This is a genomic window from Thermococcus sp. MAR1 (assembly GCF_012027305.1).
In the GTDB taxonomy this organism is placed as follows: Archaea; Methanobacteriota_B; Thermococci; order Thermococcales; family Thermococcaceae; genus Thermococcus.
The window spans coordinates 334,392-388,814 of record NZ_SNUF01000002.1 but is presented as its reverse complement, the minus strand read 5'-3'; the positions used below and the strand labels follow the sequence as shown (position 1 = coordinate 388,814).

At 52.9% G+C, this 54,423-nt stretch carries 67 protein-coding genes and 2 tRNA genes (2 of these 69 running past the window's edge); 40 read left to right on the top strand and 29 right to left on the bottom strand.

Annotated features, from left to right (window positions below):
- The 4 genes from E3E25_RS10050 to dph2 all read right to left on the bottom strand — a co-directional run.
- A protein-coding gene (locus E3E25_RS10050; RefSeq protein WP_167893104.1) for a hypothetical protein crosses the window boundary here: on the bottom strand, nt 1-151 show its beginning. Its footprint begins 1,562 nt before the window's first position; only the first 151 of its 1,713 coding nucleotides appear in the window; it begins with the start codon at nt 149-151; the stop codon falls past the left edge of the window.
- A 57-nt stretch (nt 152-208) separates the two neighbouring features.
- On the bottom strand, nt 209-1,162 hold the full coding sequence (locus E3E25_RS10045; protein ID WP_167893103.1) for a hypothetical protein: 954 nt from the start codon (nt 1,160-1,162) through the stop codon (nt 209-211).
- Nucleotides 1,163-1,223: 61 nt separating this feature from the next.
- Nucleotides 1,224-1,835 carry an METTL5 family protein gene (locus E3E25_RS10040; protein WP_167893102.1) on the bottom strand — a complete coding sequence of 204 codons (612 nt, stop codon included), beginning with the start codon at nt 1,833-1,835 and terminating at the stop codon, nt 1,224-1,226.
- A complete protein-coding gene (dph2, locus tag E3E25_RS10035; protein ID WP_167893101.1) occupies nt 1,832-2,866 on the bottom strand; it encodes a diphthamide biosynthesis enzyme Dph2 in 1,035 nt (344 codons plus the stop codon). Before dph2 ends, E3E25_RS10040 begins: the two co-directional genes overlap by 4 nt.
- 170 nt (nt 2,867-3,036) lie before the next feature.
- Between dph2 and E3E25_RS10030 the strand changes: the two genes are divergently transcribed.
- The 6 genes from E3E25_RS10030 to E3E25_RS10005 all read left to right on the top strand — a co-directional run bounded on the left by E3E25_RS10030 (nt 3,037) and on the right by E3E25_RS10005 (nt 6,658).
- The gene (locus tag E3E25_RS10030) at nt 3,037-3,618 is read left to right on the top strand and encodes a YiiX/YebB-like N1pC/P60 family cysteine hydrolase (RefSeq protein ID WP_167893100.1); all 582 of its coding nucleotides are present in this window, start codon (nt 3,037-3,039) and stop codon (nt 3,616-3,618) included.
- 166 nt (nt 3,619-3,784) lie between these two features.
- Nucleotides 3,785-4,399: a YiiX/YebB-like N1pC/P60 family cysteine hydrolase gene (locus E3E25_RS10025; protein ID WP_167893099.1), complete on the top strand. Its 615-nt coding sequence runs from the start codon at nt 3,785-3,787 to the stop codon at nt 4,397-4,399.
- Between the two features lie 98 nt (nt 4,400-4,497).
- Nucleotides 4,498-4,833, top strand: coding sequence for a heavy metal-binding domain-containing protein (locus E3E25_RS10020; RefSeq protein ID WP_167893098.1), 336 nt, complete (start codon nt 4,498-4,500; stop codon nt 4,831-4,833).
- Nucleotides 4,834-4,835: 2 nt separating this feature from the next.
- A complete protein-coding gene (locus E3E25_RS10015) occupies nt 4,836-5,540 on the top strand; it encodes a YhfC family intramembrane metalloprotease (protein ID WP_167893097.1) in 705 nt (234 codons plus the stop codon).
- A 5-nt stretch (nt 5,541-5,545) separates the two neighbouring features.
- Nucleotides 5,546-5,902, top strand: a complete 357-nt coding sequence (locus E3E25_RS10010) for a PadR family transcriptional regulator (protein WP_167893203.1) — start codon at nt 5,546-5,548, stop codon at nt 5,900-5,902.
- 15 nt (nt 5,903-5,917) lie between these two features.
- Nucleotides 5,918-6,658 (top strand): SdpI family protein, encoded by a 741-nt coding sequence (locus tag E3E25_RS10005; protein ID WP_167893096.1) that lies wholly within the window; start codon nt 5,918-5,920, stop codon nt 6,656-6,658.
- Here the strand turns inward: E3E25_RS10005 and E3E25_RS10000 are convergent.
- From E3E25_RS10000 to E3E25_RS09985, 4 genes are read right to left on the bottom strand one after another with little or no spacing between them, the layout of a single operon-like run.
- Nucleotides 6,655-7,047, bottom strand: coding sequence for a sigma factor-like helix-turn-helix DNA-binding protein (locus tag E3E25_RS10000; protein WP_167893095.1), 393 nt, complete (start codon nt 7,045-7,047; stop codon nt 6,655-6,657). The genes E3E25_RS10005 and E3E25_RS10000 overlap by 4 nt on opposite strands.
- Nucleotides 7,031-7,336: a hypothetical protein gene (locus E3E25_RS09995; protein WP_167893094.1), complete on the bottom strand. Its 306-nt coding sequence runs from the start codon at nt 7,334-7,336 to the stop codon at nt 7,031-7,033. Before E3E25_RS09995 ends, E3E25_RS10000 begins: the two co-directional genes overlap by 17 nt.
- On the bottom strand, nt 7,287-8,006 hold the full coding sequence (locus E3E25_RS09990; protein ID WP_167893093.1) for a hypothetical protein: 720 nt from the start codon (nt 8,004-8,006) through the stop codon (nt 7,287-7,289). Before E3E25_RS09990 ends, E3E25_RS09995 begins: the two co-directional genes overlap by 50 nt.
- Complete coding sequence (locus E3E25_RS09985) at nt 7,996-8,697, bottom strand: hypothetical protein (protein ID WP_167893092.1); 702 nt, start codon at nt 8,695-8,697, stop codon at nt 7,996-7,998. Before E3E25_RS09985 ends, E3E25_RS09990 begins: the two co-directional genes overlap by 11 nt.
- Before the next feature lie 200 nt (nt 8,698-8,897).
- Here E3E25_RS09985 and E3E25_RS09980 point away from each other — a divergent pair, with 200 nt between their 5' ends.
- The gene (locus tag E3E25_RS09980) at nt 8,898-9,692 is read left to right on the top strand and encodes a class I SAM-dependent methyltransferase (RefSeq protein WP_167893091.1); all 795 of its coding nucleotides are present in this window, start codon (nt 8,898-8,900) and stop codon (nt 9,690-9,692) included.
- On the opposite strand, the gene E3E25_RS09975 is transcribed toward E3E25_RS09980, so the two are convergent.
- Nucleotides 9,676-10,062 carry a multidrug transporter gene (locus tag E3E25_RS09975; RefSeq protein WP_240910816.1) on the bottom strand — a complete coding sequence of 129 codons (387 nt, stop codon included), beginning with the start codon at nt 10,060-10,062 and terminating at the stop codon, nt 9,676-9,678. The two genes, E3E25_RS09980 and E3E25_RS09975, sit on opposite strands and share 17 nt — an antisense overlap.
- Before the next feature lie 239 nt (nt 10,063-10,301).
- Nucleotides 10,302-11,096 (bottom strand): nitrilase, encoded by a 795-nt coding sequence (locus E3E25_RS09970; protein WP_167893090.1) that lies wholly within the window; start codon nt 11,094-11,096, stop codon nt 10,302-10,304.
- 504 nt (nt 11,097-11,600) lie between these two features.
- Here E3E25_RS09970 and E3E25_RS09965 point away from each other — a divergent pair.
- On the top strand, nt 11,601-12,248 hold the full coding sequence (locus E3E25_RS09965) for a metallophosphoesterase (RefSeq protein ID WP_167893089.1): 648 nt from the start codon (nt 11,601-11,603) through the stop codon (nt 12,246-12,248).
- A 101-nt stretch (nt 12,249-12,349) separates the two neighbouring features.
- The gene (locus E3E25_RS09960; protein ID WP_167893088.1) at nt 12,350-12,691 is read left to right on the top strand and encodes a transcriptional regulator; all 342 of its coding nucleotides are present in this window, start codon (nt 12,350-12,352) and stop codon (nt 12,689-12,691) included.
- On the opposite strand, the gene E3E25_RS09955 is transcribed toward E3E25_RS09960, so the two are convergent.
- From E3E25_RS09955 to E3E25_RS09945, 3 genes are all read right to left on the bottom strand, one after another.
- Entirely contained in the window at nt 12,688-14,376 is a 1,689-nt protein-coding gene (locus E3E25_RS09955) for a DUF4910 domain-containing protein (RefSeq protein WP_167893201.1), read from the bottom strand. The genes E3E25_RS09960 and E3E25_RS09955 overlap by 4 nt on opposite strands.
- A gap of 61 nt (nt 14,377-14,437) precedes the next feature.
- Entirely contained in the window at nt 14,438-14,845 is a 408-nt protein-coding gene (locus E3E25_RS09950) for a hypothetical protein (RefSeq protein WP_167893087.1), read from the bottom strand.
- Between the two features lie 9 nt (nt 14,846-14,854).
- Nucleotides 14,855-15,568 (bottom strand): ATPase domain-containing protein, encoded by a 714-nt coding sequence (locus E3E25_RS09945; RefSeq protein ID WP_167893086.1) that lies wholly within the window; start codon nt 15,566-15,568, stop codon nt 14,855-14,857.
- 289 nt (nt 15,569-15,857) lie between these two features.
- On the opposite strand from E3E25_RS09945, the gene E3E25_RS09940 reads away from it, so the two are divergent.
- Complete coding sequence (locus E3E25_RS09940) at nt 15,858-16,322, top strand: hypothetical protein (protein WP_167893085.1); 465 nt, start codon at nt 15,858-15,860, stop codon at nt 16,320-16,322.
- Here E3E25_RS09940 and E3E25_RS09935 read toward each other — a convergent pair.
- Nucleotides 16,275-17,333 carry a glycosyltransferase family 2 protein gene (locus E3E25_RS09935; protein ID WP_167893200.1) on the bottom strand — a complete coding sequence of 353 codons (1,059 nt, stop codon included), beginning with the start codon at nt 17,331-17,333 and terminating at the stop codon, nt 16,275-16,277. The genes E3E25_RS09940 and E3E25_RS09935 overlap by 48 nt on opposite strands.
- 73 nt (nt 17,334-17,406) lie before the next feature.
- Between E3E25_RS09935 and E3E25_RS09930 the strand changes: the two genes are divergently transcribed.
- Nucleotides 17,407-17,484: transfer RNA gene (locus tag E3E25_RS09930), tRNA-Pro, on the top strand.
- A 433-nt stretch (nt 17,485-17,917) separates the two neighbouring features.
- Here E3E25_RS09930 and E3E25_RS09925 read toward each other — a convergent pair.
- The gene (locus tag E3E25_RS09925; protein WP_167893199.1) at nt 17,918-18,181 is read right to left on the bottom strand and encodes a hypothetical protein; all 264 of its coding nucleotides are present in this window, start codon (nt 18,179-18,181) and stop codon (nt 17,918-17,920) included.
- A 117-nt stretch (nt 18,182-18,298) separates the two neighbouring features.
- On the opposite strand from E3E25_RS09925, the gene E3E25_RS09920 reads away from it, so the two are divergent.
- The 15 genes from E3E25_RS09920 to E3E25_RS09850 all read left to right on the top strand — a co-directional run bounded on the left by E3E25_RS09920 (nt 18,299) and on the right by E3E25_RS09850 (nt 27,354).
- Nucleotides 18,299-18,374: transfer RNA gene (locus E3E25_RS09920), tRNA-Gln, on the top strand.
- A 406-nt stretch (nt 18,375-18,780) separates the two neighbouring features.
- Nucleotides 18,781-18,996, top strand: coding sequence for a hypothetical protein (locus E3E25_RS09915; protein WP_167893084.1), 216 nt, complete (start codon nt 18,781-18,783; stop codon nt 18,994-18,996).
- Nucleotides 18,997-19,000: 4 nt separating this feature from the next.
- Complete coding sequence (locus tag E3E25_RS09910) at nt 19,001-19,435, top strand: hypothetical protein (protein WP_167893083.1); 435 nt, start codon at nt 19,001-19,003, stop codon at nt 19,433-19,435.
- Between the two features lie 226 nt (nt 19,436-19,661).
- Complete coding sequence (locus E3E25_RS09905) at nt 19,662-20,258, top strand: DUF1102 domain-containing protein (RefSeq protein WP_167893082.1); 597 nt, start codon at nt 19,662-19,664, stop codon at nt 20,256-20,258.
- Between the two features lie 14 nt (nt 20,259-20,272).
- Nucleotides 20,273-20,806, top strand: coding sequence for a DUF1102 domain-containing protein (locus tag E3E25_RS09900; RefSeq protein WP_167893081.1), 534 nt, complete (start codon nt 20,273-20,275; stop codon nt 20,804-20,806).
- Nucleotides 20,807-20,851: 45 nt separating this feature from the next.
- Nucleotides 20,852-21,931, top strand: a complete 1,080-nt coding sequence (locus E3E25_RS09895; RefSeq protein ID WP_167893080.1) for a signal peptidase I — start codon at nt 20,852-20,854, stop codon at nt 21,929-21,931.
- 35 nt (nt 21,932-21,966) lie between these two features.
- Complete coding sequence (locus E3E25_RS09890; protein ID WP_167893079.1) at nt 21,967-23,271, top strand: hypothetical protein; 1,305 nt, start codon at nt 21,967-21,969, stop codon at nt 23,269-23,271.
- Nucleotides 23,272-23,289: 18 nt separating this feature from the next.
- Nucleotides 23,290-24,291 carry a DUF5305 family protein gene (locus tag E3E25_RS09885; protein ID WP_240910815.1) on the top strand — a complete coding sequence of 334 codons (1,002 nt, stop codon included), beginning with the start codon at nt 23,290-23,292 and terminating at the stop codon, nt 24,289-24,291.
- Nucleotides 24,292-24,401: 110 nt separating this feature from the next.
- Nucleotides 24,402-24,938: an inorganic diphosphatase gene (locus E3E25_RS09880; protein ID WP_167893078.1), complete on the top strand. Its 537-nt coding sequence runs from the start codon at nt 24,402-24,404 to the stop codon at nt 24,936-24,938.
- A gap of 39 nt (nt 24,939-24,977) precedes the next feature.
- Nucleotides 24,978-25,538, top strand: a complete 561-nt coding sequence (locus E3E25_RS09875; protein ID WP_167893077.1) for a DNA-directed RNA polymerase — start codon at nt 24,978-24,980, stop codon at nt 25,536-25,538.
- Nucleotides 25,535-25,723, top strand: a complete 189-nt coding sequence (gene spt4 / locus E3E25_RS09870) for a transcription elongation factor subunit Spt4 (RefSeq protein ID WP_167893076.1) — start codon at nt 25,535-25,537, stop codon at nt 25,721-25,723. Before E3E25_RS09875 ends, spt4 begins: the two co-directional genes overlap by 4 nt.
- Nucleotides 25,723-26,253 (top strand): GTP-dependent dephospho-CoA kinase, encoded by a 531-nt coding sequence (locus E3E25_RS09865; RefSeq protein WP_167893075.1) that lies wholly within the window; start codon nt 25,723-25,725, stop codon nt 26,251-26,253. The genes spt4 and E3E25_RS09865 overlap by 1 nt, the downstream gene beginning before the upstream one ends.
- Nucleotides 26,243-26,539, top strand: coding sequence for a 30S ribosomal protein S24e (locus E3E25_RS09860; protein WP_167893074.1), 297 nt, complete (start codon nt 26,243-26,245; stop codon nt 26,537-26,539). Before E3E25_RS09865 ends, E3E25_RS09860 begins: the two co-directional genes overlap by 11 nt.
- Nucleotide 26,540: 1 nt before the next feature.
- Nucleotides 26,541-26,696, top strand: a complete 156-nt coding sequence (locus E3E25_RS09855) for a 30S ribosomal protein S27ae (RefSeq protein ID WP_012572872.1) — start codon at nt 26,541-26,543, stop codon at nt 26,694-26,696.
- 70 nt (nt 26,697-26,766) lie between these two features.
- On the top strand, nt 26,767-27,354 hold the full coding sequence (locus E3E25_RS09850) for a HemK2/MTQ2 family protein methyltransferase (RefSeq protein ID WP_167893073.1): 588 nt from the start codon (nt 26,767-26,769) through the stop codon (nt 27,352-27,354).
- Here E3E25_RS09850 and E3E25_RS09845 read toward each other — a convergent pair.
- Nucleotides 27,332-27,469, bottom strand: coding sequence for a hypothetical protein (locus tag E3E25_RS09845; protein WP_167893072.1), 138 nt, complete (start codon nt 27,467-27,469; stop codon nt 27,332-27,334). The two genes, E3E25_RS09850 and E3E25_RS09845, sit on opposite strands and share 23 nt — an antisense overlap.
- A gap of 152 nt (nt 27,470-27,621) precedes the next feature.
- On the opposite strand from E3E25_RS09845, the gene twy1 reads away from it, so the two are divergent.
- From twy1 to E3E25_RS09790, 11 genes are all read left to right on the top strand, one after another.
- Nucleotides 27,622-28,623, top strand: coding sequence for a 4-demethylwyosine synthase TYW1 (twy1, locus tag E3E25_RS09840; protein ID WP_167893197.1), 1,002 nt, complete (start codon nt 27,622-27,624; stop codon nt 28,621-28,623).
- Between the two features lie 74 nt (nt 28,624-28,697).
- Nucleotides 28,698-30,920: a prenyltransferase/squalene oxidase repeat-containing protein gene (locus E3E25_RS09835; RefSeq protein WP_167893071.1), complete on the top strand. Its 2,223-nt coding sequence runs from the start codon at nt 28,698-28,700 to the stop codon at nt 30,918-30,920.
- A 7-nt stretch (nt 30,921-30,927) separates the two neighbouring features.
- Nucleotides 30,928-32,097 (top strand): cell division protein FtsZ, encoded by a 1,170-nt coding sequence (locus E3E25_RS09830; protein ID WP_167893070.1) that lies wholly within the window; start codon nt 30,928-30,930, stop codon nt 32,095-32,097.
- Nucleotides 32,090-32,719: a hypothetical protein gene (locus tag E3E25_RS09825; protein WP_167893069.1), complete on the top strand. Its 630-nt coding sequence runs from the start codon at nt 32,090-32,092 to the stop codon at nt 32,717-32,719. Before E3E25_RS09830 ends, E3E25_RS09825 begins: the two co-directional genes overlap by 8 nt.
- A 39-nt stretch (nt 32,720-32,758) precedes the next feature.
- Nucleotides 32,759-33,391 (top strand): class III signal peptide-containing protein, encoded by a 633-nt coding sequence (locus E3E25_RS09820; RefSeq protein WP_206204695.1) that lies wholly within the window; start codon nt 32,759-32,761, stop codon nt 33,389-33,391.
- 2 nt (nt 33,392-33,393) lie between these two features.
- A complete protein-coding gene (locus E3E25_RS09815) occupies nt 33,394-33,837 on the top strand; it encodes a hypothetical protein (RefSeq protein ID WP_167893068.1) in 444 nt (147 codons plus the stop codon).
- A complete protein-coding gene (locus E3E25_RS09810) occupies nt 33,812-34,294 on the top strand; it encodes a hypothetical protein (RefSeq protein ID WP_167893067.1) in 483 nt (160 codons plus the stop codon). The genes E3E25_RS09815 and E3E25_RS09810 overlap by 26 nt, the downstream gene beginning before the upstream one ends.
- Nucleotides 34,291-35,685 carry a hypothetical protein gene (locus E3E25_RS09805; protein ID WP_167893066.1) on the top strand — a complete coding sequence of 465 codons (1,395 nt, stop codon included), beginning with the start codon at nt 34,291-34,293 and terminating at the stop codon, nt 35,683-35,685. Before E3E25_RS09810 ends, E3E25_RS09805 begins: the two co-directional genes overlap by 4 nt.
- On the top strand, nt 35,682-37,853 hold the full coding sequence (locus tag E3E25_RS09800; protein ID WP_167893065.1) for a hypothetical protein: 2,172 nt from the start codon (nt 35,682-35,684) through the stop codon (nt 37,851-37,853). Before E3E25_RS09805 ends, E3E25_RS09800 begins: the two co-directional genes overlap by 4 nt.
- Complete coding sequence (locus E3E25_RS09795; protein ID WP_167893064.1) at nt 37,850-41,143, top strand: DUF2341 domain-containing protein; 3,294 nt, start codon at nt 37,850-37,852, stop codon at nt 41,141-41,143. The genes E3E25_RS09800 and E3E25_RS09795 overlap by 4 nt, the downstream gene beginning before the upstream one ends.
- Nucleotides 41,144-41,147: 4 nt before the next feature.
- Nucleotides 41,148-41,894 carry a DUF2101 family protein gene (locus tag E3E25_RS09790; protein ID WP_167893063.1) on the top strand — a complete coding sequence of 249 codons (747 nt, stop codon included), beginning with the start codon at nt 41,148-41,150 and terminating at the stop codon, nt 41,892-41,894.
- Here E3E25_RS09790 and E3E25_RS09785 read toward each other — a convergent pair.
- The 11 genes from E3E25_RS09785 to purD form a co-directional block, all read right to left on the bottom strand.
- A complete protein-coding gene (locus tag E3E25_RS09785; protein ID WP_370456679.1) occupies nt 41,849-42,136 on the bottom strand; it encodes a TonB-dependent receptor in 288 nt (95 codons plus the stop codon). The genes E3E25_RS09790 and E3E25_RS09785 overlap by 46 nt on opposite strands.
- Before the next feature lie 141 nt (nt 42,137-42,277).
- Complete coding sequence (locus tag E3E25_RS09780; protein ID WP_167893062.1) at nt 42,278-42,847, bottom strand: GMP synthase subunit A; 570 nt, start codon at nt 42,845-42,847, stop codon at nt 42,278-42,280.
- Nucleotides 42,844-43,290, bottom strand: coding sequence for a type II toxin-antitoxin system VapC family toxin (locus E3E25_RS09775; RefSeq protein WP_167893061.1), 447 nt, complete (start codon nt 43,288-43,290; stop codon nt 42,844-42,846). Before E3E25_RS09775 ends, E3E25_RS09780 begins: the two co-directional genes overlap by 4 nt.
- Nucleotides 43,287-43,496 (bottom strand): antitoxin family protein, encoded by a 210-nt coding sequence (locus tag E3E25_RS09770; RefSeq protein ID WP_167893194.1) that lies wholly within the window; start codon nt 43,494-43,496, stop codon nt 43,287-43,289. Before E3E25_RS09770 ends, E3E25_RS09775 begins: the two co-directional genes overlap by 4 nt.
- Nucleotides 43,497-43,539: 43 nt before the next feature.
- Nucleotides 43,540-44,463, bottom strand: coding sequence for a glutamine-hydrolyzing GMP synthase (gene guaA / locus E3E25_RS09765; protein WP_167893193.1), 924 nt, complete (start codon nt 44,461-44,463; stop codon nt 43,540-43,542).
- Between the two features lie 68 nt (nt 44,464-44,531).
- Nucleotides 44,532-45,527, bottom strand: coding sequence for a formate--phosphoribosylaminoimidazolecarboxamide ligase (locus E3E25_RS09760; RefSeq protein ID WP_167893060.1), 996 nt, complete (start codon nt 45,525-45,527; stop codon nt 44,532-44,534).
- Nucleotides 45,524-47,662, bottom strand: a complete 2,139-nt coding sequence (purL, locus tag E3E25_RS09755) for a phosphoribosylformylglycinamidine synthase subunit PurL (RefSeq protein ID WP_167893059.1) — start codon at nt 47,660-47,662, stop codon at nt 45,524-45,526. The genes E3E25_RS09760 and purL overlap by 4 nt, the downstream gene beginning before the upstream one ends.
- A gap of 4 nt (nt 47,663-47,666) precedes the next feature.
- Nucleotides 47,667-48,338: a phosphoribosylformylglycinamidine synthase I gene (purQ, locus tag E3E25_RS09750; protein ID WP_167893058.1), complete on the bottom strand. Its 672-nt coding sequence runs from the start codon at nt 48,336-48,338 to the stop codon at nt 47,667-47,669.
- A gap of 1 nt (nt 48,339) precedes the next feature.
- A complete protein-coding gene (purS, locus tag E3E25_RS09745) occupies nt 48,340-48,582 on the bottom strand; it encodes a phosphoribosylformylglycinamidine synthase subunit PurS (protein ID WP_167893057.1) in 243 nt (80 codons plus the stop codon).
- Between the two features lie 10 nt (nt 48,583-48,592).
- Nucleotides 48,593-49,735 (bottom strand): formate--phosphoribosylaminoimidazolecarboxamide ligase family protein, encoded by a 1,143-nt coding sequence (locus E3E25_RS09740; protein ID WP_167893056.1) that lies wholly within the window; start codon nt 49,733-49,735, stop codon nt 48,593-48,595.
- Nucleotides 49,736-49,745: 10 nt separating this feature from the next.
- A complete protein-coding gene (purD, locus tag E3E25_RS09735) occupies nt 49,746-51,062 on the bottom strand; it encodes a phosphoribosylamine--glycine ligase (RefSeq protein WP_167893192.1) in 1,317 nt (438 codons plus the stop codon).
- 105 nt (nt 51,063-51,167) lie between these two features.
- Between purD and purE the strand changes: the two genes are divergently transcribed.
- Nucleotides 51,168-51,599 (top strand): 5-(carboxyamino)imidazole ribonucleotide mutase, encoded by a 432-nt coding sequence (gene purE / locus E3E25_RS09730; protein WP_167893191.1) that lies wholly within the window; start codon nt 51,168-51,170, stop codon nt 51,597-51,599.
- A 130-nt stretch (nt 51,600-51,729) separates the two neighbouring features.
- Here the strand turns inward: purE and purT are convergent, their stop codons facing one another.
- Entirely contained in the window at nt 51,730-53,019 is a 1,290-nt protein-coding gene (gene purT, locus E3E25_RS09725) for a phosphoribosylglycinamide formyltransferase 2 (RefSeq protein WP_167893190.1), read from the bottom strand.
- 117 nt (nt 53,020-53,136) lie between these two features.
- Between purT and purM the strand changes: the two genes are divergently transcribed.
- Nucleotides 53,137-54,141: a phosphoribosylformylglycinamidine cyclo-ligase gene (gene purM, locus E3E25_RS09720; protein ID WP_167893189.1), complete on the top strand. Its 1,005-nt coding sequence runs from the start codon at nt 53,137-53,139 to the stop codon at nt 54,139-54,141.
- 29 nt (nt 54,142-54,170) lie between these two features.
- Nucleotides 54,171-54,344 (top strand): hypothetical protein, encoded by a 174-nt coding sequence (locus E3E25_RS09715; RefSeq protein WP_167893055.1) that lies wholly within the window; start codon nt 54,171-54,173, stop codon nt 54,342-54,344.
- On the opposite strand, the gene purC is transcribed toward E3E25_RS09715, so the two are convergent.
- On the bottom strand, nt 54,311-54,423 hold the 3' portion of the coding sequence (purC, locus tag E3E25_RS09710; RefSeq protein WP_304940870.1) for a phosphoribosylaminoimidazolesuccinocarboxamide synthase. 589 nt of this gene lie beyond the right edge of the window; only the last 113 of its 702 coding nucleotides appear in the window; the start codon falls outside the window, past its right edge; it ends in the stop codon at nt 54,311-54,313. The genes E3E25_RS09715 and purC overlap by 34 nt on opposite strands.

The following is a 54,423-nucleotide window of genomic DNA, read 5'->3' as shown; positions in this document are numbered from 1 at the left end:
TGGTGTTCTTGTCCCCATGCCCGATCAGGTCTAGGAGCATTAGAAGAACATCACTGTCCCGGAGGGCCAGCTCGACTGCCTCGTTTATCTGCCACGAGAGGACCATTTCGCGCAGTTCATCCTTGGAGGGGATAGACCTTTCAAGCGGCACGATGAGTAATATAACTAACTTGGCATATATCACTTTCGCTTCAAATATCCGCGAAGGTCATTGCTCCCTTGAGAAGCCCAGCAGCTCCGCGAGCCTGGGGTCGACCCCCTCGGGATCCTCCTCCCAGAGCTTCATCAGGAGGGCTGTGCCACCAATTATTAAGGCGAGGTTAAGGGCCTCCTCCACGCGACCCTCGATGAGAAATTCCTTCATAACCTCGAGCGCCTCATCCTTCCTGGGGCTGTAGTAGGAAAACAGAACCTTCTCCACCTCTGTTCTAACGTGGGAAGCCCTGGAACGTATGAGGACATTCTCAGCCCCGTTTTCGATGTCCTTGAGAATCGGCAGAAAACCGACCAGCGGACCCATCATATCTGGAGACATGTGGAAAGCCAGCACCTCCTCAAGGAAGTCGAGGCCAGCCTCCACCAGGAGCACGTTATCGCTCGTCATGAGCTTCGAGATGCACTCCAGAACCGCACGACCCTTTCCGTCCAAACTCCCAGAGTTCAGGAAAAGACGCATTCCAAGGGCCTGTAAATACAGGTCATCCGAGGACAGGAGTTCGTTTATCCTCTCTCTGCTCTTCCAGCTCAGGGGAGGCATCTGAAGCTTGCCGAAGAGGTCTAGAACCGAGAGGTACAGGAAGGTGTCGTTCCTCTCCACGACTGGGACAACCGCGTCTATGAGCGCCAGGAGCCGGAGTTCGTCAATCTGGATACCATCGAAAAGACGCAGGAGAACCTCTATCGTCCTTGCGACTATCCTGCCGTCCTCATCTCCGAGAAGAACCGTCAGCCTGTTAAAGCCGTTTCTAAGGACGGTGGACTTTATCCGCCCATTCTGCTCTTTGAGGAGCTCTCCAAGTGCAGTTAGCGCCCTCAAGCGCGTTGCGGCATCCTCGTCTCTCAGGAGGCCAAGGAGGGACGTCACGACGTACTCGTCCCCGTTGGCAATGTCAATTATATCCATCGCCCGCCAGGACATCACCAGCTCCCTAATTTGATCCATGGATTCCACCCCTCATTATACCCACGAGATATTGAACTCCATCCAATATATTGTTTTCGCTTCACATCCTTTGGAACCGGTACACATCGACGGGGATTCTCTCCAGCCTCTTCCGATGGAAGAAGAACTGGGCTGGAATCTCAAAGAGAAGGGTTACTCTATGCGTTATCGAAAAACCGAAGTCTCTCACAAAGGCTTCGATAAAGCGCCTTACCTCTGGCTTGGCCAAGTGGATGGAGTACACAACGTCGCCCACCTCAAAGGCCTTGATCAAAAAGGGCCTGTCGGCATGCTCCCTCTGGCTCCCGAAGGGCGGGTTCATCACAACGGTATCAACCCTCATAGAGAAATCGGAGACGTGTGTGTGGAAAACCTCGACGCACTCAGCCACCCCGAGGCGCTCTATGTTACCCCGGAGAACCTCGACGGCATCACCGTCAACCTCAACGGCATAGACTTTCTCCGCCCCAAGGAGGCAGGCACCAACGCTCAAAACCCCCGTTCCCGCACCCAGGTCGGCAAGGACTCTACCGGCGATATCGCCCTGGGAGTGTGCCATCCAGAGCAGCTCGGCCGCGACATTCCCAGGGGTCCTGTACTGTTCAAGCTCGGGTTTTGGATTCCTGAAGCCCTCCAGCCGGGAGAGCGTCATGGCGAGGTGCTTCTTCTTCAATCTCTCACCCCGTGAAGCGCTATGCCAAGGGGTTCGTCCTCATTACGCTCAACCCCGAGTATCTCATCGAAGGCATAGTCATCGCGGAGTCCTAGGAGTATCTCCACCTCGGTAGGCGTCAGCACCGGTTTTCGCCAGTTCTCGTAGTCGTCTATCGGAACGCGCGGACAGGCAACGACGACGTAGGCGTCGAAGTCGAAGCCTTCCAAAGCGGGATAGTTAATGTGGTTCATCGCCATTAGCCTGGCATATTTCCCATGCTCGCGGAGGAGCTTAACCACGCGCTTCGCCTCCGCCAGACGGAGCTGCCCTTTCTTGGTGCTCGTTATCACACCGAAGCGCTCTGCATCCATGGCCTTCGCTATCTGCGCCCAGCGCTTCCTGATTAGGCGCTCCGCTTCTTTGTCCATCCAGAATGCATCGCCGGAGTATGGATTGACCGCGAGGGTAGGTTTACCGGTCGCCAGGGCGAGGCCAATGGGATGGAAGTAGCCGGCACCGATGAAGAGAACCCCTTCGGCATCAACCTTGGCCGGGCTAAAATTGCAGCCGAGAACCTGACCCGACCAGCTGACGCGGGAGTCCCCTTTCCCGATGATAACTTCAAAGCCCTGCTTTTCCAGAAACTCCCTCGCCTCCTCAAGTCTGTGAACGTGCTGGGCTGTTGTCACGAGGGCTATCCTTCTCCCGAGCTTTCTTATCTCATCGATGTTTTTCTCAAGCACGGGAACAACTTCAACCTTGGCGAACGCTGGGACGAATATAGTGGGCACCTCAAGGTGGAGGCGCATGTAGGAGTGGCCGAGGTGTATCAGCGCATCGCAGCCGAGTAGCTTCGCCTCCCTGTCGGCGGGATCGCAGGCACCGTAGTTTACATCGCCGTTTATTATTGCCTCAATCCCGTTATCCTCAAGGAAATCCGCCAGAGTTTGGGCCTCGCGCTTCAGACCCTCCGGCGTCTGAATGAGGACCCTCTCAGCACCAAGCTCTCGCAGGGTTTTCAATATCTCGCGGTTTGAAACTTCATGCATTGGACTCACCGACAAAGATTGGAGGACCCCTTTAAATCACCATCGATTCACAGAAGTGTACAGCGTTTTAGTGAACATTAAAATACATTATATACCATAAACGTTCAATCGAAACCTTTATTAAACATTGCTGCACTAGATTTTGTGCAATATCTTGGGGGTGGTGTAAAATGAAGAAGGTGGCTACAATCCTGGGACTTCTCTTCTTGGCCGCCATGCTCAACCCAGTGGCGGCTTCTAGCAGCAAGGGAGAGGCAAACTACTGGCACCCCTACCCGTGGAACCTCGTACCTGGAGACATCGTCATAGGCCACAACCCCAGCAGCGACAAGTACATCCCCGGTTACTGGACACACACCGGAATCATTGCCTACTATGATAGCTATTACGGGGAATGGGTGGTCATAGAGGCATGGGAGTCCGGAATAAGAATGGTTCTGCTCTCTGACTTCCTAAAGAGATACGATACAGTTGCAGTTCTTCGCGTCGCCACCAGCGACTACGTGAGGCAGAACGCAGTTTACTTTGCCTACCAGCAGCTGGGCAAGCCCTACGACTGGGGCTGGTGGACAAAGCAGGTTTACGGCGACAGCTACTACTGCTCGGAGCTCGTCTGGGCGGCCTACATGGCCGCAGGCGGACCGGACATAGACGCTAACCCCGGCTGGACGTGGACCTATCTGAACGGTGTTGCGCCGCAGGAGGTCTACGACGACGGTGACACCTACGTGATATACTACCACTCGGCCTGATCGCTCTCTTTCTATTTTTGTCAGCTGAAAAAGAATATTCCATCAACGTATTCTCTCCTGGGGTAACATAAAACCGCAAATATCGAGCCAAATGTGAACAATGAAAAAGAGTAACGCTTATTAATCCGCCGTCATACTCTTGTTCCGCCCAACAGGGGGTGGTTAAATGAGGAAACTTGGAATAATAGCCGTGGTGTTCATCCTTCTCGGCGCCACCGTTCCAGGTGCCAGCGCCGGCGACCTGCTCAACTACATCTGGGACACCAGGACCTACCAGCACCCGTACCCGACCGATGTCCAGCCAGGAGACCTCGTCTACGGCCACAGCCCGGACCTCTTCAACGCCATAATCCCCGGCTACTGGATACACGTTGCAATCGTCGCCTGGTACAACGAGAGCATCAACGACTGGATGGTCATAGAGGCCAAGATAGGCAAGGGTATCATCATCAGCCCGCTCAGCGAGTTCCTCAGCAGGTACGACGTGGTCGCCCTCCAGAGGGTCATGGTCGATGACGCCACCAAGCAGAGGGCCATTCAGTTCGCCTACCAGCAGCTCGGAAAGCCCTACAACTACAACTATCTCGGCAAGCCAAAGGTCTACGATGACGAGTACTACTGCTCCCAGCTTGTCTGGGCCGCTTACCTCGTCGCCAGCAACTTCCAGGTAAACCTGGACGAAAACGACGGCGCCTGGAGCTGGAAATACTTCTACTCAGTCGCCCCACAGGAAGTTTACGACGACCCGATGACTTACACCATCTACAAGCACGAGGCCTGAGCCCTCTTCTCTTTTCTTTCCATTCCCCCATAAACAAAAGCCTTTTATACTTCCTAACCCAACAATACCTCGAAGTTCGATGCATCGGGGTGATAGGTATGGGTGAGTTCATCATAACGACCACTGAGAAAATCCCCGGCTACCGCGTGGTTGAGGTCAAGGGGCTCGCCAGGGGCGGTATCGTCAGGGCAACCCACGTTGGCCGGGACATAATGGCCTTCTTCAAGAACCTGAAGGGCGGTGAAGTGCAGGAGTACACCCAGATGCTGGCAGAGGCCAGGGAGGAGGCACTGAGGAGGATGAAGCTTCACGCCGAGGACATGGGGGCCAATGCCGTCATAGGGGTCCGCTTCATGACTTCAGCTGTTGCCTCGGGTATGGCGGAGATATACGCCTACGGCACGGCGGTGGTCGTTGAAAAGCTGGAGGAGTGAGCATGTACCTCCTTCCGTTCCCCATACTCGGCGGACTGCTGGCATGGGCAACGCTGTACTTTATAGGCTTCGAAAAGCAGAGGTGGGGGGAGTTTCTCTTAGGCTTAGCGGCCTTCTTCATTGCGATGATAATCCAGAATCCTGTCCAGCAGCTCCCGCTCCTCGGGATGGGGATAAAGTCCAACGCAGACGTCATAGCCAGGGGGACGGCCTTCGTCGTGGGTGTCTCAATATGGTTCGGACTTATCGCCGGCATAGTTCAGGAGGGGGCAAAATACCTCCTGGTAAAGGGGAAGAGTCTGAACACCGGCCTGTTCATGGGGCTGGGCTTCGGAGTAACGGAGGTCTTCCTCATAGCCGGGGCGGCCCTCGCCGGAGCTATGGCGACCGGAAAACCGCTCGACGTACCGTTAAGCACGGCGCTCCTCTCGATGGTGGAGCGCTACTTCGTGGTGCTCTTCCACGTTGGGACAGGGATATACCTGGCCTATACTTACAGCGAAGGCTACGGGAAGGAGGGACTCCTCGCCATGATAGGTATTCATACCCTCATCGATTCCCTGGCAGCTTATTACCAGCTCACGAAAAGCGAGCCGGTCATGTACGCGGTAGAGTTTATAACCGCCCTCGCCGCAATGGGGCTGGTTTATTACATGATTCCAAAGGCAAAGGTCGAGCTCCCGAAGGAAGAGGAAGCCCTGTGGTGAGCGACGTGCTGGTGGACAGAAAGGAGAAAGCCCTCAAGAAGCTGAGAAAAGACCTCCGCTCCGGGCTCTACTCGTACCTGGTGCTCCTGCTCCTGGAGAGGGAGGAAGAGCTCCACGGCTACGCGATACGGAAGAGACTGGAGGAGCTCAGCGACGGCAGGATCGTGCCCAGTGAAGGGGCACTCTACGACATCCTCAAGAGCCTGAAGAAGACCGGGCTGGTGGGGGACACCTGGGCCGAAGTTGGCGGAAGGCCGAGGAAGTACTACTCCCTGACGAAGCTGGGCAGGGAAGTCCTGAGCGAGCTGAAGATGGAGATAGGGGCGATAATGGAGACGCTTGAGAGGATGGAGGAAAAGTAGTCCAAGGGAGTCACCATGGAACCATATACGCTCTTCAGAATCATCTGGGCGACCTTCCTCGGCCTCGGCATGATTGCCGCTGGAGTCATTACATTTACCTCAAAGGGCGAGCCGGGAATCGGCTTCAGGATAGGCTACACTTACCTCTCCGAGCGCGCGAGGAGGAAAGCCAACCGCGTTTCCGGAATCGGGACAATCCTCACAGGAGTGTTTCTTATAATCCTCTCCCCGTTTCTGAGCTTCCCACGGCTTGCCGCCCTACTGCTCCTGGGCATCGGAACAACCATGCTCCTCGCCTATCTGACTGCAAAGCGCGAGTACGAGCTTGAGGAGTTCTCGGAGAAAGCGCCCGAGAAACCTGGAAAGGTGATAAAACCCCCAGATTTAAAGAAGTACATCGCCCTCCAGGCCGCCTTTCTGGCCATCTTCACCGGCCTTTGTATAGCCGGAAGAGTTCCCCAGGAAACCGCCATCGTTCTCGGCGGAGCGCTCATTCTGCTCCTCGCACTGACGTTTTTAGTTTCCCGCCCGCTGGTTTTCCAGCTGGCTCCGAAGTTCAAGGGAGTCATGGCGAAGAGGTTTGCAAAGGCACTAACTCTAGTCTCGGGATTGATGACGGCTGAGATTGCCTTAGCGGCACTCGGCTATGAACCCGGGCCGCTTGGTGTCGTCTTGCTTATTATGGCCTCGCTCGGCGTTATCTTCTATGCCACCTTCATTGCTCTCGCAGGAGCCTACGAGGAGGGTTACTATTAGCTTTCGAGTGCCTTTATCAGCTCTTCCCGTTCGGGTTTTCTTATTATCCCCATCTCAACTGCGTGCTCAATCACATACTCCGGCAGATCCTCTCCGAAGAATGCCCTTATCCCCTTCCCAGGGAAGTAGAAGGCGTAAACTCTAACGTTTTTATCTAAGCATTTTCCCCTCGCGACCATGAAGCCCTTCTCCGCGTTGACCCTTATCACCTCGAAGCCAAACACTTCGGCGATACCAAAGAAGGCCTCAAAGAGCTTCACCCGCGCGTCCTTCAAAGCTTTATTGACAGCCTGGCGTGAGACACCGAGGGCCTCGGCTATCTCAACCTCTCTCATCCCCTTGGCCCTCATCAGCCAGACCCTCTCCATGCCCTCAGGAAGTCGAAGCATTTTTCATGGCCCCCTTGATGAGTTTCAGGAAACCTTCACCCATCCCAGAGGAGACGAGATAAGATTTTCCCTCCTCAACCTTAACACCAAAGCTGTTTGAAAATACCCAGAAGAAGACGAAAACCAGCTGCAGGTAATCCCCCGTGAGCCGGGAGATGTGCCAGGAGGTGGAAATCCCTATAAGTCCTGAGGAAAACAGGAAGAGTGGAATCCCTCTAACCGGAAGGGAGCCAGTTCCCTTAATCCACATGATAAATTCCTCCGTATATTTGTCTCTTAAGCTCTTCAATGAACCCCTCGGCCTCTTTTTCGTCATAGGTTGTGAGGAGAAAGACTCCCCGTTCCGTGATGAGAAGAACGCCTTTGAGACCCAAAACCCCGTCGTAGGTCATTCCTGCAATTACAATCCCAACACCTGCCATGTAGATTCCCCATCCTGGCTGCCCCGAAAGTGCGATCATTATTCCCAGCAGGCCTGCAAGAACAATTGTTGCAACGGCAACCTTTTCTTTGGACTTGGGGGGAATAACAAAGGTGAAGAGGGGATAAAGTCCCCAAAAAATCCATGCGGCCCAGAGGTAAGGACCCCACACCTGATTATTCGAGAGAAGGCCTACAATCCCAACCAGGACCCACAAACCCGAAAGCAGGAGCGTTTTCTTAAAATACCTCACGAGCTTTAGCCTTTCAATCTCGGAAACATTCAGAAGGTCAACTATCTCGTTTAGCGAAAGTTCTTTCCTGATAATGGCTATCGGCCACCCCCATCTCAGGATCACCTTACCGTCTTTCACCTCAACCCGTCTGCTGGCGAATAGAACCAAAGAAATCCAAAATAAGACGGCCAATAGCTCCATGAAAACGTCGTTTCCGGTGAGTAGATAGGCTAAGGCAGAGAGACCCACGAGCAAAACCACAATATCCACCCATACTATGGACCGATAAGGTCTAAGCGCCATCTATACCACCCAGTGCCTTTATGACCCTTTCAGCGTCGTGACATCCTATCAGGAACCTGCCATTCTCCGCCAGAACCTCAACGTACTCCATCGAGACCCAGGAAAGGACAAACCAGAAACCTATTAAGGAGGTAAAAAGCGAGAGCCCGAACCACTGGAACTCCATCCCCGAGGCCGCGAATGGCGCTGAAAGGGCCCAGGGGAGAAGGAGTGCAAGCAGGAAAAGCCTCCCCATCCTTTCTTTTAGAGTCCTTACCGGGAACGCCAGCGTTATCCAGTAGAGAACGAGCCAGTAAGCAACGAAGGGAAGGACCAGAAAACCCTTAACGCCGAAGAGCACGAAAGAGAGCAGCATGAAGAAGGACGGGACCAGCAAAGAGTTTGCAAGGTCTTTCCAAAGCGTTCCTAGTTTGAGTTCTCCGACGTTCTTGACCTCAAGCACCTCGCCGGCGTTAACGCGGAGGATGCCAAAACCGTAGACCAAGGTCAGCCCCTTCTCCGAAACCTCAACCTTCCAGCCGGAGGATACCCCAAAGAGGAAGGCACTCGCGAGCAGAAGCGCGAAGTATCCAGCTGGGCCATAGTTCTCCATAACCCACCCGACTGAGGACAGCAGGGCAACGGCAACAAAACGGAGGAAGAGCGCGATCCCCGGTGCGGAGAGGGGCCACGCTCCCCTAAGCCTCACCACTGCCAACTACCCCCATTAGCCTTTTCATCTCCTTCCGCGATGAGAGGACGAGGGAGTAAGTGCCCTCTTCAATTGAGGTAATTCCCTCGCAGTTCCGGTTCTCATGTACTTCGCCTTTGTCAACCTATGTAAGTTGACAAAATATTTAAACCTTTCGATGGGTTTAAATAATTTCACACATTCTCCATCGTGGTGATGGCATGTCCCTGGAGGAGCTGTACAGGTACGCGAGGGGATATATGGAGCCGGGCAACGAGGGGGCGAGAAAAAGGTTCATGGAACTGTCGGAGTTCTTTGAAAAGCTGAAGCTCCCCAGAGGTGGAAGGATCCTTGACCTCTGCGCTGGCACGGGAATAGCCGGAAGCGCGGCAGCAAAGGCAACGAATGCCAAAAAGCTAACCCTGCTTGACCTCAGGGCCGAAGATCTGGAGAGAGTCCGAGAATGGCTCGAATTCGCAGGCCTGGGAATTGTCCCGACAAAGGTTCGCGGGGACGTGAGGGAAGCAGCAGAACTTATTGAGGAGCACGAGGTCGCGCTTCTCTTCGGCAACACCATGATACACTTCGATCCCTTCGACGCGGTCAGGATATTCGCCAACGTAGCCTTGACATTGACCGAGGACGGTGTTTTCATTGTAGAAGACACCGACAGGGTTTACAGGATATTATACAGCATCGGCTACAAGGAATTCTTCGTCGAGAGTAAGGGAGAAAACCACACCCTCGCCTCCGTCCACGAGGGATACGACGTCAGAAGGGGGACGTTCAAAAGAGCCTACTACCTACTGCCTGGCTTCAGAAAGGTGGGGGAGTTCGACTTCCACCACTGGGACCTGGCGACCCAGCTGGCGATCGGGCGGATATTCTTCAGGGAGGTCAGGCTCATAAGGCCGGGGGAGCACGGATTCACGCGCGTGGGAGACATCCTCTATTTTAAACACCCGAGAAAAGACGTTGCAGAGCTTGTCCTAAGTGACTTCAGCGCTCCGCTCTAAACCTCATTTCTATTTCCTGGCTAACGTTGCCGTTTTTGATAACGAGGTAGTAGCCGTCGCGGGGGACGTTGATACTAAGGGTGACGTTCGTGACGTTCTCCCAGCTCATGAGAACGTTATCGCTGTTGCCTTCAAAGTAGCCGGAGTTGGAGGATATCACGTAGACGGAGAAGGGCCTCTCGGCGAGTATGTAACCGGCTATATGGGAATTCACGGGTAGAATCTCGGCCTGAACGTCGTTCGGCCCAAAAAAGACCCTCTGGTATGAGTAATCATCCGGGAACATCTCCGCGTTGACGACTAGGGTAACCACCACCGCCACCGCAACGGGTATCAGCAAAAGGATGTACTTCCTTTTTCTCGCCATCATCTACCATCTACTGCCCTAGTTCTTAAAATACTTTCGGAAGAGGACACAGAACCGGGAACAGAGCCGTTTAAGGCGAGTTTTATGGGGATTTTCCAACGGACAGTGCATTCCATTGGATGTTATTGGATACTGCCCTTCAAATATTGGCAACATTACAACACGGTTGGTAACGGCCCAGGATTGGAGCAAAAAAGATGCAAACACTCCAAAATACAAAGAAATTGATAGGATGGATATTATCACAGCGAGTAGAACTCGGGCCGTCTGTCCCTGAAGACATCATTGATGTCATTGAGCCGCTTGTCCCTCGCGAGCGAGAGGTCGACCTCGACGACGGCAACCTCTTCCTTATCCTCGCTACCCATCGCGAGAACTTCTGCCTTTGGAGATGCTATGGTGCTCTTACCTATGAATCGCAGACCCCTCTCCTCGCCAATCCTGTTGGCGGTGATGGTGTAAACACGGTTCTCCAAAGCCCTAATCGGCATCGCCCTTGGGGCGTAGGGCATGACGAGGTTGCTTGGGTGGGCTATGATGTCGGCCCCTTTGAGGGCGAGGGTTCTCGCGCTTTCAGGGAAGAACCAGTCAAAGCATATCATCACCCCGACTTTGGCTATGCCGATGTTAAAGACGTGGAAGCCGAGGTTGCCCGGCTCGAAGAATAGCTTCTCGCGGTAGAACAGGTGAATCTTGCGGTATTTTCCAATGTATCCGCTCCCGATAGGCCCAGTTATCACGGCAGAGTTGTAGAGCCTGCCTTTCTCATCCTTCTCAGCGGTTCCGGCAACTATGAAAACCCCAAGCTCCCTAGAAAGCTCCATCAGGAACTGAGCAGTCGGCCCATCTGGAATCTGACCGGCAACCTCTTCAACCTCGCTCCTGCTCTCGAAGTTGTAGCCGGTATCAAAGAGCTCCGGCAAAACCACGAGTTTGGCCCCCTTCTCCACCGCTTCACGGATCATCTCCTCGGCCCTGGAATAGTTAACTTCCGGCTCAAGAAGGACGGGTTCCATCTGAACGTAAGCCACCTTCATGCTACCACCGCTCTAACATCGCCCGCGGGATAGATAAGGTTAGCGGAGGAACGTTCCGAATCTTAGAATTAATTATACTGGCAGATAAATGAGTTGTTGTTTCAGGTCAGCTGTTGCGATAAGGATAACAACGCATTACTTGTAAAAGCCACATATATCCACGAAATAGTGACAAAAAGGGTAAAAAAACGTGAAAAGTTGGAGAACTCAGAACCTGCTCCCACACGGCTTTTTGGGGCAGTTGAAGCAGCACGGCAGCTTTTCGACGGTTCGAAGGTAATCGACCCTTCCATATGGAAAAGCTTAAAAAGGAACCCCTAAAGCTAAGGCTGGAGAGAAAGTCAGGGGTGATGATCATGAAGAGGCGCCCAAGGAAGTGGAAGAAAAAGGGAAGGATGAGGTGGAAGTGGATCAAGAAGAGGATTAGGCGCTTGAAGAGGCAGCGCAGGAAGGAGCGCGGACTCATCTGATGCTCCTCCCCTTATCCTTTTGCCCGGTGGTTTCATGTGCTCTTTTGAATCCTTTGAGAGGCTCTCTATGGAAATTGTAACCCCCAGGGGGAGGACTCTCCTGATAGCCGACCCCCACATCGGTTTTGAACTTTCGCGGGGCTTGAGGATAAGGACTCACTTCGAGGAGAGGCTTGCCGAGTTTATAACAGAGAAGGATCCCGATCTGCTGATTCTGCTCGGCGACATCAAAGAGCCGATAGGACTGAGCTTCACTATGAAGCGCCTCCTCATGGGATTCTTCTCAGACCTCCGGGGGATACCCACAATAATCACCAAAGGAAACCACGACGGCAGGATAGAGGAGGTGGCCCAAAAGTTTTCCCACGTTAAGGTAGCTGAGCACGTGCTTATAGGGGGGTTTCTCTTCCTCCACGGGCATAGGAACCTGCCAGAGGTCGAGTTTTCCGAAGGCTACCTGGGACACATACATCCCGCGTATACCTTCAAGAGCGGCGGGACTTCCAGAAAAACAAAGGTTTTCTTCCGCGTGGGCAGGTTTCTGATACTCCCCACCATCAACCCCTTCATAGAGGGCTTCGACGTGAGGCAGGGAATAAAGATGGTTCCCTTTCTGAAGGATTCAAGGGAGGGTGAGGCGTTCCTTCCAGAGGGCATTTACTTGGGGCGTGTTCCACTATAGGAACAATAGGTTGCCGTTTTGTCCCGCCAGTAGAGAAAGCTTATTAAGGTATGAAGGGAATACTTCATAGGTGGGATAAAAGTATATCAGGTGAGCACGAAATGAGCGACGTCTACGAGAGACTTGAGGCACTGCTGCGTTCACTTGGCGTTAAAAAGACGGAGCTGAGGATATACCGCCTCCTCCTCGAGAAGAGCGAGCCCATGAGGATAACTGAGATACAGAGGGAGCTCGGCATAAGCGAGCGCTCGGTTAGGGAGCATGTCCTGAGCCTGTACCGGAAGGGCATCCTCCGGAGAAGACTCATCGAGCAGGGATGGCTGGGCTACGTTTACACAGCCGTTTCACCGAGCGAGGTTCTGGAGCACCTGAAGGAGAACCTGATAAAGAGGATAAACGAAATCGAAAAGGAGCTCAAAAGCACATCCAAGCAGAGAAACTAGAGCACCTCTATAACCCCAGTCTTCTCCAACAGGGCCAGGAGCTTCTCCAGCTTATCTTCTTCAACTTCCCCGAACTCCTCCTTCAGCGCGCCCATTGCCTCGTCTTTTGGGAGGAGCTCGCCAAGCATTAGAAGCTCATGGAGATGGGCCAGTGTTTTTCTGTTCTTCGTCAGCTCTTTGAACTCCTCATAGGCCTTTTCGTCGATGCTCCTTATGAGAGCGCCCGATACCTGCCCTTTTCTAACCCACCTCAGCCAGGGCTTCCTCTCGAAGGGGTGACCGCTTTCGATGCCCAAGAAGTGTGAGTCCCTGGCCAGGCCCATCATCACCAGCTTCTCCGCGTGCTCGGTGTCCCTGTCGAGGGAGAGCTCACCGAGGTACTTCATGGCGTAGCCGCGCGCAAAGCGCTGGAGTTCGTCTTTAGTTGCCTTGGCAAGTGCCAGAGCAGTGGCCAGAACTGCTTTGCCGATGATCTCTATACTGGTTTTGCTCACCTTCTCAACCGTGTCCTCGCTGGAATGATAAAAGCGGTCCGGCCAGGTTATTGGCATCACCGACGGGATTCCAAAGAAGTTGAAGACGTCGTGGTCGCTGCCCATCTCGTAGGGATAGCTCTTGAGCTTTAAGCGCGGCATCGGGCTTCCCGAGAAGCTCTTTCCTTTCCCATTGGCCAGCTCAAGGAAGTACTCCAAAAGGCCAGAAACCACCGAAAACCTCGACAGCGGAGTTCTTACAAGCATTATCGTTGAGCCGGCCCTGTCCTCACTTCCGGCCACCATGTCAAGGTTTATGGCGGCATAGTACCTGTCCAGTCCCGCGTATTTTTCCACGAAGGCCTGTGTTCCGTAGTACTCAGGAATCCACAGGAAGGCGAAGCCGAAGCGGAAAGAGTCGTCGTAGAGCCTCCCCAGAACCCTCGCGAGCTCTATCAGCATGGCACTTCCGGAGGCGTTGTCGTTGGCACCGGGCTTCGGATGACAGATGTGGGCGGTGAAGAGGATGAACGGCTCCTTTCCAATCTCGGCATAGAGGATCGGCAGAACCTGGTGCTCGTTTATCTGGGCTTCAACCTCGACCCTGGCCTCAACTCTCTCCCCGGAGTTCAGCTTCCCCATTATGCCTCTGGCCAGGCTTTCGGGAATAGCAACGGCGGGAATCTTTGCCCATTCGAGGTCATCTTTGGTAAGAAACAGGCCGATGTAGGGTATGGCTTCCCCGGTTCCTTCGCGGTAAGCGATGAATCCAATAGCTCCAGCTTCGTTGGCCTTCCTGTAGGCGTCGCGCCACTCCTTCCCAACCAGGACTATCTTCCCCCCAACGTTCTCCCAGTCCTCCTCGCGGGCTATGTGAACCACTTCACCCTCGGCCTTTCCGCCCGGTGAGTGGGCCATGACGACGAGGGGACTCTGAGAGGTCGTCAGAGTTTTATCCAGAACCTCAATCTTTCCGTGCACCAGGTCCCATGCTATGGGGGATTTAAGGGTCAGGAACCAGCTTTTGCCGTCGTAGAACTCCTCGTGAAGCTCCGCGTTGATCCCCCATATTCTTAGCTCTTCCCGGATGAAGCGGACCGCCTCCGGAAGCTCCTTTGAACCCTGTATCCTGTGAAACTGACTTATCTCGGCTATGTAGTGCAGAACGTTTAAAGGGTCAAAAACCTCGGCCTCCTTTAAAAAGCGCCTCATGACTGCCACCAAGCATAGTTCTCAGATGGAATATTTAAGGTGCTCGCATAGAAAATTTAAATCAGCGCCCCATGTGAAGCATCCTTGGCGGCTTCAGGTGCCTCAGCGTGTCGAGGAGGTCGGGTGGAAGAAGAAGCCGCGTGGTCTCAAGGAAGCGGACAAATTCCACCTCCGAAGCCCCAGCCGTCTCTTCGGCTTCCTCCGGAGCTACCTTGGGCCTTGGCCGCTCCTCACCTGCGGTTTCCTTTCCAAGCCCCTTCCTTATCTCCTCTTCCCGCTTCTTCGCCCCGTCCAGTTTTCCCCGGTTGTAGGCGTTCTTGACGAGCTCGTAGACGCCGAGCTCCTGCGCCCTCACGTAGAGCCGCTCCCTGCGCTCACGAACCCACTCCGCCCACTCGCTGTGCCCCTTGTAGCCCACGAAGTAGCCGAACTCGTAGGCCTCCTGTACAAGCTTCCTTGCTTCCTCCATGCTTCCACCTCAGAACGGCGCCTCCGGATAGACCCTGAGCCCCTCTTCGGTAAAGCGGAGCTTCTTGAGGTTGCTGTCGTGGGCAACGCCGTGCATCTTCAGAACCTGAAGGGCCCTTACCATCTGATAGTTCCTCATGAAGTGGTGAAGTACTATAACGCCGTCGGAGAGGTAGTAGTCCTCCGTGTAGTTCTCGGAGCTCATCATCTCTGCCATTATGAGACACGTAATCCCGCGCTCGTGGAGCTTCCTTATGAACCTGCCCAGCGCCATCCTCTTGTGCTCGGGGTCGAGAACCGAGTACTCCAGGGACGTGAATGAGTCTATGACCACCCTCTTGACACCCTCCGCCTCGATGATGCGGAGGATGTTCTCAAATATCTCGCTCCAGGTGAACCTCCTCCCAGCGCCGAAGATGCTCTCACCCATGTCATAGAAGAGTATCCTCTTCGACTTGAGGTGGGTTAGGAGTCCGAAGTTGTACCTGAGCATGTCTTGGGTTATAATCTTGGGATGCTCCAGAAGGGATATGAACAGTCCCTTCTCATCGTTTTTGGCGCCCTCAACCAGAAACTGAACTCCAAAGGTCGTTTTTCCGCTTCCAGGGGGACCAATTATAAGATAAACCCTGCCCGGGATAAAGCCCCCACCGATTAAATCGTCAAGTCCCGGAACGCCGGTTGAAACTCTATCAAGACTCTTGAGGAGTTCTCCCACGTACATGATCACTCCCTCCGTATTACATAAACGTCCCCAGGGTATTTAAGGTTGAAGTGTTCATTGATGTCCACATGAGCCTACAATGTGAAAAGCGATTTGAAGCGTGACGTAACCCATTGACATTTTCTTTTTTCGAGCCTCGTCCTTTAGGGCGGGGGAGGTCAGACACTAAATATCCAGCGTCATCTTCGAAGAGCGGGAAACCAGTAAAAAGCGAATACCATGACATAATGAAGCAAACGAAAGGACAGTGTCCCAAAGGTTTATATCTCGGCCTATGTTACTATCAACTATGAGAACCATGGCCTCGGAGGGAATCTTTGGGTTTCTCATACCATGGTTTGCTGGTGGTCTCCTCCTGCTGGAAGACTACTTTAATCCCTCGTGGTTCTTCAGGAAACGCATCTGCCTCGGGATTGCAAACCTCAAGTGGAGCCTGCGGTGCCACGACTTCTTTGAGTTGCTCTTCCTCGTGCTCCCCATAGCCGCCGTGGCCCTAACCACATGGCTCTTTAGGAGATGGAAAGACACGGACGGGCTTCCACTATTTGTCCTTACGGTAGCTTTCGGCTTTCCCGGAACACTGACCTTTTTCCTCCTTATTGCGACGGCGATCTCGAAGAGACTCCCCACTGGGATCGGGGAGGAGTTTACCCTGGCCATGTTCTTCGTGTACTTCATGACGGTGGCAGGAGTCGCCGCAGGGGCGCTAGCCCCACGTCACGTGCCTGTTGACGAGGAAGCGCACGACGAATGAAACGACTATCCCGATCAGGTTGGCAACGAGGTAGTACAGCCCCATGTAAACGAGGACAGCATAGATGAGCCACTGAACAACGGCCCCGGTTAAAGCCGCTATGTGAAACGTGAAGAGTCTCCTCCAGAGGGGCTTTCTCTTGAGGTCCTTGAACGTCCAGAGATCGTTCCAGGTGAAGTTGTTGAGTATCGCCAGCTCGGTCGCCGGGACGTTGGCGAGTATCTTGTCCCAGCCAAAACCAGACACGAAAAGCCAGAGAAAGCCTTCGTTTACGAGAACACCAGAAAGACCGACGAGGGTAAATTTGATGAGCCGGTCCAGCTCGCCCTCCCAGCGCATGAGCCTGTAAACGTGCCGGAGGTAGTTAAGCATCGTTTTTGTACCCAGTTTGCTCTCCCCGGCTTTCCTGAGACCGAAGGTGAAGGGAACCTCAGTTACCCTCTCGTATTTGCCCTTGATCAGAATCTCCATGAGAATCTTAAAACCAACTGGATTGAGCTCTACCCCTTCAACGACCTCTCTTCTGAGGGCAAAGAAACCGCTCACAGGGTCTTTGACGTTCCTTATCTTAGGTAGCGCGAGGCGGCCTATCATTATAGCGCCCTTGGAGATCAGCTTCCTGTACCAGTACCAGTTCCTCACTCCGCCTCCGGGAACGTACCTGCTGGCTATCGCTATGTCAGCACCGTTTTCAATGGCCCTCAGAAGCTCGGGAATAACCTCGGGCGGGTGCTGAAGGTCGGCGTCCATGACGACGAAGACATCGCCAGAGGCCTCTCTGAATCCCCTTATCACGGCAGAGGAGAGGCCCTTCTCATCGGTGCGGCGTATCACCTTGACGGGATATCTTTTACCCAGTTGCTGAGCAAACTCCCAAGTTTTATCGGGAGAATCGTCGTCAACTATGATGATTTCATAATCGTAACCCTCAAGCGCTCCGCTGATTCTATCGAAGAGCTCCTCAAGGTTTTCCCTCTCGTTGTAGGTGGGAACTATAACGCTGATTTTCACCCTCATCCCTCCACCTTCATCAAACTGTTCCGTAAACTTTATAAGTCCTGCGACTGCCCTTAACAGCGGGCATGGGGCCGTGGGGTAGCTTGGCCTATCCTTCCGGCTTCGGGAGCCGGGGACCCGAGTTCGAATCTCGGCGGCCCCACCATAACAGCCCTTTCTGACGAAAGCGCTGGCGGAAAGACTGCATGCGATTTTGAAAATATTTGTTTTTCAGGTGGTTTATCTTTCAACTGCAAGCTTACGGGATTTCACTCACCACAAGGCGTTCGAAGAACGCCAGAATAAAAGTGAAACCTTTTAAAGGGCTGATTTTTGACGTCAAACCTACGTTTTAAGTGTAATTTTTAAGAGTGCATGCATGATTTTATTCATTTTTAAACGACAAGGGGACTCTCTTGGTCAAGCTTTTTCCAAAAGCTTGTTCGCCGAGCGAAAGTTTGATCAAAGTTTGTATCTCCTTTTAAAATGCTCTCCCACATATGTTTTCACTTTTGAATTGCTCGTTCTGATTTGAGAAGCAACTTTGCTGGACAGGTTGCTTCTAATCCTGTGACTTATACGTTAAGATTTATTGAGCCTCAGCGTTGCTTCTCCTCGCTCCAGTCCTCGATAACGTGGGTCCGCCTCATCTTGTCGGCAAAATCCCAGAACTTCGGAACGATCATCAATGCAATGCCCACAGCCAGCACCAGCACCGCTATGATGGCCGCCGCGATGCCGCTACTGCTGAAGGCCCAGAAGGTCATGACAAAGGGAGCGAGTATTATCCCCAGTATAGCCGCACCAAAAATCAGTACCAGCAGCCTGTAGCCGTATCGCTCCATGAAGAGGGCGAAGTCCATCGTCTTCACCGGTTACCACTAACATAGAAAAGATATAAGCTTTGTGCACGGAAGGCGGGGGGTGATTCCTCGGGGGATAAAATTTATAAATCCCTTCCTTAAGCTATCAACGGGCACAGCCCCGTGGTGTAGCGGCCAAGCATGCGGGACTCTGGATCCCGCGACCGGGGTTCGAATCCCCGCGGGGCTACCATTCACCTGGGCTCCAGACCTCGAACCCCACCTTCTCCAAATTCTAGGTTCGTATTTTAAACCTCATGTTATACATTCTAACGTACTTTGACTCCCGGAGGATGTTATTGGATTATCTGTTCCGTTTTAGGTATGTCCTGAACCTTTCTTAGAACTTGCCCAACCTTTGTCATGATTTCTACAATATCTTGAAAAATATACAAAAATCGGGGAGAGGTTGCCACAACAAGCAGGGACATAATGGAGTTAATCTACCCATTCATTCTTAAATCAGGAGATTCAGCAAAGAATACCTGTAAAAACCGCGAAAATCCTAAAATCGGACTTTTCAGGAACCCTTAAATAGTATGGGGATGAGTTTAGAGTGGTGTTACATACGCATTGCTTAACATGGAGGGGGTGAGGATGTGAGCAACGTAGTTAACCTGGAGGTTGAGATTATGAACCTCCTCAAGATACACGGATCACTCAGTGTCGCTTTTCTGACGCGGTTCCTTAATGAGAGGGGTGTTTTCTGCACGAGGCAGAAAGTTGAGAGAACCCTCAGAAAACTCGTGGAGCAGAAAAGGGTGGAGGCGTTCTACACCAACGGGAATAAGAGAAAACATTACAGGTTGCGGTGATATGATGGGGGCAACGACGGCAATACTCGGCAACGACAGGAGAATGCTCATGATAGAGTTTCTCCAGCAGAGGGAGGGCCACGCCGAGCTTAGAGAACTGGTTGAATACATAGCAGAAAAGGAAGGCTCAACTGACAGAAAACACAGGAAGAGCGTCTACGTCAGCCTAGTCCAGACGCACATCCCCAAGCTGGAGAGGGAGGGAGTGATAACTTTCAGCCACGGCGTCGTCACGCTCCTGAAGATTCCGGACGATGTGACCGTCTACATGGAGGTCGTCAGCAGGCACGACATAAGCTGGAGCGCCTTCTACATGGGGACCTCAATAATCTTCATCATCGCTGGCTGGTACCTAGGCAGTATGCCTCTGTTGCTGGCCGCCCTGGTGTATCTGGCCATAAGTCTGGTACACCACAAACGGGTAAAAAGACTGTTTTGAGTAAGGAATCTTAAACCAAACACCCATCAGTTTTGGCAGGTAACCTTGCGTTACCGATGAGTAAGCTGGAATTGTCTATATACTCGGTAGGTTGACATGATAACTGGCAGCCAAAAGGTTGCCTTACGGGGCGCTGCGTTGACGTAACAACGCGAGGGATATCTGAACTCTGGTTCTCTTATCCTGACTTCTTACCACAGTGCCTCCAAATTAGGAGGCGAAAAAATTGAGAAAAAATATTGCCCTAGGAATTTTTGGCCTGTTGGTGGCCTTTGGCCTCGTTTTGGGGGCTGGAGCAAACTTCAGGGACTACAACGCTGACAGGAGTGTGCATTGGGACATAGTGACCGATGACAACGAGCTCATCGACCTAACCCCAATACAGCCCTACGCGTACATAAACGACGGCGGTGTTTTGGTGGTTGACATCAGCCCAGACAACCCGAACTACCCCGGCTACGGAAACGGCCTAAGCCCGAACTCGGAGTACAACTTCGATGAAGTGTTTGAGGTAAGCAACGACCTCTGGGAGGACAACATGAGCATAGTTGTAAGGATAACAAACGACGGCAACAGCGCAATCCAGTTCTACGGCGCAGACTTTGACGTTCATGACAGTCTGACCGGAGCAGTGGTTTACGCCAGCGACATGGCGAAGGACGACGTGTGCTTCGTTGTAGATAACGGCGACGCTGTTAAGGTGGGAATGGACTTCGACGTTGGTAACGAAGCCCCAGGTACAACCCAGAGCACCACAATGCACATCGAAGCATACAGGCTTGGAACCGAGCCAGCTGACTTAGTTGGCAAATGCGGACAGTGAAGGGGGCGTAAAGAATGAACAAACTGTTTGGACTAACTTTGCTGATGATAGGAATGCTCCTAGCGGTGGGCGCTGGAGCTAACTTCAGATATTATGCCGCCGATAGGACGGCCTCCTTCGATGTAGTTTCCGATGACAACGAGCTCATCGACCTAACCGCCCTTCAGCCCTACGTGACCTACGATGCCGGAAAGCTCTACGTGGATATAAGCAGCTACAACCCGAACTATCCACAAGGTGCTGGTATGGGAATGAGCCCGAACACGACCTACGTCTTTGAGGAGATGTTCCAAGTAAGCAACGAGCTCTGGGAAAACAACGAGACTAACTACCCGATATGCGTCACCATAAAGACCCAGCATGACGATGTACTGATCTTCGCGGGCAACTACACCAACCCCATAGCCGGACCGGACAACAACATAGAGTTCACCGTCGAGCACGGAGACCCTGTTCCGATAGGCATGATATTCGACAACACAAACTCAACCCTGGGAAGCTACCAGTTCCAGATGAGCATCGAGGCCTACGCCGGAGCCTGCCCGTGATTTTCTTTCGGGGCCTTTGCCCCCAATCTTTGAGAGGGAAAGCCAATGAGAAAAGTGATGGAGAACCTGGCCATAGTTATTGTATTGATATTTATGATAACATCGATAGTCGGGTTTATCCTTGACAGGCCTGTTTTAGTTTCTTACGCTTCCTCCGAAAGCATGACCCCCACAATAAACGTGGGTGACCTGTTTTTCATCAACCCCCTCTCAAGAAGGGCGGAAGTAGGGGACATCATTGTCTTTCAGAGACGAGACGGGTGGACAGTCCACAGGGTATACGCAATTACCAGCGATGGATACATCACAAAGGGGGACAATAACGTTGCAACGGATCAGCAGGAGGGATTGTACCCTACAGTTAAAAAGTCGGATATGGCCGGGAAGGTAATCGTCCTCTTTGGCAGACCCTTAGTCGTTCGGAAGGGGGGAGAGCTGATAGAGAACATACGCTCAAAGGCGACAAACTTGTACGTCGTTGGCATCTTGGTAGTGATGGGTGCCGTTCTAACGTTTTCAGGCTCGAACAGAAAAGAGAGGCATCGAAAGAAGAGCTCAAGGAGGTTCGTTAAGCTATCCCTGAAAACCGTCTATGCCGTGATTTCAGTAGCCATAATAGCAGGATTCGTTTTCGTCACTATCTCCTCCTGGGGCACTATAGCTTTCACCTACTCCTCAACCCTGGCCGGTGGACAGAGGGAGGGTTGGTACCTTCCAGGGACAAGCTTTGAGAGGAACATCACGATAGAAAACCACGCCGTTTACCCATTCTATTATTTCATTGAACCAAGGAGAGAAAGGGTAACCTTGCTGGGGGATGATACCTTTAGAGTAACAGGGGGTATGAGTCACGAGGTACTCCTCAAGATTTCCGTTCCACAGGACACTCGAGTGTACCGCGAAGAGGTTGAAGTCAGGTCATACCCAGCGATCCTGCCGTTTGGAGCGGTTGAAAAGGCATATAGTGCAAGCCCTTACATTCCACTAATCCTTTACTCATCTGAGCTGGTCGCGATTATGATGACTTTTTACATACTGGCTGGAATAGGAAAGGACGAGTTGTTGAGAATTAAAATCAGGAGAAGAAGCGTTCTAGGAAAAATATTTGGGGATGGTAAACAATGAGAACCCTCTTTTTGGTGGCCGCCTTTATCATCGGAATGATACTCATAGCCGGCTCAAGCGGAAACTTTAGGGGTTATACCTCAAACAGGACGGCATGGGTAAGCGTTGTGAGCGGAGAAAACTCATCCATAGCATACAGGTGTATAGAAAATCCCCTGGTTGTCGAAGTTGATGAGGGAGTAGAATTTGTGGCGATCACCGTGGAGAACAGGATGGATGTTCCACTATCGGTTCATATAGCCGGTGATTTCTCCAACCTACCACCTGATGCAACGGGAAGCGTTGAGGGCACTATAAAAACAATCAACCCTGGGGAGGCAATCCAGTTCGAGGGCGAGATAGAAAGCACCTCCTCCATCAGCGAGGGCCCCTACGAGGTGCCAATCACAATATACGCTGACTGGGACGGAGGGAATGCAAGAATAGATGCATGTTCAATATGGGTAACTTTCAACGGAGGACCAACTATCCGAAAGGATCTACTTACAGGAGAGCTTGAAGTGCCTGCCCACACTTATCAGCAGTGGACATTCAGGATCAGCGTCACCAGTCCAGAGCTTGCGAGAAACCTAACGATAAAGGATGTAGTACCCGGAGAGTTCGACATAGACTCAATAGTACCTAGCGCAGGAACCTACTCCGTAGTTCAAACGGGAGCGGCACATCACATCACGTGGAATGTGGAAGTGCCCGCGGATGGAAGCGCCCATCTGGACGTGACCATACACACAAAGCTTAACCCGGCTGGAAAGCAGGAGTTCACGTCCTGCGGCGAATATCCCTTGAATGAAGGGGCAGAAATAGAAGGGTACGAAATCAGAAGCGATGGGATAAACGTCACCGCCATATGCGACGGCGGCAACGACTGCTACCTTTGTGTGAAAAGCATCCGGATAAGCGGACCAAGGCACCTCAGGGATGGCACTCCCGCGGACTACCACACTAGGATATTCGTGAAGAATATGGGGGCAGAAAAAGACCTAACCGTAACCCAGTACGTCGGGAAACATTTCACGGTTGAGAGTTATTCCACCAATAAAGGAGCCATCTTACTGACGAACGTGCCGAACGGAAAAACCGAAGTAAAGTGGACACTCCACCTGGAGCACGGTGGGACTGCAACGCTGGACCTCTACGAACACACCGACGGGATAAGCATAAGCGGACACTCGAAAAATGTTCTCCTGGTTAGCAGACCCTGCATAGCGGGATGCGGCTGCTCCGGATGTTCCACCTACGTTCACGTTTACAAGTGTGGATGTCAAGCCGAGAATGACAACGAGTTCCTGGACGAATCGTTAGATGACGGAAAAAGCCCTTCTACCTGCGAAGGGAGATGATTTTTGGAGGGAATTGATTTGAAGATTGGTAAAGACGATAAGAGAAACATCCTCAGGGTTACGCTTGCGGTCTCACTTATGCTGGCCGTGACGTTTACTGTTTATTCGGGATTGGCATACACAAGGGAACAGACTACAACACGGGTATCTTACGAAACCAAATACGTCGAGACCGGGAAGCTTACCCATGTGGGATTCTTTGGAAACGAAACAGTTTACAAAAACGGAACGGGCCTCGAATATTACCCGAAGAAGATAACGAGATACATAAAGGGGAACTACCTGTATTCGACAAGACCAGAAGTGAGCGGTCACTACAGGCTCACCCTGAACGAGAAATACTACATAACGTCCGGCAAAGACGTTGTGTACATTGTCAACCTCAGCCAACCAATTGGGGAGGGAAAATTCTCCGGAACCTTTTCCGTCCCGGTAACGTTCAACCTCACCGAGATGGACGAGACCCTAAAACGGATACGCGACGGAACCGGCCTCTATCGGGCAGAAGCGGAGGTTTACTTGCAGGTGGAGATAGCCACCGAAGGTAGGCAGGACTTCAGCCAGAAAATCTCGCTCTCAAACGATAAATCCGGGATGCTCAAGCTTCAGGATACCGAAAAAGAGTACAAAAAGGTGGAGAGACACACTAACACTACAATAAACACCATCAACTTTCTGGGCAAAGACGTAAAGGTCTCAACTGGAAGAACCGTTTTTCCCATCATGGCGTTAGGTTTTGTTATGCCCCCCGTCGGGTTCATGTACACGCATAGAAGGAAAACTCCGCCAGACGAACTCAAAGGGTTGAGAAAGTTCATAGTCGAGGGCGTTCCCAAGGACACCGACGAAACCAATATTGTTACTCTCGCCTCGGCTAGAGACCTTGAAAAAACCTTTGACCTCTTAGACAAGCCGATACTCCATTATCGCCACCACAAGAACGATGTTTACACTATAGTGGAGGGGGACGTTACCTATGAGTATATCAAGCCCTCAAAGGAAAGGGACGGGGCCAACTGAGGGCCCTCCCCTTCTCCTACTGCTTTTCTGGTTTTCAGAACCAACAACTTTAAAAGCCCTATCCAAAAGGCTAACCTAGAAGTTCTACAAGAGGTAAGAGGTGGTTAGATATGAACCCGTTCCACGAGCTTGAGCCCGGACCGGAGGTTCCAGAGGTCGTTTACGCTCTCATAGAGATTCCAAAGGGAAGCAGGAACAAGTATGAGCTCGACAAAAAGACCGGCCTTATAAAGCTCGATAGAGTGCTCTACAGCCCGTTCTTCTACCCTGTCGACTACGGAATAATCCCGCAGACCTGGTACGACGACGGCGACCCCTTTGACATAATGGTCATCATGCGCGAACCTGTCTACCCGCTCACCATCATCGAAGCGAGACCGGTAGGCATCATGAAGATGGAGGACTCCGGAGATAAGGACTGGAAGGTTCTCGCCGTTCCGGTCGAGGACCCGTACTTCAACGACTGGAAGGACATCGACGACGTCCCGAAGGCCTTCCTTGACGAGATAGCCCACTTCTTCCAGCGCTACAAGGAGCTGCAGGGCAAGGTCACCACCGTTGAGGGGTGGGGCGGCGCCGAGGAGGCCAAGAGGGAGATACTCAGGGCCATCGAGATGTACAAGGAGAAGTTCGGCAAGAAGGAGTGATTTTCCCTTTCTATTCCTATCCCAAGGGGAGGTAAAGGCATGTACAAGCTCCTGAAGATTAAGGACGTTGTGAGAATCCCGCCCAGGATGTTCACGATGGACCCAAAGGAAGCCGCCAAACTTGTCCTCCGCGAGACCTACGAGGGAATCTACGATAGAGACGAGGGCGTTATTCTGGCGGTAATGGACGTTGAGGAGATAGGCCAGGGAGTCATCGTGCCCGGAGACGGTGCAACCTACCATGAGGTTGTCTTTAACGTCCTCGTCTGGAAGCCCGAGATGCACGAGGTCGTTGAGGGCGAGGTTATAGATGTAGCCCCGTACGGTGCCTTCATCAGAATCGGCCCGATGGACGGTCTCGTCCACATCAGCCAGCTCATGGACGATTACGTAGTCTTCGACGAGAAGAACAAGCAGTTCCTCGGCAAGGAGACCAAGAGGATCCTCAAGCTCGGGGACGAAGTCAGGGCAAGGGTCATCGCCATAAGCATCAAGAGCAGGGTGATCAGAGAGAACAAGATAGGCCTCACCATGCGCCAGCCCGGTCTCGGAAAAAGGGACTGGATAGAAAAGGAGAAGCGCAAGGAGGCTGAAGCATGACGAAGGAGAGGGCGTGCAGGCACTGCCACTACATAACTACCGAAGACCGCTGTCCGGTCTGCGGGAGCAGGGATCTGAGCGACGAGTGGTTTGACCTCGTCATAATCACTGATCCAGAGAAGTCGAGGATAGCCCAGAAGCTGGGCGTCAAAGTTCCAGGAAAGTACGCCATAAGGGTTAGATGATGCTGTTCGTACTAACGCCCGAACTCAGACGGGAGCTGAAGGAGCCCCTGGGAGAACTCGTCCGGGGCGAGATTCCCGAGCCGTACCTGAAGGTTAAGGGAGAGCTTGAAAAAGCCCAGTATTTAGTTACCGTTGGGGATGTTGTCACCGAGAACGTCCTCCGGCTGGGAATAAAGCCGAGCGTGGCGATATACGACCACAGAACGAAACGCCGGGAGTACAACCCAGACATCGAGACCGGTGCGGTGGTTATGACCGTCCAGAACCCCGCGGGAACAATAACGAAAGCTTTATTAAACGCAATCAGAAAGGGCTTTGGACTGGCCGAAAGGGGCCGGAGGGTTTACATAAAGGTATGCGGAGAGGAAGACCTGGCGGCCATTCCGGCCGTGCTCTACGCGCCCCTTGGCTCGATCGTGCTCTACGGCCAGCCGGATGAGGGAGTAGTGCTTATAAGGGTAACACCCGAATGCAAGCTCAAGTGCGGGAAGCTCATGTCTAAGATGGAGGTGGTTCGCGATGGAGATTAAGGTTACCGAGATAAGGGAGAACAAGCTCCTCGGGAGAAAGGAGATATACTTCGATGTCATCCACGAGGGTGAGCCGACGCCGAGCAGGGCCGACGTCAAGGGCAAGCTCGTGGCGATGCTCGACCTCGACCCCGAGACGGTAGTCGTCCAGTACATAAGGAGCTACTTCGGTAGCCGCGTTAGCAAGGGCTACGCGAAAGCTTATGAGAGCAAGGAGAGGATGCTCTACATCGAGCCGGAATACGTCCTCATAAGGGACGGAATAATCACGAAGGAGGAGGAGTGAAATGGGACAGAAGTGGAAGCTCTACGAGGTCCAGGGCGGTAAGGTCAAGAGGAAGAACAAGTTCTGCCCACGCTGCGGTCCTGGAGTGTTTATGGCCGAGCACAAGGACCGCTGGAGCTGCGGCCGCTGCGGCTACACCGAGTGGAAGAGGAAGTGATTTTTCCTTCCTTGGCTTTTCTACATCCACTTAGGGTTAACCTCAAAAGGACGTTGCGGTAGATGGTACCATGCCAGTCTACTACGGCATCAGGCTCAAACTTCATCCCCAGGTCTACGAGCCGGCTGAGGACACGTTCCTTTTAGCGGAGAACCTCGCGGTCAGGGAAGGCGACCTGGCCCTCGACGTCGGTACCGGAACCGGACTTATAGCACTCCTCATGGCCAGAAAAGCCCGCTTCGTTCTGGGGGTGGATATTAACCCTCTCGCGGTTGAAGTGGCGAGGGAAAACGCCAGGCTGAACGGCATCCAAAACGTTGAGTTCCGCCTGAGCGACCTCTTTGAGAACGTTGAAGGGAAGTTCGATGTCATAACATTCAACGCCCCCTACCTCCCCGGCGAGCCGGAAGAGCCGATAGACCTGGCACTGGTTGGGGGCAAAAGTGGAAGAGAAGTCCTCGACAGGTTTATCCGGGAAGTCCCAGAATACCTCAAGCCCTGTGGAGTCGTCCAGATAGTCCAGAGCTCGATAACAGGGGTGGAAGAAACTCTGAGAAGGCTGAAAAAAGCCGGACTGAGCGGAAAGATAGTGACTAAGAGACACGTATTTTTCGAGGATATCGTCCTGATAAACGCTACGCTGAGCGATTGCGTTTGACCTCAAAGAGGAATTTGACCCTGGGCCTCTCCACTGGCTCAACATCGTCCTCAGAGAAGTCAATTTTAATCTCCTTTGCATCGATGGCAAGCCGTGGTTTTAACGTTCCGAACATGGATGAAAAAACGAGGCCGGGCTTTTAAACCTTTCGCAGATTGCCGAAGTATTTTTCGACGATAAAATATCGGTGAGGTCACACCCACGACCCATCACCTTTTTAAAAGGCTCTCCCAAAGCCAACCCAGAGAGATGAATTAGGTGAGGCTAATGGCGATAACCTTCAAGTCCAACCCAAACATGCCCGAGGAGATAGCGAGCCTCTTCAGGAAGCAGCACTACGCTTTAGTAGGAAGGCACAGCTCGGTGAAGCTCTGCCACTGGCTCAAGGAGAGCATAAAGAGGGACCGCTTTTGCTACAAGCAGAAGTTCTACGGCATAGCAAGCCACCGCTGCCTGCAGATGACGCCGGTTACTGCCTGGTGCACCCACAACTGCATATTCTGCTGGCGCCCGATGGAGGGCTTCCTCGGCACGGAACTACCACAGCCCTGGGATGACCCGGCATTCATCGTCGAAGAGAGCATAAAGGCCCAGCGCAAGCTCCTCGTCGGCTATAAGGGAATGCCAGGCATAAACATGAAGAAGTTCGAAGAGGCGTGGAATCCAAAGCACGCAGCCATAAGTCTATCCGGAGAGCCGATGCTCTACCCCTACATGGGCGACCTGGTGGAGGAGTTCCACAAGAGAGGCTTTACCACGTTCATAGTCACCAACGGAACCGTTCCCGAAAGGCTGGAGGAGATGATAAGGGAGGACAAGCTCCCCACCCAGCTCTACGTATCCCTCACCGCCCCGGACATCGAGACCTACAACCGCGTGAACGTTCCCATGATCCCCGACGGATGGGATAGGATAAAGACCTTCCTTGAAATGATGAACGGTCTCCCCGCCAGAACCGTCGTGAGGCTGACCCTCGTCAGGGGCGAGAACATGGCCAACCCCGAGGGCTACGCGAAGCTGATAAAGCTCGCCAACCCGATGTTCGTCGAGGCCAAAGCCTACATGTTCGTCGGCTATTCGCGCAACAGGCTCACCATCAACAACATGCCGCGGCACGAGGAGATTAAGGCCTTTGCAGAGGAACTCGTCAAGCACCTTCCGGGATACCACATCGAAGATGAATACGAGCCGAGCAGGGTCGTCCTCATAATGCGCGACGACGTTGATCCTCGGGGCAGCGGAAGGGAAGGGCGCTTTATAAAACATTGAGTCCCCTCTTCTTCCTATTATGGAAAAAGTTTATTTATTCTGGCCGCTTAGAATGAGCTTAGGGGTGTAAGGTGATGAAGAAGGTTCTGGCTCTAGTAATGATTGTTCTCATGCTGATTCCAGCCGTTAGCGCCGGAACGATAGACGGCTCTGCAAGGTTTCTCAAGGAGGCGGCCAAGTCAAGCCAGCAGACGAGGGAAATAAGCCTCGCTATAATGGCACTCTCAGAGGCGAGCAACGATCTGGAGTGGGACATTGCTCCAGAGCTGGACAACCTCGTGACGACGCTTCTCAAGTACCAGAACCCCGACGGGGGCTGGGGCCTGTACCCCGGTGAGACCAGCAACGTCCTCGACACGGCCTACGCCGTTATCGCCCTGGAAAGGGCGGATCCGATCGTCGGGGCACTGCGGGTCGAGGGTGTAAGGAACGCCATCAACAGTGGCCTTTCATACCTCCTCTCCTCGGGGAACGAGGGGGGATGGGGCTACGTACCGGGAACCCCGACCTCGTGCTATCCAACCCTCGTGACGATATGGGCCCTTGGAGAGAGCGGATACACCTACAACAGCAAAGTCGTCAGGGAAGCGATAAAATACGTGGAGAACACCACGACCTGTGAGATACCCGAGTACGAGGCCCTCGCCCTAAAACTCATAGCGTACCACAGCACAGGTTATCCAGTCTCCAACGAGACCATTGAAAGCGTCAAGGAAATCCTTCTCAATGACGGGAACCTCAAAATGAAGGAGCGCGCCATGCTGACGTACGCCCTCGTACTTCACACACCCATAGACTTTGACACGGCGAGGATACTCATCAAGCTGGAATCGTACAGCAAGAGCACGAACAATCTCGTTTACTGGATGAACACCCCGGACCTCTTCTCATCCACGGAGCTCGTGGCAACCACCTCCTATGCTCTCATGGCTTTCTCAACGTCATTCGAGCTCCCACCGGTGAAAGGGGTAAAGAACCCCTATGAGATGCCATGCCAGGAACTCAAGAACCTCCAGAACCCCGATGGGGGCTGGGGTCTCGGACGCAACGAGCCCTCCGACGAGAAGGCCACCTACTACGCACTTATGAGCATCCAGGCCTGTTATCCAGAGAAGGAGAGCATTGAAAAGGCCCTTGCGTGGACGAGAGGGGCCTTCGAGAGGGACGCGGTCTGGATGAGACAGGAACGCAGGATGTCCGTCGGCTACTACTACGCACTGAAGACGCTCCTCATGTACAACAACCTGACCGCCGAGGAAAAGGCCCAGGCGGAGGAGCTGATACGCAGTGTTCAGCTCGACTACGGCCTCTGGGGCAACACCGTCCTCGGTCCTCAGCCCTACGAAACCGCCCTTGCAATAAAAGCCCTCAGAGAACTGGGAGTTCCAGCAAACGACTCACTGGTTCAGAGGGCCAAGGAATGGCTTCTGAGCATAAGCAACGGCGGATGGGGAACCCACGTAACGACGAAGTACTACTCCTACATGCTCAAGCCAGACGTGCTAACGACCATAACCGTCCTTGAGGCCCTGAGTGAAATAGCCTCTCAGGAAGAGCTGCAGCCCCACATGGACTGGCTCATTGAGCAGAGGATTAATGGAGGCTGGCCATACTGGAAGACCTACTACGTCTGGGAGAAGAACAAGGAATTCCCTGGAACACCGACGGTTGAACTCACCGTCAGGGCAACGGACCTTCTGATGGATCACGGATACAACTACACCAACGAGACACTTGAATTCGTTATGAACGCCAGGGACTCCGGGGCGATAGACAACAAGACTATAGAGCTCGCCAGCACCATAAACTACCTCTCCCGCTTCCAGTACGTTCCCCCCGTGAGCCTTTATGACGTAAGGAGCGCTCTCGACAGCGATGTGTTCGGAATAATCGCACCCCATATGGACGCCGCCACGGTAAACGAGACGATAGACATGCTCAACGACCTCTTCAGCGGCGGCTTCATAGCCCTCAACACGACCACGATAGGCGAGGGCAGCTACATTGTCATGGCTCACTACGGCGAGTACTTCGTGAGACCATACAACCCCTACCTGAAGTTCCATCTCACAAACGAAACCGTCACGGTCGGAAACGTTACGGTGCCCATTGCCAAGGCGGTCATTCTTATCCCTGGCAAGACCCCCAAGGGAGTCGTCCTGTTCGTATTCTACGAGCAGGAGAACGCCGAAATTGCCAAGGAAGTCTTCACCACCGGCTTCATAAGGTACATCAGGGGAAACGCGATGATTCTCCTTAACGAAAACGGCAAGGTGAGGGTAATAGTCGTGGGGTGATTAAGAGGTGAGGGCTTTAATCATAGGGGTCGGCCAGTGCGGAACGAAGATAGCCGACCTCTTCGCTCTGGTGGATTTTGATACTCTGGCCGTAAACACATCTCGGGGCGACCTGGAGTACCTCAAACACGTCCCCCAGGAGCGGAGGATACTGATAGGCGAGAGCCTGACCGGTGGCAAGGGAGTCAATGCAAACCCGATACTCGGCAGAGAGGCTATGAAACGCGACTTGCCCCTCGTCATGCGCAAGATAGGCTCAATAATCGGCTATGAAGACATCGACATCTTCTTCCTGACCTTCGGCTTCGGCGGCGGAACGGGCGCCGGAGGAACACCCGTTTTGGCTAAAGCCCTCAAAGAGGAATACCCGGACTCCCTAGTGGTGGCCATCGGTGCACTCCCCCTCAAGGAGGAGGGAATAAGGCCGACTATAAACGCCGCAATAACCATAGACAAGCTCTCCAAGATAGCCGACTCAATAATAGCCATAGACAACAATAAGCTCAAGGAAGGTGGCGACGACATAAGCAGGGCCTACGAGAGGATTAACTACACGATAGTCGAGAGGATAGCGTCGCTCTTGGCCCTGGTTGACGTTCCCGGTGAACAGACTCTCGATGCCAGCGATTTGAAGTTCGTTCTCAAGGCCTTCGGCAGCTTTGCAACGGTCGGCTATGCAAAGGCAGATGCCGGCAAGGTAAAGAGCCTCTCAAGGCTCATCATCAAGTCGTTCGAGAGCGAGGGGCTGTACCTCGAGGCAAACATCGAATCGGCGCTGTACGGCCTGGTCGCGATCCATGGACCGCCGGAGATACTGAAGGCCTCGGATATCTTTGAGGCTCTGGATTACCTCACCAACAAGATAAGGGGCAAGCAGATATTCCGCGGCTTCTATCCGGATCCCCGCGAGAGGGAAGTAGAAGTCGTTACGCTCCTCAGCGGCATCTACGAGAGCAAGAGCATCGAGGACATAATCATCGCCGCAAAGAGATACGCCCAGTCGTTCATGGAAGCAAAGGAGGAAGCGGAGAACAAAAAGAAAGAGCTCCTAAGCGGCCTGCCCGATTTCGACGATGTATACTCCAAGGGCGGGAGCGAGCTTAAGGGAATCCCCGACGGAGAGTATCCAGACATCGAAGGGATAAGCAAGAGGCTCAGGAGGGAGAGAGATGACTGAGCCAATAAAGGACTCCGTTGAGGTTGCGCTAGACCTCGACGAGAAAGAAGTTTACTCCCACATAGCCCACGAGAGCGCCGAGGACATCATCAGAATAATCTCTTCCCTCGATGCCGAGAGGGCAAAGCTCCACGGGGAGGTCATCTACTACAAGGACGACTGGGACGACCTCATCCGGGAGAGGATAGCGAAGGGAAAGCGCCACACAGCCTTTGATTTCTACAACCCGGCTTTACTCGACATCTGGGAGCAGAAGGTTAAGGAGATTAAAGAGGCAAAGAAGCGAGAAAAAGGCCTGTATGCCGCCATAGGTGGGGCGATAGGCATGACTGCACTCGCGTCCTTCTTCACCGGTCAGCCTTACTTCATCATCGGACTTGCAATACTACCAGCGGTTCTCCTGATAAGAGATTCCACCCGGGAAAAGCTTGATTTAATCTACTACGAACTGACACAGTTCTTCATCGACGAACTGACCGAGCTGGTAGAGAAGCACTCCCTTCAGCCAGAGAGGTACAAGTTCAAAATATTCAGCGGAGATTACTTTGGCGTTGAGACCAAAAGGGTCGGAACTGGCCTTTTCGCCATCGTAAACGCCGGAAAATCGGAGAGTAACGATTAAATAGATGTTCGGAGATATACCCTACTGAGGGGAGAAAATATGCGGATAAAAAAGCGTGGTCAGGTTTCGCTTGAGTTCATGTTAATCTTTGGAATGATGCTCATACTCCTGCTTTACTCCGTAAACAACATCACTTTCAGGGAAGGCTCGACCTCAACCGAGACCCTTCGAATCCAGATAAGCCTCGAAGAGAAGAACCTCGCCAACGCCATCTCCAACACGATATCACAGGTTTACGCCCAGGGTCCTGGAGCCAAGTCAACCACCTACGTAAGGATCACATACCTGAGAGACCCCGATATGCTTCTTAAAGGGCTGGGTGTGAACAGCCCCAAGGTTTTCATCACCTACGGGAACTACAGTACCGAAGGCAACGGCACGTACGTTACCGTTACAGGAACCAACGTTACCGCCGTTCTCAGCGGCGGGAACAAGAACGTCTTCTGGAGCAGATCGATGTACCAAGCGGTTCTATACACCAACTCATCCGTATGGTCCCCATCCGGAAGCGTCACCTTTGGGTCATCCACGGTCTACGGGCTGGATCTCGACCCCGCGACCCTCCCAGCAACACTGGAGATAGTTGTTGAGTGGAACCCCGACAATCCAAACTCATGGATATTTGACTCGACTGCTGGTGAGCTCCACATAAACATAAACCCCGGTGGATGAAGATGAAACGGGGACAGATAAGCCTTGACTTTCTCTTCGCAATTGCTCTCATTGCAATCACAGTTCTAAATATGGTTCAGATCGCCAGCATGCAACGAAGCCACGCAGAGGCCTTTGACATCACCACTCGTTTGAAAATATTCTCCGTAGACATAAGGGACACAGTAGCCAAGGTCTATGCCTCTGGCAACGGGTTTAGCGCCAAGAAGGAGTCGCCTATCCCTTTAAGGAATGGGGACAGTATAACCATAAAGCTAAACGCGAAAAGCAACACAATAATCGTAACCGGGAATATTGGCGGAAGGCAATACACTACTGTGCAACAGAGCCCAATTCCCTTATACCAAGACGAATCGATTCAAATAACACCTGACAAAAGTGAGATATGGATAAAGGCCCGAGTGGGGGGAGGAAAGGTTTATGTCGAACTTAGCTACTCGCCGTAAGGGGCAGGTTGCCATTGAAGCTCTCTTCATAACCGCAATAATACTAACTGGGATACTCATACTTGTTCCCCCCTACCTCGAGGAGAACAGAAACACCACAATTCTCGCTTACGTGAGATCCTCTGCTTCGAGCGCATGTCTGTACCTCAACTCAGGAGTCACTGTGGGTAGTCAACCGTATAACATCCTTAACCCTGTGATAGAGAAGTCCAACTACACCTCAAGGAACTTCATAGTCTCCTCGATAAGCTCAAGCAAGAGCGGCGACACGATAATCATCAGCATACAGGTCAAGTACTCGGGAAAAATTGATCTTAATAATGACAACATAGCCAAGGCAATACAAGACTTTCTAGTCAAGGATCTTCTCAACCACACCGACGCCAAGATGGATGGGGAGATCCTCTACTACGACGGCAAAAAGATCTCTATAAACGTGAGTGTGGTGAGAACATGAGGTACAGGGGACAGATATTCTCCTTAGACGCGATGTTGGCCCTAGTCATGGTAATCGTGATGCTCGGCACGATAACCAGCACCTCAACGGTCCTTCAGAACGAGATATCCGCAATGGTCGATTGGTACGAGAGGGTGAACATAGCTAGCAACATGCTCGACGTCTTGACCAAGAACCCCGGGAATCCAACTGACTGGAACAAGGATATTTCGAATCTCAAGAGCCTAGGCCTCAGAAGTAATACGTATCCCTATGCTGTCAGTTATGATAAAATATCAGCCTTGATGAAGCTAGAGGATAGCACTGCCGTAATCAACAGTTTGATCAATATGAGCAACCACAAGGACTTCGAGCTCCGCCTTTACCTCCCCAACACCACCATCAGCCTGACTGGGTATTTTCCCAAAAGGGTGTTTATCGATCTCAGCGACGGTAGAGACAGGAACATTCAAATCGGACAGGGCAGTACAGGCAACAACCCCTTCGATGCCGCCAACGTGACTCTGAACGGGGATAATCTTCCCAAACGTAACCAGCCGTACAGCCTCTCCCCCGGGGACGTTCTGGCCTTCTACGCCCTTGAGGACATAACCGTCCACGACAGGAAAAATGGCGAAGACTATCCAATCTCCGCGCCCGCTTATGTAGAGATACAGGTAATATCCACTGGATCAAACTTCCAAGTGAAGTGGAGCGATAGTGGGCTCCACATAACAGGACAGGGGCAGGTCAGGATTGTAGTGGAGGGATACCAGAAAAGTACGATAACAGTAAATGTCGATGTGACAGAGCCCGAGGAGCTAACAGCACCTTCATACAGGATAGCCGTCATAAACGGGAGCAAGGTGGATGATGACGCCGTCATACAAAGATCCCGCGATAGGTCACCTTGGATTGAGTACATAGAGAGAAAGGTCACCGTTGAGAAATTTAGGTACGAGGAGAACATCAACGTCGATTTCTCCTCCACTACCGAGTGGATAGTCGGTAGACTGACAATGAACGTGCCCGAGTACTCCTATTTCAGGGTCACCGTTGCACCCCAGTACACGGGCAGAATAATCCTGGTAGCAAGGGACGGGGAAGAGTACAGGGGCGTTCTCATAGAGAAACAGAGCAGTGACTCTGTTATACAGGCGATAGTAGCGACCTCGGACGATTCATCTCCGCCTAAGTTCTACCAAGGGAACAAGACAAGCGTGGATGTTCCATGGAGCTCGATATTTCAAGCATTTGACACGAGTGTCGGCTCGAAGGTCATCACGGTGTGGATATATGGCAACACGTTCGACGGTACTGTAGAGATAAAGGACATGGGACATCTGGACACCATGATGGAGCCCAAGTTCGAGAGGACAATATTAAAGCTGTGGGTGTGGGATGACTCATGAAGAGGCGGGCCTTCATTTTTACCCTGGATGCGATACTCTCCGTGTTTCTGGCACTGGTAATAATAACGGGCATAATCGGGATAGAAGCCCAGACGAGGAATGTGTACTCCACTTACATGCGCTCGAGCGACAAATACTTAGCAGAAGACACGCTGACGATGCTAAAGACCGTCCCCCTCAGTGACATTGTCCCTCAGGAAAAGCTCTCCGAGTGGATATCCTCGGGAGTTCTCAACACAACTCTCGTCAATCCCCGCATGTCCCCCCTCGAGATAACAGCCACTTACTGGTCGCTAGACGCTAAGTATCCGGATCTTGAGCTCAGGAAGAAAGCAGGAGAGATTCTGTCCTTCATCCTGAGCACGGCACTAACGGGCTATGACTATGAGCTCATAATATCCACAAACGACAGTAGCAACGTGTACAACTACGAGAAACCTTACATCATTAAGAGAGGGAGTAACTACAACCTCACCCCGGACGTCATGCCGGCGACGCTTATACTCAGCGGTTACGAGTACAACAGAACTCCCAGGGGGTACATGGCCAGGGCGTACCTGAGCAAGCTGAAGGCAAAGGAAACGACTTACACCTACATGGGAGACTACATAGCAACGGCCCACTACAACACCGGACCTATAAAAATCAAGTACATCGTTCCCACGTCGCAGTTCCCCTCCGATGCGAGGATTACTGGGGTTAAGTGGCTCCTGGAAGGGGCCTGGACATACTCGGACTATTCCCTCAGGATCAATGACAAATACATTACCTGTGGAAACTGGGATAACGGGAGATGGAATAACGTCCACTTAAACGAGGAGCTTGAGGACACCAATGACAACAACTACAACACATGCAACCTAGTAGAGGAGGTACAGAACAGGGTAGATCAGAGAACAAACACTACTTTTACTGTGCTGGTAGATCATGATAGAAACTCCGGTGAGGACGGAGCACAGCACATCATAATCACATACAGGACGTCCCAGGCGTCCACCTTCACGTACCCCCACAAGTTCCACTTCGCCGACATCTACGCCAACGACTCGTTGTACATTGAGAAATATGTCTTCGCACCAGGTAACATCAGCGACCTCCGTATTCACATCGAGGGTGAGAACATAGAAACAGTGACGGCCAGATTCAGGGTATTTAACCACCTCTCAAACCAGATAACTCTCTCAAGATCAGGCAACATGTTCACCGCAGACAACGCCACGATAGCGAGTGCTATACACTCAACCGGGTACACGTATAAGGACATCTCCGGATCTTTCTTTACAATAATTTTTGACATAACAAGGGCAAGCTCTCACAGCGAACTTCACCTCGATGGAACAAAATCCTATGTATACGTTGATTACACCCCATTTGTTTACTCCAGCCTCTACTCAATAGACTTCAGGAAGCCCCTCGATGATTATACCGCCAGAAACCGCAAAAGCGGAGACTTCTACCGCGAGGTCACCTGGCAGTGGAACATTCCGGAAAAAGGAACCCCCATTTACGTCAGGTATCAGCTCCCGTGGCTTCACGATGCAGGAACAGTATGCACCCAGAGGGTTCGGATACTCAGCAAGGATGAGGAGACGTGGATAACCCTCTACGACGCTCCCAATTACAACGATTTCATCGATGTCTTCGCCAGATGGGGGTACACCGTAACCACACGGGACTACCAAGGCAGAGTTGTCAAGGATGCAATACACCCGGGTCTCAACGAGTTCGACCTCACCTTTGGAAACTGCTATGGCGTGGACCCATCCCATGCCCTCGGCGAGGTTCTATTCCTCCTCGACGCCTACGCCCCGTACGAGGACATCAAACCACAGCTTCTCCAGGGATACCCGGAGGTCAAGGCCTACAACCTCACCTACAGGTACAAGGTGGGAAGCACTGTGAGAGAGTCGAGCGTAATAATAGGCGACAAGGCCGCAGTTTATAATGGGGATTACATGAACTTAACCGCCGCGGAGCTGAAACCAGAGGACTACGCCGTAGACGATGCGGTTATTAGGCTGTTCCACAAGCTTGGAGGGGACGGCTGGAACAACCCAATACTGGTCGAGCTGTCAGACACCAGGATAGACTTCGCGTCTCTCGGTGGGATTCCAAGTTCAACATCTCCCATAGTGGTTACTCTGAGGGTATGGAGGGAGAACCCATGAGGAGGCGAGGATTCCTCATGAACTCAGCCGTGTTACTACTTCTTATCCCGCTGTTATTGCTCATAGCCACGTACGAGGATGCCTCATCAATGATAATCACATCCCAGAGCGAGAACGTCCAGATAGAGAGAACGTTCAGGCTAACCTCTTATCTGGAGGAAGACTTCAAGAACATCCTTGCTCTCTCCACGAAGAGGGCCATCGCGCTCAGCGTTGATTACGTCACTAGTGAGAGGCCACTGGACAACGCCAGTGCGGCTTTAGAGCAGCTAATAACCTATGGTCATTACCCTTACATAGGAGGAACAAGCTCCAAGTGGACGTCCCGCGAGGAGTTCTTTATGAAGAACAACACCATCAAAGACTGGCTGATGAACATGAAGTGGGAGCTCGAGAGGCAGGGCTACACGATGAAGCCAAGCCCAGATGAAATAGTTCGGAACATGAAGCTCACCGTGGCACCGCTCGACTCCTTCCACATAGTAATCAACGCGAGCATACCCACCATCGTCATAGAGGACTCCTCCGGACTAGTCGTCTATAACTCCTCCATCCCCCAAAACGGCTCTGTTTACGTAGTTATCCCAATAGAAGGCATAGAGGACCCTCTATTCCCATACCTTACAAGCGGAAGGGCCTCCAGGATAATCTCCGCGTGCAAGTTCGCCTACCCCTCAATCACCCCGCCATACATCCGCCTCGACGGGTACGGGCAGTCCAACATAAAGACCTTCTCAGGCCAGCTCTACAACGTGCCCCGGGGAGGAACGATATTCTACAGCGACAAATACATCGCAGGGGAGAACGTCCTCGGGTACATAACGCGGCAGCAGCCGTCCGAGACTCCGAACGCCCCCTATATCTTCAACACGACACTGGGTGGAAGAAAGGTTTCGCCAGTGAGCGTCTTCAATCCGGGGGACATAGGGGTCATGACGTTTGATTCAATCAGTGAGGACGGTGGCACTTCCACCCACTGGTGCGAGAAGAAACTGGAGTATCGCGCCAACATGACGCTCCCTAGTACAACTCCCCTGAATTCACTCGTGCTCCTAGAACTTACTCCCACCTCTGTGCCGTTCGGAAGCGCCGTCCATGACGGCACCGCAGCCTCGATAAGGATATACAAGCGCTCAGACACCTCCTGCAACATAGCTCCCTACTGGATAGAGTACTGGGGAGACGACAAGATACTCATCTGGCTCAACACCACTGACACGAGGGAGTACACCGTCTACTACTCCACCAGCGACCAGAACATGGAATGGAGCGGAAACATAGCGATTTTCCCCGTCCATAACCAGAGCGTGACCCTGACCGCCGGCGAGGAGAAGAGCGAGATTATATCAAATATACCATGGAGTTCATTCTTCGTCAGGTATTCGATTAAGGGGGAAGAAAGCACCAAAGACTTCGACGGTGGCGTAGAGGTTGCATTCAACTCCTCCAAATGCATTCTCGTGGTGAAATCGATAAGCACCACAGTGTTCTCTAGAATGGATACCGAGAACGTTCAGATTCCAATATATCTCTCAGCGACCAACATAAGTGACCTCGGTGCCCACTGGACAACCAACAAAGCAGCGATCACAATAACGGACGTTTACGGAAACCAAGTGCCGTTCTGGATAGAGTACTGGAACTCCGAGGGGGCACTGATATGGGTCAAGGCAAACCTGACGGATGATACGTCCCTACTGGAGAGGTTCCTGAAGTTCATCTACGGCATAATGCCTCCGTTTATTCAGGAATGGATGGACTTCATGTTTGGATGGCTCTCGGACACATACTACAACGTCTTCCTAATCTGTCCATCGAATGAACAACCGGTCAGAGGGGATGGAAACAAGGTCTTTGAGTTCTTCGATGACTTCAACGGGAACTCCCTAGACACAAATGAGTGGAACTATAAGACAGTCAATGGGGGAAGCTACTCCGTATCAAATGGCGTCCTCAAATTGCAAGGGAACAATGATAAGAATGCCGACGTCTGGATATGGACCAAGAAAACATTCCCAAGCTCGTATGTTATCGGAATGAGAGCTTACCTAAAGAATCAGCCGTTTTTCATGTGGTATATTGATTCCTATGGGGATGCCTGGATTGAACACGTAGTTGGCAAGACTGGACATCTCCGCACATTCAACATAGCAGACGGTAGTCTCTCCAGTTACCAAGAAAAGGGTGGAAAATACAAAAAGGGCGAATGGAGCAGGCTGGAGCTGTATATCGACTCTGGAGACTTCTATACATATCAGACCACATCACAGTTTAAAGGAATGTGGGGCAGTCCTGTGAGTGAATACACTTGGTACAATTCCGAAGCAGACGAGCCGATAGGTCTCGGGCAGATTTACAAAGGGCCTTCACGCTACGATTTTATTTACGTCCGGAAATATCTCGACATTTCAGAGATGGAGCAGAATAGTATTTTTGTAAGCCTACAAAAGAGAGTTCAGTTCATAGACGACAACCCCGGCCATCGGGACCACGGAGGCGACAAGCTCGCCATCCTCCAGGAGTGGAGCACCAATCTAGACAACTACAACGGGGCTTGGTATATGAACACCCCCCAGAGATACGAGGTAATTGTAGAGAAAGGCTCCAGAACCCTCGACCTAACGTTCACACACACTCCAAACCTCGCAGGATCCAGGGAGTCCACCGCGAGCGTGCAGGTCGGGCAGGCTACCGGATTCAGGCTCTTTGCGACCATTGACAACGACCAGGGGAACGACGCGTACTTTGACTGGATAGTGGCGGCTTCATACCCCTATGAAACGTACACTACAAGCCAGATTAGAACCACCCCAAGCGAGAGCATTCCGTCCGTGGGAGGTTACTCAACCGCGAGGGTGTACGATATCCAGCCCTTCATTGACTGCATCCAGGCCCAGAAGTACTTCGGAGTAGAGGGGGCACCGTCGTTCTTTGAGAGACTGGAAGGTGGGGACACCACCAACCAGAACTACTACGAAAGGATAGCCGCGAAGATGCAGAGGACAGTCTACGGAACCGCGAGGTATCCAATTGGGCTGATAAGTTTCATCCTGCCAAAGGACCTCCCACCCAACCTTAACTTCCTCGTTAGGAAACAACCCGCTGCCGACTACATATACCTTAACTACCGCGACTATTCATCCAATGATCCAAACTCCAAGAAGGTCTTCGGAATCTCGACCAACGGCGGTGTCTCATCGCTCCTGTTAGACGAAAACTTTTATTTAACACCCGAGATAGCCAGAAAGGTGTTTGGCGTACAGGGAGCAAGCGACCTACTCCAGGGGTGAAATAATGTCCGTTGAAAGCTTCCTTTACAGGCTGGGGGACGCGGTATACTCAATTGGAGGTAGGATCTGGGGGTTTCTGATGCCCTTCCCCTCCGAGCACCCCCCAACATCCAGGTGCCTGAAAAAGGTCGTTAAAAAACCCCTGAGCCCACACGAGCTCCTCAGTCTCAGGCTCCAGCTGGCCTTTCTCAACTATCTTATTATTAATCTAATCCTGCTTTTCCTCAAGCCCAGTCCACTGTGGCTTGTGGGAGTGGCGGTGGTTTACTTCCTCTATCTCCGCTATACCCTGGTCAGGAACCGGGAGTTCTTCATAGACCCCAAGCCATATCAGGCTTTCTACTATGGAATTTCGGCTGTAACCCTGGCCGCGTTCCTTGGCTACACCCTCGTGAGAAGGGTCGCTACCTCGGTTTACTACTACTATAGTTATCTCCTAGTGGTCTTCGCGGCGGTGATGGCGTTCCGCTGGTACTTCAAGGAGAAATACGGGAGGGACTACACTTACGGCGTTGTTGAGGAGATTAAAGGCGACGTCGTCAGGGTCTTTGTCCACGACGACATAGCGGCAAACGTCAAGCCCGGCCACTACTGGGTCGATGCCGTTGAAGACCTCGAAGTAGGCAGGGTAGTGAAGCTCGTGGTGGAAGACAGAAAGCTCAAGGGAGCGGTTCCGGTAAGGATAATAGAGGTCTACCTCACGGATCAGTCCTCCCAGACTCCAACCGAACCAAAGGAAGAAGCCGAGTGAAGCACGAGCAGGTATACCGAATGACAGGGTTCAATCAGGTTGGTTTTTACAAACCCAGCTCCCTCCATTCTTATTTCAAGAGGCTCGACGTTGTGACATTCTGGTATTATAAGTATGGAGTCCCCGTTATCAACGAAGTCGTAGCCAATCCCGCGGCAGATTCGTTCAATGAAGCTTTTGAACTCCTCCCACTGCTCGATTCTGATGCTGTAATATACGGTATGCCCCAAAGTATCACCCACTAGAGTAAGAACTAAAACTTTAAAAAGTTTTTGATTTTGCAATGTTTCTTAGTAACCAAAACGCTTTAACACCTCCTGCCGGAAGAAGATAACGGGATGATGACTGAACCCGTTGCCGATAAAAGATGAGGAGAGAACCGACTAGCTGAGCTCCCCACAGAGTTTCGCGAAGTTGCGGTATATGTCCGCCCCTCGCTCCGTGTGAAAGACCTCGGGATGAAACTGGACACCGTAGATTGGAAGGCTCTCGTGCTTCATGGCCTCGACCGGGCAGGTCTCACTCCTAGCGAGGAGCTTAAAGTTAGGTGGCAACTCCTTTACCTCGTCCATGTGGCTCTCCCACACTTTGAGCCTCTTGGGAAGCCCGCGGAAGATGTCGTTTTCCTCCAGGATCTCCACCTCAACGAGGCTGTACTCGGCCTTTTCACCCCTTCCGACCTTTCCGCCAAAGTGCTTCGCTATCAGCTGGTGACCGAGGCAGATGCCAAGGATTGGAACGTTGAACTCGTCGTAGTGCTCCAAGATAGCGGAGCAGTTGCCGGTCTTCTCGATGTCCGGGCCGCCTGAGAAGATGATGCCTTTCGGCTTCATTGCCTTTATCTCCTCAAGCAGCGTCGTGTTGGGGATTATCTTCGCCTCGACGCCGAGGTATCTCAGAGTCCTCCAAATCCTGTGGACGTATTGACCCCCGTTGTCCATTATAACTATCATTCATCCACCTCCAGGAGTTTGAAGAACTCACCATCCTCCTCAACCAGATAGAAGGCCCTCAGACCAAGGGACTTGGCCAGGTCAGACATCTTTCTATCGTTGGTTATCAAAACCGCATCAAGGTAACGGGCAGTTGCGATGAAGTATATGTCAGACGCCTTGTGATGCGTCTGAAAGGCTACCTCCTTTAAATCCTCCATTATCAGCTCCTCGGGGACCCAGATAACAATTTCCGAGTAGTGGCCTAAAGCCCTCTCAACGGATTTTCGGTCAAAATACCTGGACAGAACGGCCGTGAACTCAACCTCGCCGAGCCTTGGAGCATAGAGTTCAATCACCCCAAGCTGGGCGTTCTCGATAACCCTTTCGGCAATTTCAGTTCGCTTGGGGTAAAAATCCGAGAACAAGTGGAAAACAACTGAAGTGTCAATGACAACCCTCATGTTTCCTCCTCCCGCAGGCGGAGCAGGTAGTCTGTTGGATCCTCCCTGAACTTCTCAGGTGTTACTTCCCGCCTCATCTCCCTTGCCAGTTTGAGGAAGTCATCGCTGTAAACCCTCACCCTGAGCCTCTGGCCCTCCTTCAGCTTGAGGGGCTTGAGGGGTCTCAGCACGCCGTTTTCGTAAATCACTTCGATAATTTCTCCCATACTCTCCACCATGTAAAAATTGGAAACGAAGGTAAATAAGCTTTCACTCAAACTCTATCGTCGCCGGCGGTTTGTTGGTGATGTCGTAGAGCACCCTTCCGACCACGGGAATCTCGCTTGTAATACGGAACGCTATCCTCTGAAGAACCTCGAAGGGGACGTTCATGGCATTGGCGGTCATTCCATCGAGGCTCTCAACGACGCGGACGGCGATAGTTTCCTTGTAGGCCCTTATGTCGCCCTGAACGCCGACGGTCTTCACTCCCAGCAGAACAGCAAAGGCCTGCCAGGGCTTTAGACCGGCCTTCTCGATCTCCTCCTCCACTATGGCATTCGCCTCCCTTACGATGGCCACCTTCTCCGGCGTGACCTCACCGAGAACCCTGACAGCCAATCCCGGCCCAGGGAAGGGCATTCTGTTGTATATCTTCTCCGGCAGGCCGAGTTCCCTCGCTAATTCCCTCACCTCGTCCTTGTAGAGGTCTCTGAGGGGCTCGATGAGCTTGAGGTTGAGCCTCTCCGGCAAACCGCCAACGTTGTGGTGGCTCTTGATTTTGCCCTTACTCTCGATCCAGTCCGGAGCGATTGTGCCCTGAATGAGGAAGTCCGCGTTGATTTCCTTCGCGATTTCTTCAAACACCTCGATAAAAACACGACCAATTATCTTCCTCTTCTCCTCGGGGTCGGTGACACCCTTGAGAGCATTGAAAAAGCGCTCGCTGGCATCGACGTAGTGCAGGTTGAGACCGAACTCGTCGCGGAATGTTTTGACAACGAATTCCGGCTCGTTCTTCCTCATGAAGCCGGTATTGACAAAGACCGCGTGGAGTCTATTGCCTATCGCCTTGTGAGCGAGTATTGCAGCCGTCGAGCTGTCAACGCCGCCGGAGAGCGCTATTATCGCCTTGCTATCTCCAACTGTTTCCCTAATCTCCTCAACCTTCTCCTCGATGAACCTCTCCCACATGAGCACCACCTTTTTGCCAACATTCGGACGTCAATTTATAAACCTATCCGAGCGGGAATTAGACAGTTTCACGTCAAAATTTCGTCGAGCCCCCCTACCTCGACGGCCTGCCTAAGCTCCATAGCTATCCTCCTCCCGGTGCTGACCGGGTAGTCGTAGCGGAGCCAGCTGTAGGGGGAGCCGTGGACGAAAGGGTTCGTCCCAGCGACTATCCTGGCGGAAATCTCGAAGACGACGAACTCAAGCTCCTCGGTGAAGACCCCTTCAAGACAGAAGGGGCCCCATAGACCGCCCATGAGCTTCTCCGCCGCTTCCACAACCCTTTCACCAGCATCGATGATGTTCATCAGCAGGCTCTCGCGGAGGACGAGGGGTATGTTGCCTATCACCGTATAGTTGGTGTTGGGTTCGAGGTCGAGCTGCTCCTTGGCCGGGATCCTGCCTATCGCGTCGGCGTTTGACTCGTAACGCCGGTCAATGCTCATCAGCTCCAGCTCGCGGTTGAGCTTCGAGTAGAAGTAGTGGGGGTAAACCGGAACGCCGAGGACGTACTCCTGAATCTGAACCCCCTTCAGATCCTCTTTGTCCCTGATGTCCAGTCTTTCTGCCTTTCTCCAGAAGTCCTCGGAGCTCTTAGCTAAAAAGTAGCCCCTTCCACCCTTCGCCCCGTGGGGCTTGACTATTACCGGCCCGTCTATGTCGTCCGGGTCATCGTAAACCCTCGGGAGACGGAGTTTAGCTTTCTCAAGCCATCTCCTCTCCAGTGAGCGGTCGCTCTCCCACTTGAGGACTTCTTTGTTTCCGTAGTATGGGACGCGCATCTTCTCGACCAGCTCGATTCCGAGGTGGGCGACGAAGGAGCCGGTAGGAATGACGACGGCGTTCAGCTCAAGCAGCCTCTCCTCCGGATAAGTTCCCTCAATGAAACGGTCAGCCACCGGGAAGTACTTCGTGTAGAGCGGTCTGACCCGGGCTTTTCCGAAGGCCACCGTCTCGAAGCCCTCGTCCTTGGCCCCCTTCAAAATCTGAAGGGCCGAGTGGGAGGCGTAAGTTGAAACCCTCATTCCTCCTCACCCAAAAGCCTCGGTAGGGACTCGTGAACCGCTTTAAGCTCTTCAAGGGGCTTCCGAAAGAGCTCCCTTCCGTCCCAGAGGAAAACGGCTTCACTCCCCCCAGCCCGGCCAATTACCGCGAAGTGCCTGAATAAGGACTTGAGTTCCTCAAGGTTCCCTTCGGGGAAGGCAACTATGTAGCGCCCGTGGCTTTCGCTGAAGGCGACCTCTACCGGATTCGAGGTCTCAGCAGGGACCCTCGCGAGCTCGGCGGTGAAGCCTACCTCCCCGGCTACGGCCATCTCCACCAGAGCCACCGCTATTCCTCCCCTGCTAACATCGTGTACCGCCCTAACAAGGCCTTTCCGTATAGCCCTCAGAATCCCCTCAGCGCTGGCCCTCTCGGCCTCAAGGTCTACACGGGGGACAAAGCCGCCGTCAACCCCAAGAACTCTGTAGAGCTCCGAGCCGCCGAGTTCAGGCTTCGTCATACCCACCACTCCGATGAGGAGGTCCTCCTCGAACTCTCCCTCTGGAATCTCCTCAAGCTTAACCTTTCCGAGGCCAGCAACGACCGGGGTCGGCTTTATCGGCTTGTCAACGACCTCATTGTAGAAGCTCACGTTGCCGCTGACATAGGCCAAACCGAAGGCGTTAGCGGCGTCCGCCAGCCCCTTAATCGTCTCGGCGAAGCTCCAGTAAACCTCAGGCCTCTCCGGGGAGGCGAAGTTGAGGTTGTCCACCAAAGCGAGGGGCTCGGCCCCAACGCTGACGAGGTTCCTTACAACTTCTGCAACTATCCCCATAGCACCGTGATAGGGGTTAAGATAGCAGTGGTTCGGGTTACCATCGGCGACGAAAGCCAAGCCATATTCCTCGTCTATTTTGAGGACTGCAGCATCTCTCCCGGGCTTGAGGACAGTTCTCCCCTGAACCTCGTGGTCGTAGCTTTCCCAGACCCAGCGCTTGCTGAGTATGTTTTCACTGCCCCAGACGAGGCCGAAGGCCTTCTCGAAGGGAACCTTGGGGATTTCAACCGGCCTCTCGGCGCTGTAGGGCTTCATCTCCCACTCTATTGTCGGGACGTCGGTTAGGAGGTCAACCGGTAAGTTCGCGACTTTCTCGCCTTTCCAGTAGACGATGAACCTCGGCTCCCCGATGATTTCACCGACAACCGTCCATTCGAGGCCATACTTTTCAAAAATCCTTCCAAGTTCCTCAACATCACCAGGCTTAACCGCGAAGAGCATCCGCTCCTGGCTCTCGGAAATCATAACCTCGATCGGGGCCATTCCCGGCTCGCGGAGCGGAACCCTGTCGGCGTAGATTACCGCGCCGAAGCCCTTCTTGCCTGCCATCTCGGAGGCGGCGCAGGTCAGACCGCCACCGCCGAGGTCTTTTAGGGCCTTCACCTTATCGGTGTAAACAGCCTCAAGCGTGGCCTCAATCAACAGCTTCTCCATAAAGGGGTCGGGAATCTGGACGGCGGAGCGGTCTTCCTCATCGTTGCCGCTCAGCTCTTCGCTCGCGAATGTAACTCCGTGAATGCCGTCCCTTCCGGTTCTGTTTCCAACGAGGATTAACTTCAGACCCGGTTCCTCAACAAAGCTGTGAACGAGGTGCTCTGGCCTCATTATCCCAACGCAGGCGACGTTTACTAGTGTATAGTTATCCAAGCTCTCATCGAACTCGGTTTCACCTCCAACCGTCGGGACGCCTATCCTGTTGCCGTAGTCGGCTATTCCCTTCACCACGTACTCGAAGAGGTATCTGTTTCTCTCCTTCTCAAGGGGCCCAAAGCGTATGGGGTCGAGCAAAGCAATCGGCCTCGCACCCATGCAGAGTATGTCCCTGACGATTCCACCTACTCCAGTTGCCGCTCCACCGTAGGGTTCCACAGCCGAGGGGTGGTTGTGGCTCTCGATTCCAACGACCACCCACGTTTCGTCGTCGAACTTCACTATCCCGGCGTCCTCGCCGGGGCCCAAAATCACGTGCTCGTTCTCGGTCGGAAGGAGCTTAAGCCAGGGCCTGCTCGACTTGTAGGAGGCGTGCTCGCTCCACATAACTTCGAGCATCGCCTTCTCTGTTTCATTCGGCTCTCTCTTCAAGCGTTCACGGATGAGCTTCTCCTCGTGGGGGAACACAAAATCACCTCCTCGCCCACTCCACCATGCTCCTGAAGAGCTTTAATCCGTCCTCGCTCCCCAGAAAGCGGTCGCTTGCTCTTTCCGGATGGGGCATGGTCCCGAGGACGTTGCCCCTCTCGCTGGCTATCGCCGCTATGTTGAGAACCGAGCCGTTGGGGTTGGCCTTTTCGGTTACGTTGCCCTTTTCGTCGCTGTACTGGAAAACTACCCGGACCATTGACGGGTCATTAACATAGTAGTTCCCCTCCGCGTGGGCTATCGGCATCCTTATGACCTCTCCCGGCCCGTAGAGGGAAGTGAACGGCGTTTGGGTGTCTTCAACGCGGAGATGAACCCATTTGCAAAGGAACCTTGGATTTTTGTTCGGTCTCAAAGCACCGGGCAAAAGGCCAGCCTCAGTGAGGATCTGAAAGCCGTTGCAGATTCCGAGGACGGGCCTTCCCTCGCGTGCAAACTCCTTCACTTCCTCCATTATCTCCTGTCGAGCAGCTATAGCTCCGGCACGAAGGTAATCGGCGTAGCTGAAGCCGCCGGGGAGAACAACTCCATCGAAGTCCTTGAGATTTGCTTTATACCAGACGCGCTCCGCTTTTCCGCCGGCCTTTCTTATGGCCCTCTCGGTCTCGAAGTCGCAGTTGGTTCCCGGAAACACCACCACAGCAAAGCGAACCATCTCAGCTCACCGGCTCGATGCTGTACTCGTAGTCGTGGATGAGCGGGTTAGCGAGGAGCCTTCTGCACATCTCCTCCACTTCCCGCTCTGGCTCTTCGCTCTCCAGTTCGAACTCGAAGTGCTTGGGAACGCGCAGGCTCTCCACCGCATAGCCAAGGTTCCTGAGGGCGTTTCCTATGACCCTCCCTTCCGGGTCGTTGAGGCCTTCCTTGAGGCGAACGATGACGGTAACCTTCCATCTCATTCCTACCACCTCACGTGACCACCTTCTCAAGCTCGTCCAGCTCAAGGGCTCGCTTAATCTCGAGGGCAACCCTCCTCCCTGTGCTCATCGGCCTCCTCCAGAGGGAGTTGCCGTAGGGGTGCCCCACCGCCATGTGGATGTTGGTTCCCCCACCGGTTCTTGGAGCCACGTCGTAGATGTAGAAGTTCAGGTCCTTATCCACGGCCGTCTGGAGCGTGAAGGGCCCGATGATTCCCGGGGAGTAGTACTCCTGGGTAACCTTCACATAGCGCTCGGCCATGTCGAAGACCTTCTCAAGGAGGGACTCCCTAAGGGTTGAAGAGGCGTGACCTGTGACGGTGTATTCCGGCTCAAACTGCCATTCGGGAAGGGTGAGCTGCTGGTGAGCGGGCAGGCGAACGTGGCCGTCCAAACTCGTCTCGAAGCGCCAGTCTATGCCCAAAAGCTCTATCTCCCCATCAATCGGGGAATAGAAGAAGTCGAAGTTGAAGACCGGGCCGATGATGTAGCGCTCGATTCTTGCCTTGGCGAGGTCTTCCTCGGTGATTACACCGAGCTTGATGAGCTTCTCGGCCTTCTCGCGGAACTCCTTGTAGCTTGCTGCCGTGAAAAAGCCGCGCTCAAGCCTCTTCTTGGCATGGGGAAGCTTGACGATGACGAGGCCGACGTCGTCAATCTCTTCTGGTTTAACTGGTTCAGGGTAAGGGAGCCCGGCCCTCTCAAGGATCCAGTAGTAGCTCCTCTCCTCGCTCCTCTCCTCGCTTCTGAGTAAATTTCTGCTCCCGAAGAGAGGAACTCTGAAGTCGTTCTCAACCCTGTCAATGCCAGTGTAGACCACGAAGGAGCGGTTTGGCACGAAGATGACGTTTCTCTTCACAAGCTCATCCTGGACATCAATTATGTGGGCAAACTTCTCAAGGATAAGAACCTCGTCGATGAAGCCCTTGGTCAGGTTGTCCCTCGTCTTCCTCAGCTTGAAGTACTCGGCGTAGGTCCTGTGCCTGCCCCTCTGGGCAACCACCAGGACGGGAAGGCCTTCCTCCTTTGCTCCATCTGCTATGTCCAGCGCGGAGTGGCTCCCTATTACTCCAACGGTGATTTTCTCCGCATCATAGCTTTCGAGAACGCTCAAAATCTCCTCACGGCTTATCATCCGGACCACCTCAGCATGAATTCGGCTCGAAATCCTTTCCGAGCTCTTTCATCAGCTTAATCCTCTTCTCAACGCTCTCCCTCGTTCCAACGTCTCTCCGGTAGAAGAGCTCGCCCTTCACGTGACCGATAGCGCTCTGAGCTATTCCTTCAGCTTCCTCCAGGGTCTCGGCTATTCCAACGACCGCTATAGCGCGGGAGCCGAGGAGCGTGAAGTTCTCGTCAATGGAGGCGTAGTAGAGCTTCGCTCCGGCTTCGGCTATGGCTTCTTCGTTCACCTGAACTTTAACTCCCTTAATTGGGTTCAGGGGATAGCCCTTTGGAGCCAAATATTTGACGACCGTTGCCTTTTTCTCGAATTCTGCCTTTCCGAGGCTACTGTCCACGATCCCCTCGGCTACCCCAAGCAGTCCCGTCCTGAGGAGGGGGAGAACGTTCATTGCCTCCGGATCTCCGAAGCGGGCGTTGTATTCTATGAGAACCGGGCCGTCTTTGCTCAGCATGAACTGGCCGTAGAGGATTCCCTTGTAGGGCGTTCCGTTCTTTCTCATGGCTTTAATCGTCGCTTTGAGCGTCTCAAGGGCCTTTTCGTAGTCCTCGCGAGTCACAAAGGGAAGCAGGTGGCTTGAACACGAGTAACTGCCCATTCCGCCGGTTATCGGCCCCTCATCATCCTCGTAGGCGTGGGGGTAATCCTGTGCGAGGGGCATTGGGATTGCCCTCTTCCCGTCCGTGAAGACTTGGAAGGTGAACTCGACTCCGTCGGTTCTTTCTTCAATCAGAACCTTACCGTCCTTCTTGATCAGCTCCTCAGCGTAGGCCTTGGCCTCCTCGTTGTCCCTCAGCTGATAGCCGACCACCTTAACACCCTTTCCCCCGGTGAGACCGATAGGCTTCACAACGACCGGCCTTCCAAAGTCGCCTATCCAGGAGCGCATCTCGGAAACATCGCTAAAAACCCTGAAGAGCTTCCTGCCGGGAATCTCATATCTCTCCATCAGGGAGCGGGCGAAGGTCTTGTCCGTTTCGAGTTTGGCGGCCTCTTTGGTTGGGCCGACGGCCGGAATCCCGTTCTCTTCGAGCACATCAACGATTCCCTTTTCAAGCGGCGCCTCCGGACCGATGAAGGCCAGCTCGACGCCAAACTTTTCAGCGTAGTTTAAGACCTTCTCGACGTCCGTTTCACTGGCTAAACCGTAGCCCTTCGCGAGCCTGGCCAATCCAGGGTTCCTGTGCTTTGAAACCACGTAAAGTTCCGCGCCACCCCTCACCAGGGCATTTCCAATCGCGTGCTCCCTTCCGCCACCACCAACGAGCAGAACCCTCATGAACTTCACCATTTATTTGTCAAAAACTTAAGTTTTTAAGCTTTGTTTTTACATTAAAATGGCAAAATTTATAAGGGGCAAGGTGAACTCCCTCCGGTGAGGCCCATGAAGGTGCTAGTGGTTATGGGAAGCAAGAGCGACTCCCATATCGCTGAGAAAGTAACCTCAATCCTTGACGAGTTCGGCGTTGGGTATGACGTCGAGGTTGCTTCAGCCCACAGGAATCCGAAAAAAGTCGAGGAGCTAGCCAAAAAGAATTACGAGGTTTTCATAGCGATAGCAGGCCTGAGCGCAGCTTTGCCGGGGGTAATAGCGGCCCACACAGTTAAGCCCGTTATAGGCGTCCCAGTTTCGGCGAAGCTCAACGGCCTCGATGCCCTCTTTAGCATAGCCCAGCTTCCGCCGGGCGTCCCAGTGGCAACAGTCGGTATAGACAACGGGAAGAACGCGGCGTTACTGGCAATTGAGATTCTCGCGGTAAAGAACGAGGAGCTGAAGAGAAAGCTCGAAGAGTACAGGAAAAAGATGCGGGCATGAGCCCGCATCGAGACGATCTCTTATTCGACCCTCACTTTATTTTAGAAACGTCTGATTTAAGCACACATTTTGGAACATTTCAGCCTTTTTAAGCCTTTCCTTCTTTCGTCGAACTATAACAAGATGTTAATCAAATGATGTGTTTTCTCCTCTCGTAATCCTGGGAGTGCCACTCTGAACCCTTGGTCCTAAGCTCGACCATGTGCGCCACCATCTCGGCACGCCTCTTTGCCTCCCCAATGTCTCTATCCCACGCAAGAGCAACTCCAAGCCTCCTTCCAGGGTAAGCCTCCGGCTTGCCGAAGAGCCTCACCGTCGCGTTCGGAACGCTCAGGGCCTTCACCAGACCGCGGAAGCGCGGGGAGTAACCGGAAACGTTGGCCTTGATGACGTGGGTCGCCGCTGGCGTGAGCATCGGAAAGAGCCTGTATCCATCGACCCATTCCCCCGGTATCGGGAGGCCAAGAACTGCCTTCAGGTGGAGGCCAAACTCTGAGAAGCCAGTGGGATGGGATGCAAGCGTAACCATGCCAGTATCGTGGGGCCTCGGGGAGACCTCGTTGGCCCAGACTTTATCGCCCTTGACAAACATCTCGACGCCGAAGAGGCCGAGGCCGCCAAGGACATCGGTGATGCGCTTGGCTATCCTGTAAACCTCGTGTTCGGCCTTTTCGCTTATCTCCGCCGGTTGCCAGCTTGCGTGGTAGTCGCCGTCGATCTGGTAGTGGCCGACCGGCTTCGGGAAGGTCGTGACGATTTCGCCGTTCTCGTCGTAGTGTCTGACAGCTAACTCCGTAATCTCAACTTCGAAGTCAATATGTTCTTCCACGATTATCTTGTCCGCACTACCGCGGGCTTTTTTCTTGGCAACTTCCCAGGCCTTTGGAACATCCTCTGGCCCTTTCACGAAGTAGGAACCCTTTCCGGAGGAGCTCATTATCGCCTTCGTGTGGCAGGGATAGCCTATCTTCTCGCAGGCCTCGTAGAGTTCGTCGAGAGTGGTGGCGTAGGCATATCTCGACGTTGGAACCTTTGCTTCCTTCGCGAGGGTCTCTCTCGTCCTCTCGCGGTGCATGGCTATCCAAGTTGCCCTCGCGTTCGGAACGACGAAGTAACCGTCCTTCTCTAGCTCGAAGAGAGCGTCGAGGTTTATCGCCTCGATCTCTGGGATTATAGCGTCGGGCTTTTCTCTCTCGACGACCGAGAAGAGGAAGTCAGCCTTGCGCATGTCTCCAACGTAGGAGCGGTGGGCGATCTGCATTGCGGGGGCGTTGGCGTAGCGGTCAACGGCGATGACTTCAACGCCAAGCCTCTGGGCCTCGATGGCTATCTCCTTTCCCAGTTCACCGCTTCCGAGGAGGAGTATCTTTTGGGCAGAATCCGTCATGGCGGTTCCGAGCTCGTCTCGGGGCTTGATCATTACCATCACCTCATATTTTGACGTTAAAATGTTAAAAATTCATGATATTTAAGCCTTTTTAAGCATAAATATGGCAAACCTTTTAAGCCCTCGATGGAACTCTCACCGGTGGTGCTCATGCTGACCTATGCTCAGGCCGGAGTCGATGACGAAAAAACCACGAAGGCCCTCAGGGGAATCATGGGCCTCGCGAAGGAGACGTTCAGGTTCAGAAAAGGAAAGCTCGGCGAACCGGCCGAGAACCTCGGCCATTACGCGGCACTGATGGATTTTGACGAGTTCTACCTCGCCATGACGACCGATGGTGTCGGCACAAAGGTTCTTGTAGCGGAAGCCGTCGGCAAGCTCGACACGATAGGGATAGATATGATAGCAATGAACGTGAACGACCTGCTCTGCGTTGGTGCTGAGCCTGTAGCTCTCGTTGACTATCTCGCAGTCAGGGAGCCTGATGAGAGAGTTTTTGAAGAGATAGCCAAGGGGCTCTACGAAGGGGCGAGGCAGGCCGGAATAGCGATAGTCGGCGGAGAGACGGCAGTTATGCCCGACCTCATCAACGGCTTTGATTTAGCCGGAACTGCCATCGGAATAGTCGAGAAGGGGAAGGTCATAACGGGAAAAAGGATAAGGCCGGGGGACGTGGTCATCGGAATTGCCAGCTCGGGGATACACTCCAATGGCCTGACACTGGCCAGGAAGCTCCTCATTCCGAAGTACGGCCTCGACTACGAGTACGGGGGGAGAAAGCTCTGGGAGTGGCTTCTGGAACCGACGAGGATTTATGTGAAGGCGATTCTTGGACTGATTGGGAGTGTCGAGGTTCATGGATTAGCCCACATAACCGGCGGCGGGCTGACCAACCTAAAGCGCCTCACGAACCACGGCTTTTCCCTTGAGATGCCACCCATCGAAGGAATATTTAAGCTCATCCACGAAAACGGTGTCCCCCTGAAGGAGATGTTCAGGGTGTTCAACATGGGGGTCGGATTCATCGCAATAGTCCCGCAGGAAGAGAAGGAAACTGCTCTGGAAGTCCTCAACAAACACTTCGAGAGCTTTGAGCTTGGAACCGTCACCGAAAGACCGGGGATAGTAGTGATGAACTACGGGGTAAAGCTTTAAGCCCCTCCCCAAACTTTTCTTGATGTACTATGGAACTCACAGTAAAAGAGAAAACCTTCCTTGAAAACCTGCCGGAGCTGGTTGAAAAGGCCGTAAGCGAATACGGAATCCGGCTGAGGAAAATAGTGATAGAGGAAGACGAAAAGGGCTGCTACACGGTTCTCATAACCTATGAGAGCGAACTGCCTGTGAGGCGCTCGTAGAGCTCCTCGTAAGCTCTAACGAGATCGCCTTTATCAAACCTGAAGACGTCCTTGTCGAGGCTTCTCTTTGTCTCAGCGT

Excerpts from the sequence above, each read along its gene's own strand:
- E3E25_RS10045 (WP_167893103.1), bottom strand. The coding sequence starts at position 1,162 with ATGGATCAAATTAGGGAGCTGGTGATGTCCTGGCGGGCGATGGATATA.
- dph2 (WP_167893101.1), bottom strand. The coding sequence starts at position 2,866 with ATGCATGAAGTTTCAAACCGCGAGATATTGAAAACCCTGCGAGAGCTT.
- E3E25_RS10030 (WP_167893100.1), top strand. The coding sequence starts at position 3,037 with ATGAAGAAGGTGGCTACAATCCTGGGACTTCTCTTCTTGGCCGCCATG.
- E3E25_RS10025 (WP_167893099.1), top strand. The coding sequence starts at position 3,785 with ATGAGGAAACTTGGAATAATAGCCGTGGTGTTCATCCTTCTCGGCGCC.
- E3E25_RS10020 (WP_167893098.1), top strand. The coding sequence starts at position 4,498 with ATGGGTGAGTTCATCATAACGACCACTGAGAAAATCCCCGGCTACCGC.
- E3E25_RS10015 (WP_167893097.1), top strand. The coding sequence starts at position 4,836 with ATGTACCTCCTTCCGTTCCCCATACTCGGCGGACTGCTGGCATGGGCA.
- E3E25_RS10005 (WP_167893096.1), top strand. The coding sequence starts at position 5,918 with ATGGAACCATATACGCTCTTCAGAATCATCTGGGCGACCTTCCTCGGC.
- E3E25_RS10000 (WP_167893095.1), bottom strand. The coding sequence starts at position 7,047 with ATGCTTCGACTTCCTGAGGGCATGGAGAGGGTCTGGCTGATGAGGGCC.
- E3E25_RS09990 (WP_167893093.1), bottom strand. The coding sequence starts at position 8,006 with ATGGCGCTTAGACCTTATCGGTCCATAGTATGGGTGGATATTGTGGTT.
- E3E25_RS09980 (WP_167893091.1), top strand. The coding sequence starts at position 8,898 with ATGTCCCTGGAGGAGCTGTACAGGTACGCGAGGGGATATATGGAGCCG.
- E3E25_RS09975 (WP_240910816.1), bottom strand. The coding sequence starts at position 10,062 with ATGATGGCGAGAAAAAGGAAGTACATCCTTTTGCTGATACCCGTTGCG.
- E3E25_RS09970 (WP_167893090.1), bottom strand. The coding sequence starts at position 11,096 with ATGAAGGTGGCTTACGTTCAGATGGAACCCGTCCTTCTTGAGCCGGAA.
- E3E25_RS09965 (WP_167893089.1), top strand. The coding sequence starts at position 11,601 with ATGTGCTCTTTTGAATCCTTTGAGAGGCTCTCTATGGAAATTGTAACC.
- E3E25_RS09960 (WP_167893088.1), top strand. The coding sequence starts at position 12,350 with ATGAGCGACGTCTACGAGAGACTTGAGGCACTGCTGCGTTCACTTGGC.
- E3E25_RS09955 (WP_167893201.1), bottom strand. The coding sequence starts at position 14,376 with ATGAGGCGCTTTTTAAAGGAGGCCGAGGTTTTTGACCCTTTAAACGTT.
- E3E25_RS09950 (WP_167893087.1), bottom strand. The coding sequence starts at position 14,845 with ATGGAGGAAGCAAGGAAGCTTGTACAGGAGGCCTACGAGTTCGGCTAC.
- E3E25_RS09945 (WP_167893086.1), bottom strand. The coding sequence starts at position 15,568 with ATGTACGTGGGAGAACTCCTCAAGAGTCTTGATAGAGTTTCAACCGGC.
- E3E25_RS09940 (WP_167893085.1), top strand. The coding sequence starts at position 15,858 with ATGAGAACCATGGCCTCGGAGGGAATCTTTGGGTTTCTCATACCATGG.
- E3E25_RS09925 (WP_167893199.1), bottom strand. The coding sequence starts at position 18,181 with ATGGACTTCGCCCTCTTCATGGAGCGATACGGCTACAGGCTGCTGGTA.
- E3E25_RS09910 (WP_167893083.1), top strand. The coding sequence starts at position 19,001 with ATGGGGGCAACGACGGCAATACTCGGCAACGACAGGAGAATGCTCATG.
- E3E25_RS09900 (WP_167893081.1), top strand. The coding sequence starts at position 20,273 with ATGAACAAACTGTTTGGACTAACTTTGCTGATGATAGGAATGCTCCTA.
- E3E25_RS09895 (WP_167893080.1), top strand. The coding sequence starts at position 20,852 with ATGAGAAAAGTGATGGAGAACCTGGCCATAGTTATTGTATTGATATTT.
- E3E25_RS09890 (WP_167893079.1), top strand. The coding sequence starts at position 21,967 with ATGATACTCATAGCCGGCTCAAGCGGAAACTTTAGGGGTTATACCTCA.
- E3E25_RS09880 (WP_167893078.1), top strand. The coding sequence starts at position 24,402 with ATGAACCCGTTCCACGAGCTTGAGCCCGGACCGGAGGTTCCAGAGGTC.
- E3E25_RS09875 (WP_167893077.1), top strand. The coding sequence starts at position 24,978 with ATGTACAAGCTCCTGAAGATTAAGGACGTTGTGAGAATCCCGCCCAGG.
- spt4 (WP_167893076.1), top strand. The coding sequence starts at position 25,535 with ATGACGAAGGAGAGGGCGTGCAGGCACTGCCACTACATAACTACCGAA.
- E3E25_RS09865 (WP_167893075.1), top strand. The coding sequence starts at position 25,723 with ATGCTGTTCGTACTAACGCCCGAACTCAGACGGGAGCTGAAGGAGCCC.
- E3E25_RS09860 (WP_167893074.1), top strand. The coding sequence starts at position 26,243 with ATGGAGATTAAGGTTACCGAGATAAGGGAGAACAAGCTCCTCGGGAGA.
- E3E25_RS09855 (WP_012572872.1), top strand. The coding sequence starts at position 26,541 with ATGGGACAGAAGTGGAAGCTCTACGAGGTCCAGGGCGGTAAGGTCAAG.
- E3E25_RS09850 (WP_167893073.1), top strand. The coding sequence starts at position 26,767 with ATGCCAGTCTACTACGGCATCAGGCTCAAACTTCATCCCCAGGTCTAC.
- E3E25_RS09845 (WP_167893072.1), bottom strand. The coding sequence starts at position 27,469 with ATGTTCGGAACGTTAAAACCACGGCTTGCCATCGATGCAAAGGAGATT.
- twy1 (WP_167893197.1), top strand. The coding sequence starts at position 27,622 with ATGGCGATAACCTTCAAGTCCAACCCAAACATGCCCGAGGAGATAGCG.
- E3E25_RS09835 (WP_167893071.1), top strand. The coding sequence starts at position 28,698 with ATGAAGAAGGTTCTGGCTCTAGTAATGATTGTTCTCATGCTGATTCCA.
- E3E25_RS09825 (WP_167893069.1), top strand. The coding sequence starts at position 32,090 with ATGACTGAGCCAATAAAGGACTCCGTTGAGGTTGCGCTAGACCTCGAC.
- E3E25_RS09820 (WP_206204695.1), top strand. The coding sequence starts at position 32,759 with ATGCGGATAAAAAAGCGTGGTCAGGTTTCGCTTGAGTTCATGTTAATC.
- E3E25_RS09815 (WP_167893068.1), top strand. The coding sequence starts at position 33,394 with ATGAAACGGGGACAGATAAGCCTTGACTTTCTCTTCGCAATTGCTCTC.
- E3E25_RS09810 (WP_167893067.1), top strand. The coding sequence starts at position 33,812 with ATGTCGAACTTAGCTACTCGCCGTAAGGGGCAGGTTGCCATTGAAGCT.
- E3E25_RS09805 (WP_167893066.1), top strand. The coding sequence starts at position 34,291 with ATGAGGTACAGGGGACAGATATTCTCCTTAGACGCGATGTTGGCCCTA.
- E3E25_RS09800 (WP_167893065.1), top strand. The coding sequence starts at position 35,682 with ATGAAGAGGCGGGCCTTCATTTTTACCCTGGATGCGATACTCTCCGTG.
- E3E25_RS09795 (WP_167893064.1), top strand. The coding sequence starts at position 37,850 with ATGAGGAGGCGAGGATTCCTCATGAACTCAGCCGTGTTACTACTTCTT.
- E3E25_RS09790 (WP_167893063.1), top strand. The coding sequence starts at position 41,148 with ATGTCCGTTGAAAGCTTCCTTTACAGGCTGGGGGACGCGGTATACTCA.
- E3E25_RS09780 (WP_167893062.1), bottom strand. The coding sequence starts at position 42,847 with ATGATAGTTATAATGGACAACGGGGGTCAATACGTCCACAGGATTTGG.
- E3E25_RS09775 (WP_167893061.1), bottom strand. The coding sequence starts at position 43,290 with ATGAGGGTTGTCATTGACACTTCAGTTGTTTTCCACTTGTTCTCGGAT.
- E3E25_RS09770 (WP_167893194.1), bottom strand. The coding sequence starts at position 43,496 with ATGGGAGAAATTATCGAAGTGATTTACGAAAACGGCGTGCTGAGACCC.
- guaA (WP_167893193.1), bottom strand. The coding sequence starts at position 44,463 with ATGTGGGAGAGGTTCATCGAGGAGAAGGTTGAGGAGATTAGGGAAACA.
- E3E25_RS09760 (WP_167893060.1), bottom strand. The coding sequence starts at position 45,527 with ATGAGGGTTTCAACTTACGCCTCCCACTCGGCCCTTCAGATTTTGAAG.
- purQ (WP_167893058.1), bottom strand. The coding sequence starts at position 48,338 with ATGGTTCGCTTTGCTGTGGTGGTGTTTCCGGGAACCAACTGCGACTTC.
- purS (WP_167893057.1), bottom strand. The coding sequence starts at position 48,582 with ATGAGATGGAAGGTTACCGTCATCGTTCGCCTCAAGGAAGGCCTCAAC.
- E3E25_RS09740 (WP_167893056.1), bottom strand. The coding sequence starts at position 49,735 with ATGATAAGCCGTGAGGAGATTTTGAGCGTTCTCGAAAGCTATGATGCG.
- purD (WP_167893192.1), bottom strand. The coding sequence starts at position 51,062 with ATGAGGGTTCTGCTCGTTGGTGGTGGCGGAAGGGAGCACGCGATTGGA.
- purE (WP_167893191.1), top strand. The coding sequence starts at position 51,168 with ATGAAGGTGCTAGTGGTTATGGGAAGCAAGAGCGACTCCCATATCGCT.
- purT (WP_167893190.1), bottom strand. The coding sequence starts at position 53,019 with ATGATCAAGCCCCGAGACGAGCTCGGAACCGCCATGACGGATTCTGCC.
- purM (WP_167893189.1), top strand. The coding sequence starts at position 53,137 with ATGCTGACCTATGCTCAGGCCGGAGTCGATGACGAAAAAACCACGAAG.
- E3E25_RS09715 (WP_167893055.1), top strand. The coding sequence starts at position 54,171 with ATGGAACTCACAGTAAAAGAGAAAACCTTCCTTGAAAACCTGCCGGAG.